This is a genomic window from Roseateles sp. P1_C1_2, from assembly GCF_056406535.1.
Genome location: NZ_JBFUAB010000003.1, coordinates 111569 through 168787 on the forward strand (window position 1 = coordinate 111569; position 57219 = coordinate 168787).

50 protein-coding genes (2 of these 50 only partly in view) are annotated in these 57219 nt (G+C 69.0%); 24 read left to right on the forward strand and 26 right to left on the reverse strand.

Going from position 1 to position 57219, the window contains the following annotated elements; translation table 11 throughout:
* Both AC1D2H_RS03720 and AC1D2H_RS03725 read left to right on the forward strand, forming a co-directional pair.
* Window positions 1-984 carry the 3' portion of an amidohydrolase gene (locus AC1D2H_RS03720; protein ID WP_478009922.1) on the forward strand. The gene continues 687 nt to the left of window position 1, outside the view, so the window shows 984 of its 1671 coding nt (coding positions 688-1671); its start codon lies beyond the left edge, outside the window; it ends in the stop codon at window positions 982-984.
* Between the two features lie 2 nt (window positions 985-986).
* Complete coding sequence (locus AC1D2H_RS03725) at window positions 987-1502, forward strand: DUF1697 domain-containing protein (RefSeq protein WP_477933016.1); 516 nt, start codon at window positions 987-989, stop codon at window positions 1500-1502.
* A 3-nt stretch (window positions 1503-1505) separates the two neighbouring features.
* Here AC1D2H_RS03725 and AC1D2H_RS03730 read toward each other — a convergent pair whose 3' ends face one another.
* The 6 genes from AC1D2H_RS03730 to AC1D2H_RS03755 are packed head-to-tail and all read right to left on the reverse strand — an operon-like array spanning window position 1506 to window position 7575.
* Window positions 1506-2621 carry a patatin-like phospholipase family protein gene (locus tag AC1D2H_RS03730; protein ID WP_478009923.1) on the reverse strand — a complete coding sequence of 372 codons (1116 nt, stop codon included), beginning with the start codon at window positions 2619-2621 and terminating at the stop codon, window positions 1506-1508.
* Window positions 2621-3247, reverse strand: a complete 627-nt coding sequence (locus AC1D2H_RS03735; RefSeq protein WP_478009924.1) for a glutathione S-transferase — start codon at window positions 3245-3247, stop codon at window positions 2621-2623. The genes AC1D2H_RS03730 and AC1D2H_RS03735 overlap by 1 nt, the downstream gene beginning before the upstream one ends.
* Window positions 3244-3768, reverse strand: a complete 525-nt coding sequence (locus AC1D2H_RS03740) for a hypothetical protein (RefSeq protein WP_478009925.1) — start codon at window positions 3766-3768, stop codon at window positions 3244-3246. Before AC1D2H_RS03740 ends, AC1D2H_RS03735 begins: the two co-directional genes overlap by 4 nt.
* Window positions 3769-3776: 8 nt before the next feature.
* Window positions 3777-4307: a hypothetical protein gene (locus tag AC1D2H_RS03745; RefSeq protein WP_478009926.1), complete on the reverse strand. Its 531-nt coding sequence runs from the start codon at window positions 4305-4307 to the stop codon at window positions 3777-3779.
* Complete coding sequence (locus tag AC1D2H_RS03750) at window positions 4304-4726, reverse strand: VOC family protein (protein ID WP_477933026.1); 423 nt, start codon at window positions 4724-4726, stop codon at window positions 4304-4306. Before AC1D2H_RS03750 ends, AC1D2H_RS03745 begins: the two co-directional genes overlap by 4 nt.
* A gap of 32 nt (window positions 4727-4758) precedes the next feature.
* A complete protein-coding gene (locus tag AC1D2H_RS03755; RefSeq protein ID WP_478009927.1) occupies window positions 4759-7575 on the reverse strand; it encodes a M16 family metallopeptidase in 2817 nt (938 codons plus the stop codon).
* 151 nt (window positions 7576-7726) lie between these two features.
* On the opposite strand from AC1D2H_RS03755, the gene AC1D2H_RS03760 reads away from it, so the two are divergent.
* The gene (locus AC1D2H_RS03760; protein ID WP_478009928.1) at window positions 7727-8320 is read left to right on the forward strand and encodes a pyridoxamine 5'-phosphate oxidase family protein; all 594 of its coding nucleotides are present in this window, start codon (window positions 7727-7729) and stop codon (window positions 8318-8320) included.
* A gap of 3 nt (window positions 8321-8323) precedes the next feature.
* Here the strand turns inward: AC1D2H_RS03760 and AC1D2H_RS03765 are convergent, their stop codons facing one another.
* The 7 genes from AC1D2H_RS03765 to AC1D2H_RS03795 form a co-directional block, all read right to left on the reverse strand.
* Entirely contained in the window at window positions 8324-9886 is a 1563-nt protein-coding gene (locus AC1D2H_RS03765; protein WP_478009929.1) for a hybrid sensor histidine kinase/response regulator, read from the reverse strand.
* The gene (locus AC1D2H_RS03770; RefSeq protein WP_477933034.1) at window positions 9864-11366 is read right to left on the reverse strand and encodes a DUF7125 family protein; all 1503 of its coding nucleotides are present in this window, start codon (window positions 11364-11366) and stop codon (window positions 9864-9866) included. The genes AC1D2H_RS03765 and AC1D2H_RS03770 overlap by 23 nt, the downstream gene beginning before the upstream one ends.
* Window positions 11367-11586: 220 nt before the next feature.
* Window positions 11587-11835, reverse strand: coding sequence for a hypothetical protein (locus AC1D2H_RS03775; protein WP_477933036.1), 249 nt, complete (start codon window positions 11833-11835; stop codon window positions 11587-11589).
* A 261-nt stretch (window positions 11836-12096) separates the two neighbouring features.
* A complete protein-coding gene (locus AC1D2H_RS03780; RefSeq protein WP_477933038.1) occupies window positions 12097-12504 on the reverse strand; it encodes a DoxX family protein in 408 nt (135 codons plus the stop codon).
* Window positions 12505-12594: 90 nt separating this feature from the next.
* On the reverse strand, window positions 12595-15543 hold the full coding sequence (locus tag AC1D2H_RS03785) for an EAL domain-containing protein (protein ID WP_478009930.1): 2949 nt from the start codon (window positions 15541-15543) through the stop codon (window positions 12595-12597).
* A complete protein-coding gene (locus AC1D2H_RS03790; RefSeq protein WP_478009931.1) occupies window positions 15540-16151 on the reverse strand; it encodes a FecR family protein in 612 nt (203 codons plus the stop codon). Before AC1D2H_RS03790 ends, AC1D2H_RS03785 begins: the two co-directional genes overlap by 4 nt.
* Before the next feature lie 10 nt (window positions 16152-16161).
* Complete coding sequence (locus AC1D2H_RS03795) at window positions 16162-19176, reverse strand: CHAT domain-containing protein (protein ID WP_478009932.1); 3015 nt, start codon at window positions 19174-19176, stop codon at window positions 16162-16164.
* Between the two features lie 101 nt (window positions 19177-19277).
* Here AC1D2H_RS03795 and AC1D2H_RS03800 point away from each other — a divergent pair, with 101 nt between their 5' ends.
* Complete coding sequence (locus AC1D2H_RS03800) at window positions 19278-21098, forward strand: right-handed parallel beta-helix repeat-containing protein (RefSeq protein WP_478009933.1); 1821 nt, start codon at window positions 19278-19280, stop codon at window positions 21096-21098.
* Here the strand turns inward: AC1D2H_RS03800 and AC1D2H_RS03805 are convergent.
* A complete protein-coding gene (locus tag AC1D2H_RS03805; RefSeq protein ID WP_478009934.1) occupies window positions 21095-22273 on the reverse strand; it encodes an MFS transporter in 1179 nt (392 codons plus the stop codon). The two genes, AC1D2H_RS03800 and AC1D2H_RS03805, sit on opposite strands and share 4 nt — an antisense overlap.
* A complete protein-coding gene (locus tag AC1D2H_RS03810; protein ID WP_478010052.1) occupies window positions 22270-23637 on the reverse strand; it encodes a DNA recombination protein RmuC in 1368 nt (455 codons plus the stop codon). The genes AC1D2H_RS03805 and AC1D2H_RS03810 overlap by 4 nt, the downstream gene beginning before the upstream one ends.
* A 145-nt stretch (window positions 23638-23782) precedes the next feature.
* Here AC1D2H_RS03810 and AC1D2H_RS03815 point away from each other — a divergent pair, with 145 nt between their 5' ends.
* Window positions 23783-25249 carry an FAD-binding oxidoreductase gene (locus AC1D2H_RS03815; protein WP_478009935.1) on the forward strand — a complete coding sequence of 489 codons (1467 nt, stop codon included), beginning with the start codon at window positions 23783-23785 and terminating at the stop codon, window positions 25247-25249.
* On the opposite strand, the gene AC1D2H_RS03820 is transcribed toward AC1D2H_RS03815, so the two are convergent.
* Genes AC1D2H_RS03820 through AC1D2H_RS03840 form a run of 5 tightly spaced genes read right to left on the reverse strand, consistent with a single transcriptional unit; the run spans window position 25241 to window position 29478 of the window.
* On the reverse strand, window positions 25241-26035 hold the full coding sequence (locus AC1D2H_RS03820; RefSeq protein WP_477932627.1) for a hypothetical protein: 795 nt from the start codon (window positions 26033-26035) through the stop codon (window positions 25241-25243). The two genes, AC1D2H_RS03815 and AC1D2H_RS03820, sit on opposite strands and share 9 nt — an antisense overlap.
* On the reverse strand, window positions 26032-27015 hold the full coding sequence (locus tag AC1D2H_RS03825; protein WP_478009936.1) for a 2-hydroxyacid dehydrogenase: 984 nt from the start codon (window positions 27013-27015) through the stop codon (window positions 26032-26034). The genes AC1D2H_RS03820 and AC1D2H_RS03825 overlap by 4 nt, the downstream gene beginning before the upstream one ends.
* On the reverse strand, window positions 27003-28328 hold the full coding sequence (locus AC1D2H_RS03830; RefSeq protein WP_478009937.1) for a sodium:proton antiporter: 1326 nt from the start codon (window positions 28326-28328) through the stop codon (window positions 27003-27005). Before AC1D2H_RS03830 ends, AC1D2H_RS03825 begins: the two co-directional genes overlap by 13 nt.
* Window positions 28328-29041, reverse strand: a complete 714-nt coding sequence (locus AC1D2H_RS03835) for a nitroreductase (RefSeq protein ID WP_477932633.1) — start codon at window positions 29039-29041, stop codon at window positions 28328-28330. Before AC1D2H_RS03835 ends, AC1D2H_RS03830 begins: the two co-directional genes overlap by 1 nt.
* Window positions 29038-29478: an acyl-CoA thioesterase gene (locus tag AC1D2H_RS03840; RefSeq protein WP_477932635.1), complete on the reverse strand. Its 441-nt coding sequence runs from the start codon at window positions 29476-29478 to the stop codon at window positions 29038-29040. Before AC1D2H_RS03840 ends, AC1D2H_RS03835 begins: the two co-directional genes overlap by 4 nt.
* A 138-nt stretch (window positions 29479-29616) precedes the next feature.
* On the opposite strand from AC1D2H_RS03840, the gene AC1D2H_RS03845 reads away from it, so the two are divergent.
* Window positions 29617-30078, forward strand: coding sequence for a cache domain-containing protein (locus tag AC1D2H_RS03845; protein ID WP_477932637.1), 462 nt, complete (start codon window positions 29617-29619; stop codon window positions 30076-30078).
* 72 nt (window positions 30079-30150) lie between these two features.
* Window positions 30151-31686 carry a methyl-accepting chemotaxis protein gene (locus AC1D2H_RS03850; RefSeq protein ID WP_478009938.1) on the forward strand — a complete coding sequence of 512 codons (1536 nt, stop codon included), beginning with the start codon at window positions 30151-30153 and terminating at the stop codon, window positions 31684-31686.
* Here AC1D2H_RS03850 and AC1D2H_RS03855 read toward each other — a convergent pair.
* Window positions 31664-32599 carry a histone deacetylase family protein gene (locus AC1D2H_RS03855; RefSeq protein ID WP_477932640.1) on the reverse strand — a complete coding sequence of 312 codons (936 nt, stop codon included), beginning with the start codon at window positions 32597-32599 and terminating at the stop codon, window positions 31664-31666. The genes AC1D2H_RS03850 and AC1D2H_RS03855 overlap by 23 nt on opposite strands.
* Before the next feature lie 170 nt (window positions 32600-32769).
* Between AC1D2H_RS03855 and AC1D2H_RS03860 the strand changes: the two genes are divergently transcribed.
* From AC1D2H_RS03860 to AC1D2H_RS03890, 7 genes are all read left to right on the forward strand, one after another.
* Entirely contained in the window at window positions 32770-33324 is a 555-nt protein-coding gene (locus AC1D2H_RS03860; protein ID WP_477932642.1) for a phasin family protein, read from the forward strand.
* 188 nt (window positions 33325-33512) lie between these two features.
* On the forward strand, window positions 33513-34238 hold the full coding sequence (locus AC1D2H_RS03865; RefSeq protein WP_478009939.1) for a LiaI-LiaF-like domain-containing protein: 726 nt from the start codon (window positions 33513-33515) through the stop codon (window positions 34236-34238).
* 10 nt (window positions 34239-34248) lie between these two features.
* On the forward strand, window positions 34249-35313 hold the full coding sequence (locus AC1D2H_RS03870; RefSeq protein WP_478009940.1) for a sensor histidine kinase: 1065 nt from the start codon (window positions 34249-34251) through the stop codon (window positions 35311-35313).
* Window positions 35310-36038: a LytR/AlgR family response regulator transcription factor gene (locus AC1D2H_RS03875; RefSeq protein ID WP_478009941.1), complete on the forward strand. Its 729-nt coding sequence runs from the start codon at window positions 35310-35312 to the stop codon at window positions 36036-36038. Before AC1D2H_RS03870 ends, AC1D2H_RS03875 begins: the two co-directional genes overlap by 4 nt.
* A 96-nt stretch (window positions 36039-36134) precedes the next feature.
* Window positions 36135-36638: a gluconokinase gene (locus AC1D2H_RS03880; RefSeq protein ID WP_478009942.1), complete on the forward strand. Its 504-nt coding sequence runs from the start codon at window positions 36135-36137 to the stop codon at window positions 36636-36638.
* On the forward strand, window positions 36635-37984 hold the full coding sequence (locus tag AC1D2H_RS03885; protein WP_478009943.1) for an MFS transporter: 1350 nt from the start codon (window positions 36635-36637) through the stop codon (window positions 37982-37984). The genes AC1D2H_RS03880 and AC1D2H_RS03885 overlap by 4 nt, the downstream gene beginning before the upstream one ends.
* A 3-nt stretch (window positions 37985-37987) precedes the next feature.
* A complete protein-coding gene (locus tag AC1D2H_RS03890) occupies window positions 37988-40318 on the forward strand; it encodes a GH36-type glycosyl hydrolase domain-containing protein (RefSeq protein ID WP_478009944.1) in 2331 nt (776 codons plus the stop codon).
* Here AC1D2H_RS03890 and gntR read toward each other — a convergent pair.
* Complete coding sequence (gntR, locus tag AC1D2H_RS03895; protein WP_478009945.1) at window positions 40310-41356, reverse strand: HTH-type transcriptional regulator GntR; 1047 nt, start codon at window positions 41354-41356, stop codon at window positions 40310-40312. The genes AC1D2H_RS03890 and gntR overlap by 9 nt on opposite strands.
* Window positions 41357-41614: 258 nt before the next feature.
* Here gntR and AC1D2H_RS03900 point away from each other — a divergent pair, with 258 nt between their 5' ends.
* From AC1D2H_RS03900 to AC1D2H_RS03910, 3 genes are read left to right on the forward strand one after another with little or no spacing between them, the layout of a single operon-like run.
* A complete protein-coding gene (locus tag AC1D2H_RS03900; protein WP_478009946.1) occupies window positions 41615-44575 on the forward strand; it encodes a TonB-dependent receptor plug domain-containing protein in 2961 nt (986 codons plus the stop codon).
* 52 nt (window positions 44576-44627) lie between these two features.
* The gene (locus tag AC1D2H_RS03905; protein WP_478009947.1) at window positions 44628-45545 is read left to right on the forward strand and encodes a YihY/virulence factor BrkB family protein; all 918 of its coding nucleotides are present in this window, start codon (window positions 44628-44630) and stop codon (window positions 45543-45545) included.
* Window positions 45542-46369 carry a lysophospholipase gene (locus AC1D2H_RS03910; protein WP_477932660.1) on the forward strand — a complete coding sequence of 276 codons (828 nt, stop codon included), beginning with the start codon at window positions 45542-45544 and terminating at the stop codon, window positions 46367-46369. Before AC1D2H_RS03905 ends, AC1D2H_RS03910 begins: the two co-directional genes overlap by 4 nt.
* Here the strand turns inward: AC1D2H_RS03910 and AC1D2H_RS03915 are convergent.
* The 3 genes from AC1D2H_RS03915 to AC1D2H_RS03925 form a co-directional block, all read right to left on the reverse strand.
* Window positions 46347-46982, reverse strand: a complete 636-nt coding sequence (locus tag AC1D2H_RS03915) for an LON peptidase substrate-binding domain-containing protein (RefSeq protein ID WP_478009948.1) — start codon at window positions 46980-46982, stop codon at window positions 46347-46349. The genes AC1D2H_RS03910 and AC1D2H_RS03915 overlap by 23 nt on opposite strands.
* 159 nt (window positions 46983-47141) lie before the next feature.
* Window positions 47142-48071, reverse strand: a complete 930-nt coding sequence (locus AC1D2H_RS03920) for a patatin-like phospholipase family protein (RefSeq protein ID WP_478009949.1) — start codon at window positions 48069-48071, stop codon at window positions 47142-47144.
* A gap of 41 nt (window positions 48072-48112) precedes the next feature.
* The gene (locus AC1D2H_RS03925) at window positions 48113-48538 is read right to left on the reverse strand and encodes an Lrp/AsnC family transcriptional regulator (protein WP_477932666.1); all 426 of its coding nucleotides are present in this window, start codon (window positions 48536-48538) and stop codon (window positions 48113-48115) included.
* A 125-nt stretch (window positions 48539-48663) separates the two neighbouring features.
* On the opposite strand from AC1D2H_RS03925, the gene AC1D2H_RS03930 reads away from it, so the two are divergent.
* Both AC1D2H_RS03930 and AC1D2H_RS03935 read left to right on the forward strand, forming a co-directional pair.
* The gene (locus AC1D2H_RS03930) at window positions 48664-49701 is read left to right on the forward strand and encodes an ornithine cyclodeaminase (protein ID WP_478009950.1); all 1038 of its coding nucleotides are present in this window, start codon (window positions 48664-48666) and stop codon (window positions 49699-49701) included.
* 75 nt (window positions 49702-49776) lie between these two features.
* Complete coding sequence (locus AC1D2H_RS03935) at window positions 49777-50682, forward strand: DUF4399 domain-containing protein (RefSeq protein ID WP_478009951.1); 906 nt, start codon at window positions 49777-49779, stop codon at window positions 50680-50682.
* On the opposite strand, the gene AC1D2H_RS03940 is transcribed toward AC1D2H_RS03935, so the two are convergent.
* Window positions 50670-53603, reverse strand: coding sequence for an HD domain-containing phosphohydrolase (locus tag AC1D2H_RS03940; protein WP_478009952.1), 2934 nt, complete (start codon window positions 53601-53603; stop codon window positions 50670-50672). The genes AC1D2H_RS03935 and AC1D2H_RS03940 overlap by 13 nt on opposite strands.
* Before the next feature lie 207 nt (window positions 53604-53810).
* Here AC1D2H_RS03940 and AC1D2H_RS03945 point away from each other — a divergent pair, with 207 nt between their 5' ends.
* From AC1D2H_RS03945 to AC1D2H_RS03965, 5 genes are all read left to right on the forward strand, one after another.
* Entirely contained in the window at window positions 53811-54392 is a 582-nt protein-coding gene (locus AC1D2H_RS03945; RefSeq protein WP_478009953.1) for an outer membrane beta-barrel protein, read from the forward strand.
* A gap of 136 nt (window positions 54393-54528) precedes the next feature.
* A complete protein-coding gene (locus AC1D2H_RS03950; protein WP_478009954.1) occupies window positions 54529-55110 on the forward strand; it encodes an outer membrane beta-barrel protein in 582 nt (193 codons plus the stop codon).
* Window positions 55111-55174: 64 nt separating this feature from the next.
* The gene (ybiB, locus tag AC1D2H_RS03955) at window positions 55175-56098 is read left to right on the forward strand and encodes a DNA-binding protein YbiB (RefSeq protein WP_478009955.1); all 924 of its coding nucleotides are present in this window, start codon (window positions 55175-55177) and stop codon (window positions 56096-56098) included.
* A gap of 115 nt (window positions 56099-56213) precedes the next feature.
* On the forward strand, window positions 56214-56981 hold the full coding sequence (locus AC1D2H_RS03960) for a sulfite exporter TauE/SafE family protein (RefSeq protein ID WP_478010053.1): 768 nt from the start codon (window positions 56214-56216) through the stop codon (window positions 56979-56981).
* A gap of 2 nt (window positions 56982-56983) precedes the next feature.
* Window positions 56984-57219, forward strand: the start of a protein-coding gene (locus AC1D2H_RS03965) for a nitrite/sulfite reductase (protein WP_478009956.1). Its footprint extends 1480 nt past the window's final position; the window shows 236 of its 1716 coding nt (coding positions 1-236); the start codon lies at window positions 56984-56986; its stop codon lies beyond the right edge, outside the window.

Genomic DNA, 57219 nt, shown 5'->3' on the forward strand with positions numbered 1-57219 from the left:
GCCGAACGCGAGCTGCTCTCGCTGGGCATCACCAGCACCCATGACGCCGGCGTCTCCGCCGCCGCCCATCACTTGCTGCGCCAGCGCGCATCGGCAGGCCAGCTCAGGCTCCGCATCTACGGCATGGCCCGCGGCAGCGACGAAGCCTTCATGGCGCGGCTGCGCGCCAGTGGCCCGCTGCTGGACCTGGGCGACGGCCATTACGCCTTGCGTGCCGTGAAGCTGTTTGCCGACGGCGCACTCGGTAGCCGCGGTGCCGCCCTGCTCGCGCCCTACAACGACGCGCCCCAGACGCGCGGCCTGCTGTTCCGCGCCGACGCCGAGCTGCTGGCGCAGATGCGCGCCGCGGCCAAGGCGGGCTTCCAGGTGAACGTCCACGCCATCGGCGACGCGGCCAACCGCCAGGTGCTGGCCGGCTTCGAGGCGCTGCAAAAGGAGATGGGCCCGCGCAGCATCCAGCTGCGCCACCGCATCGAGCACGCCCAGGTCATTGCGCCGGCCGACATCCCGCGCCTCGCCAAGGGCCAGGTCATTGCCTCCATCCAGCCCACGCATGCGACGTCCGACATGAACATGGCCGAGGACCGCGTCGGTGCGCAGCGCATCCAGGGCGCCTATGCCTGGCAGCGCCTGCTCAAGAGCGGCGCCCGCCTGGCCTGCGGCTCGGACTTTCCGGTCGAGGAACCCAGCCCCTGGGCGGGCCTGTATGCCGCCGTCACGCGCGAGGACGCCGCCGGCAAGCCCATCGGCGGCTGGTACCGCCAGCAGGCGCTCAACCCGGTGCAGGCCCTGGACTGCTTCACGCGCGGCGCCGCCTTCGCCGCCCATGCGGAGAAGGACCTCGGCTCGCTGACGCCCGGCCACCGTGCCGACTTCATCCTGGTCGACCGCGATCCGCTGACCTCGTCGCCCGCGGCGCTGCTGAAGACCCGCGTGTGGCAGACCTGGGTCGGCGGCAAGCTCGTCTTCACTCGGGAGCCTTGACCATGCGCTACATCGCCCTCTGGCGCGGCATCAACGTCGGCAAGGCCAAGCGCCTGGCGATGGCCGACCTCAAGGTCCTGCTCACCGAACTGGGTGCGACGAATGTCTCGACGCTGCTGAACAGCGGCAATGCGGTCTTCGACTGCAAGAAGAAGCTCGGCGCCGACAAGATCCGCGCCGCGGTGCTCGACAAGCTCGGCGTCGATGCCGCCGTCATCCTGAAGACGGCCACCGAGTGGGCCGCCATCGCTGCGGAGCACGGCATTGACGGAGCCGACGACCACAGCCGCCTGCTCGTTGCGATGACGCAGGATGCCGCCGCGCTGCAAACCGTGGCCGATATCGCCGGTGACAGCGGCGAGCAATTCGTCGTGACGGCCGACGCGGCTTATCTGTGGTGCGGCAACGGCATCCTCGAGAGCAAGGCCGCCGTCGCACTGCTGAAGAAGCTGGGCGAGCGCGGCACGACGCGCAACTGGGCGACCGTCCAGAAGCTGAACGCGCTCGCCCAGGCCTGACGCTCAGTCTGCGCCGTCCAGCGTGTGCACCCGCATGCCGACGCGCTCGCGCGCGGGCTCCTTCCAGGGGGCCTTGGCCAGCATGCGCCGGCCATCCTTGAGGCCGGTGCTCCAGCGGGCGCGCAGGCGTGCGTCGCTGAAGTCGATGTCGCGCCAGGAGTCCTCGCCCTCCAGGGAGCGCATGACGAGATGCACGATGTCGATGCGCGAGTCGCAGCCCAGCGCCAGTAGCTCCTTCACGGCCGGCTCGGCGGCGGTCCTGGCGTCGAGCTTGCGGCCGACGAGGCGCAGCGCGCGGCGCAGGTTCTGCAGGCGCTCATGGTCGCCCAAATGCTCGAAGATGCGGCTGGCGTACTGGATGTCCTTGTAGCGCGCCAGCACCTGCGCCATGGTCTGCGGCGCGGCCTCGCTGGCGTCCCACAGGTCGACCATGAAGCACAGCGTGTCGCGGCGCTCGCTGTCGTCCAGCACGACGTCCAGCGGCGTGTTGGAGTAGATGCCCCCGTCCCAATAGGCCTGCTTGCCGATCTGCACCGGCGCGAAACCGGGCGGCAGCGCGCCACTGGCCATCACATGCTCGGGGCCGATGCGAGTCTTGCCGTCGCGGTTGTCGAACAGGGCCAGCGCGCCGCTGCGCACATCGACGGCGCACAGCGTCAGCCGCGTCTCGGCTCTGGCAATGCGCTCGAAATCCACCAGCTCGCGCAGCGTCGCGGCCAACGGCGCGGTGTCGTAGAAACCCAGTTCGGTCAGCGGCGCGCGGCGGCTCATGTCCCAGGACTGGGGGCCGCGCGGCTTGAAGAAACCGGGCACGCCGCTGGTCAGCGTCTGCCAGGTCTGCAGGCCCTGTTGCCAGAGCGCCATGAAGGGATTGGGCGGCAGGTGTGCGGACAGGGCCGGCCGCGTCACGCGGTCCCAGAAGCTGCGCATCGCCTTGAGCCGGTCGGCGGGCGCGTTGCCAGCAATCAGCGCGGCATTGATGGCGCCGATGGACGTGCCCACCAGCCAGTCCGGCGGCAGGTTCGCATCCTCCAGCGCCTCGACAAAACCGGCCTGGTAGGCGCCCAGGGCACCGCCGCCCTGGAAGACGTAGACGGTTTGTGATGGACGCTTGGCCATCAGTTCAGCGTCACGCCGTCGTCGCAGGGAATGGCCTTGAACACCGGCAGCGATTCGGTCGCGGCGGCATGGGCGACGAGATGCGGGAAGCTGTTCGCCGTCACGACCTCCGGCAGCAGGAACTGCGTGAAAGTCCAGGCCACGCCGACCGTGATGCCGGCCTGGCGGATGCCCGCTTCGCTCGTGTCCAGCTCGGCCGCGGCGAGTTCCTTGTCCAGCTCACGGTAAGCCGCGTTCAGCTGGCCGGTGACGCGCTCGATCCACGGTTCATGCCGCTTCTCCGCCGGGCGCAGGCCGCGCTCGTAGACGATCTGGGCCGTCTTCTCGCAGGCCGCCAGCGCCAGGCCCGTGACGCGCAGCTCGCGCAGCAGCACCGCGGGCTCGCGCGATTGCAGGCCGCGGCCGGCCAGCGCTTCGATGTACTCGAGCATCAGCGTCGAATCCATCAGCAGGCTGCCGTCATCACAGATCAGCGTCGGCGCCTTGACGACGGGGTTGATCTGCTGGAAGGCGTCAAAGCCGCGGAACACCGAGATGGCCGCATGCTCGAACGACAGGCCGAGCAGCCGCATCGAGATGGCGACGCGGCGCACATAGGGGGAGTCGAGCATGCCGATGAGCTTCATGACGCTTCCTTCTTGTCCAGCCTGGTCGCGCCGCCGTCCAGCTCAAGCAGCAGCTGATCCAGCCGTTCGCGGCCGTGGCGGCGTTCGACTTCGGCCTGCATCACGCGGTTGTAGGCGTCCGCGTGGGCCTGGGTCAGGGGCGTGGCCTCCTTGCCCTTGTTGACCCAGGTGATGCCATAGCGCTGCTTCAGCCGCTCGGCCTTGGCGGGCGACACCGCGGCACCGAAGGTCTCCAGTTGCAGCAGGCCGGCCTCGATGYCCGCGCGCGCCTTGGCCTCACCGCGCTCGGCCGCCCCGGCCGGATTGCCGACGCGCAGGTCGACAGCCGCAATCAACTGCTTTTCGGCCTTGGCCTGGCCCTGGGCAACGCGGAACCGATCGAAAAGCCCGTACACGATGAGGGCCGCCAGCAGGCTGCACAAGACGGCCACGATGCGAATCCGCGTGCGGGACCGTTGCCAACCCTTGCCCAGCCGTTCATCGGCCAGGGCGACTGCCAGGGTGGGTTTCGCTGAATCCATGGGTCTTGTCAGTTGCTTGAAGTGGTTTGGGGCGCCAGCGGCGCGATCGCGGCTCGCACGCGCGCCTGCCAGTCGCCCTGCTCGGCCGGGCTCCAGTCCGGCCAGCGCGGGGATTCGGCGTCGAGTTCGTCCGCCAATTTTCGCAAGTCGTCCAGACCGGTCACGGCAGCCGCCAAGCTCAGGCTGGCAAGCCACTCCTGGACCTGGCGCATGCGCGGGTAGGCCGCGAACAGCCAGCGCGCCACCTCGGGCCGCTCGCGCCAGTCCGTGCTGCCAAAGCGCTCCAGGGCGAGAGCCGTCAGCCGCTGACCGGCACCCAGGCAATCGAAGGCGACGCAGCCTTCGAAACCACGCGGGATCAGCGCGTCATGGATGCCGCAGCGGTGGTCGGCGCAGAGATGGTGACAGGGTGTCTCGGCCGCCTTGTCGAAACCGAAGCCCTGCTCGGCATCGAAGGGCGGGATGACGCAGCACAGCGCCACGCAGGCCGAACAATCGGCCTTCAGGTGGGCGGGCAGCTGTACTGATGCGGTGGTCACCCCGCATTGTCCGACACACCCACCATCCAGCCGACGCCGAAGCGGTCATTGACCATGCCGAACAGCGGCGCCCAGAAGGTCTTGCCCAGCGGCACGCTGATCTGGCCGCCCACGGCCAGCGCCGCAAAGGCCTCGCGGGCAGAGTCGGCATCGGGGCAGTCCAGCGACAGCGAGAAGCCCTTGAAGGCCGTGTTGCCGTCGCACATGCCGTCGGACATCATGACCAGGGCCCCGCCGATATGCACCGAGGCGTGCATGATCTTCTGCTCCGAACCCGGCGGCAGCATGCCGGGCGGCGGCGGCTCGGGGCTTTCGGAGTTGCGCATCATGAACTCCACCGTGGCGCCCAGCGCCTTCTTGTAGAACTCGATGGCTTCTTCGCAGCGGCCGTTGAAGAAGAGATAGGGGTCGATCTTCATCGCGATCTCCTGTGGCGGTAGGTCAGGCAACTTTAGGGATTCTTGAAGTCACCAGCGGTCGAAATGATGAAACTGTCCGCCTTGATGTGTTTGCGCCAGGCCGCGTTGGCCTGCTCGACGCTGACGGCGGCCAGTGCCTCGTCGCGCTTCTGTGCCGCCGCCCAGGTTTCGCCGCGCTCGGCCAGGCTGCTCAGGCCGCCGACCAGGGCGCCGGGGTCGGCGCGGCCCTGCTTGCGGCCTTCCAGGATGTCCTTCTTGGCCCGCGCCAGCTCGGCCGCCGTGACGCCCTCCCTGGCCATGCGCGCCACCTCTTCCTGCACGACGGCGATGACACGCTCGCGCCTGTCCGGCGCATAACTGGCCTGGATGGCGAAGCTGCCGGCATTGCCCCAGTAGCTGGCGCTCAAGGACGCGCCGATGCCGTAGGTCAGGCCCTCCTTCTGGCGCACGCGCTCCGACAGGCGGCTCTCCAGCCCGCCACCGCCGAAGATGTGCACCGCCAGATCCAGTGCCGGGTAGTCCGGGTCCTCGGCGTTCAGTGGCAGCGTCTCGTGGAAACGCACGATGGCATTGGCCTTGTCGCGGGCGATGGCATCGAAGCGCGCCGGCGGCACCACCAGGTGCTGGGGAATGTGGCGCACGAACTTCGGCGCCGCGGGCTTTTTCCAATCGCCGAAGAGCTTGTCGATCTCGGCGCCCAGCCCCTCGGGCAGGGCCCCGACGGCACTCACCTGAGCCTCGTTGAAGCTCCAGTAGTCGGCGTAGAAGCGCTTGACCTCGTCCAGCGTCGTCGCCTTCAGGTTGGCGACGCGCTCGTCCACGCCCATCACATAGTCGGGGTGGCCCAGGCCGACGCCACGGGCCTTGTTGTAGTGGCCGCGCGTGGCCTCCTGGCGCAGCACGCCGGGCTCCTGGCGCGAGGCCTCGATGCCGGCGAGGGCCGACTTGATGTCGCGATCGAAGGCGTCCTGCGGGAACAGCGGTTTGCGCAGCGCGTCGGCCGCCACGCGCAGGGCCGGCAGCAGGGTGTCGCGCTCGGCGCTGATGAAGATGGTGGCGCCCTGGTCGTAGCTGGTCAAGTTCAGGCTGGCGCGCAGCTTGATCAGCGCGTCCTGCAACTGCTGCTTGGTATAGCCCGCGCTGCCCTCGTCCATCAGCGAGGCCACGATGCCGGTGCCGTTGCGCGCGAAGGTCGCGTCGCGTTCGCCCCAGCGCAATTGCATCTGCAGCACCACCGTGTTGCCGCGCGTCTGCTTCTGCAGCGTGTGCAGGGCGATGCCGCTGGGCAGCGTCGCGCGCTTCATGCGCGACTCCAGCACCGCCGGCACCGGCTCGAGCTGCTCGCCCTCCTCCACCTTGGGCGGGCCCTGGAGCGAGGCCAGGCGCTGCTCCAGCGCCGGCGCGGCGGGGATCTCGACGCGCTCGACGGCGGCCGCCGGCAGGTAGCGGCCCAGCGTGCGGTTGGCCGGCTTGAAGTAGGCAGCTCGCACACGCTCCACGTCGGCCAGCGTGACCTTGGGAATGTCCTCCATCAGCTGGAACAGCAGCCGCCAGTCGCCGGCGGCGATCAGCCCGGAGATCTGCTGGATCAGCGCCTCGGGGTTCTTCATCTGCTGGCGGTAGCTGTTGACGGCGATGTCGCGCACGCGCACGAGTTCGCTCTCGTCGAAGGGCTTGGCGCTGCGGCCCTCGGCGAGGTCCAGCAGCAGGGTCTCGATCTTGTCGACGTCGGCCCCCGGCGGCAGGGCCGCATAGGCGCCGACGGTGCCGGGCTCCGCGCCCCCCGCGCCGCCGATGCCGGCCGCCACCGCCAGCTTGGGCTCGACCAGTTGCTTGTAGAGCTGCCCGCTGGGCTGCAGGCTCATCAGGAGGCCGTAGACGACCAGGGCCGGCGTGTCCGGGTGGGTAATGGCCGGCACGTGATAGGCCGCGAGAAGAATCGGCTGGCCGCCGACGCGGCGCACCACCACCGTGCGCTCGCCGTCCTGGGCCGGCTCGACCGTGTAGGGCTGCGGCACGGGTGTGGCGGGCTTGGCCACGGCGCCGAAGTGCCTGGCGATCAGAGCCAGCGTCGCGGCCTTGTCGAACTGGCCGGCGATCAGCAGCGTCGCGTTGTCGGGCCGGTAGTAGCGCTTGTAGAAGGCCTGCAGCTTCTCGATGGGCACGTTCTCGATGTCGCTCTTGGGGCCGATGGTGGCGTGGCCATAGGGGTGCCAGGCAAACGCCGCCGCGTTGACGCGCTGGTTCAGCACGGCGAAGGGCTGGTTCTCGCCACGCTCGAACTCGTTGCGCACCACCGTCATCTCGGTGTCGAGATCGACCTTGGCGACACGGCTGTTCACCATGCGGTCGGCTTCCAGGTCGAGCAGGAAGGCCAGCGTGTCGGCATTCGCGTTGAAGCTCGCGAAGTAGTTGGTGCGGTCCACCGTCGTCGTGCCATTGAAGCGCACGCCGCGCTGGGCCATGGCGCCGGGGATGTCCTTCTGGCGCTGCGTGCCCTTGAACAGCATGTGCTCCAGCAGATGGGCCATGCCGTACTCGCCGGGCACCTCGTGACGGCTGCCGACGCGGTAGGTGATGTTGACCGTCGTGGTCGTCTGCGTCGCGTCCGGGAAGAGCAGCAGCTGCAGGCCGTTGGGCAGGCGGTATTCCTCGATGCCGCCGAGCTCGCGCACGCGCTCGGGCAGTGCGACGACCTCCGCAGTCAGCGCCAGGGCGCGCGGCAGCGCCACCTTGGGCTTGGGCGCCGCGACCGGCTGGGCCTGCGCCACGCCCAGCACCAGGCTCGCCAGGCTCAGCACGGCGACGCCCAACCCCAGCGGCATCCACCCTTGCAGCTTCATCGTCATCTTGTCTCTCTCCAGGCAGCCGCATCTTCGGCTTGCCGGGGATTCTGCGTGCTTTTCCCCAGACAGCCGTTCGTCAGATGCCAACGCTGGACACAGGCGCCGGACAACGCGCATGCTGGGCACCCTGCCCCCCAGCGAAGGACAGAGCGCCATGGACACCTCCCCCTACCATGAAGGCATGCGTTCCCTGCAGGACGCCCGCGACACACGCGGCATCGCCGACCGGCTCGCCCAGGTCACGCTGCGCAGCGCCTTCACCGACGACGACAGCGCCTTCATCCAGGCCTGCACGATGTTCTTCGTCGCCAGCGCCGATGCTGAAGGACGGCCGGACTGCTCGTACAAGGGCGGCCTGCCCGGCTTCGTGCGCGTGCTGGACGGCCAGACCCTGGCCTTTCCCGACTACGACGGCAACGGCATGTACCGCTCCTGGGGCAATGTCGCCGTCAACCCGCAGGTGGGCCTGCTGTTCATCGACTTCGAGAAGCCGCGCCGCCTGCGCGTCAACGGCAGCGCGCGCATCAGCGCCGACGACGCGCTGATGGCGCAGTTCCCCGGCGCCGTCTTCATCGTGCGCGTGACGGCCGACGCCATCTTCCCCAACTGCCCGCGCTACATCCACAAGATGGCGCTGGTGGAAGCCTCGGTCTACGCGCCGCACGAGGGCCACACGCCACCGGTGCCGGCCTGGAAGGGTTTCGACGTGTTCCGCGACGCGCTGCCAGCACGCGATCGCCAGGCCTGAGCCTCAGAGTCGGGCCAGCAACGCCGTCACCGCATCCACGCTGGCCGGCTTGGTCAGGTGCTCATCGAAGCCGGCGGCGCGCGAGCGCTTCTTGTCTTCCTCCGAGCCCCAGCCGGTCAGGGCCACCAGCAGCGTGGACGCAAAGCGCGCGTCCTGGCGCAGCCGGGTCGCGAACTCGTGACCGTCCATGCCCGGCATGCCGACGTCGCAGAACACGGCCTGCGGCAGGAAGCTGGCCGCCTTTTGCAGCGCGGCCTGGCCACCGTTCTCGACCTCGACCTCATGGCCCGACAGGGACAGCAGCATGGCCAGCGACTGTGCCGCGTCGTCGTTGTCATCGACGACGAGGATGCGCGCTGGCGCGGCCGACTCCGGTTCAGGGACCTGCAGCGGCGCTGGCGCGGATTCCTCGGCCGCCAGGGGCAGCTCGATGGTGAAGGTGCTGCCCCGGCCCAGCCCGGCACTCGCCGCACTGACACGGCCGCCATGCAGCGAGATCAGGCTCCTGACCAGGGCCAGGCCTATGCCCAGCCCGCCCTGGGCGCGCTCCAGTGAGCGGTTCACCTGGGCAAACATGTCGAACACCCGACCGATCATGTCCTCGGGCAGGCCCACGCCGCTGTCGCGCACGGTCAGCACGGCCTCGGTGCCAGCGCGGGTCAGCGTGACCCAGATGCGGCCGCCGTCCGGCGTGTACTTGGCGGCGTTGTTCAGCAGATTGCTCAGCGACTGCGCCAGCCGCGTCAGGTCGCCGTCCACGCAGAGCTCCTCGTCCGGCAGCGTCACGCTGAGCCGATGGCTGCCGCGCTCGATCAGCGGCTGGCAGGACTCCAGCGCCATCTCGACGACCCGCCGCATGTCCAGCGGCTCGCGCTGCAGGACGAGCTTGCCCGTCGAGATGCGCGACACCTCGAGCAGGTCGTCGATGAGGCGCAACAGCTGGCTCATCTGCCGGTCCATCATCTCCGTGAGGCCCTTGTACTGGCCCTCGTCCCGCGGTGGGTTGGCGCCCAGCAGCTGCAGGCCGGTGCGGATGGGCGCCAGCGGGTTGCGCAACTCGTGCGCCAGCGTGGCCAGGAACTCGTCCTTGCGCTGGTCGGCCTGGCGCAGCGAGCGGTCGGCGCGCATCAGCGAATCGATCTGGTCGCGGATCTGGTATTGCCAGCGCCGCCCGCGCAGGGCCGTGCGCACCGCGCTGACCATCACGCGCGTCGACGTCGGCCGGTCCAGCACTGTGAGGTTGCGCAGCCGCGCCTCGCGCAGCCCGGGTGCCTCCAGTCCGTGGCGGCACAAGGCCAGCACGGGCAGGTTGGACCACGCCGGCTGGCGCTCCAGCACGTTCAGCAGCACCACGAAGCCGGCGTCGGCGAAAGCGACGTCGGTGATCATCAGCGCACCGGCGCCCTCACGCATCACCTCCTCGGCGTGCCGCCAGCCCTTGCAGAGGACGGCCTCGATGCGCGCCTCGGCCAGCAGCCGGCTCGTGACGTCGCCGTCACGCGCCGTCGGCGCCAGCACGATGACGCGCTCGCTGTAGGAGCGCTCAGTGTCGTCCGGCTCGATCATCGCCGGCCTCACCCTCGCGATGCACCGGCACCTCGACCGGCACACCCGTCAGCACGCCGCGCAGATGCATCAATGGCGGCCCCAGGTGCACGCCCTTGTCGTCGAACCAGAGCTGACGGATGGTGTCCTCATGCCGGCCGCTGCGCTTCTTGATGACCGAGATGGCCTTGCGCACCGCGCCCTGGTGCTCGTACATGCGGAACAGCACGACGGCATCGGCCAGATAGCTGGTATCGACCGGGTTGCGCATGTTCGAGCCCATCATGCCGGACTGCGTGGCCACGACGAAGGTCGCCACGCCGTGGTTGTTCAGATAGGTCAGCAGCTCATGCAGCTGGACGATCAGCGCACGCTCCTCGGGCATGGCGTTCAGATAGCCGTTCAAGCTGTCGATGACGACGACGCTGGCGCCATCCCTTTCAACGGACTCGCGCACGACGTTGGTGAACTGGCTGGGCAGCACCTCGGCGGCGTCGATCTGGCGCACCTTCAGCCTGCCCGGGCCGACGCCCTCCTCGACCGCCAGCCCCAAGCTGGCCAGGCGGTCCAGCAGCAGCGTTCGCCCCTCCTCGAAGGTGAAGATGGCGGCATGGCCGCCGCGCTTGGTCGCCATGACGGCATATTGCGCGGCGATCGTGGACTTGCCCGAACCCGCCGGGCCGACGAGCAGCGTCGCCGTGCCACGGTCGGTGCCGCCGCCGAGCAACTGGTCCAGCGCCGCAATGCCGCTGGGCACGACGTCGCGCGGGTAGGCCGCGCCATGCTGGCTGGGCGTCATTCGCGGAAATACGTGCAGGCCACCGCGCCGGATGACCAGGTCCTGCTGGCCGCTGATGAAGTCGCTGCCACGGAACTTGGTGATGCACAGCTGACGCAGCGCCGGCCCGTAGGCGGGCACGCTGCGCTCCAGCGCGATGACGCCGTGGGCGATGCTGTGCAACTGGGTATCGATGCCGTCGCTGGAGCGGTCGTCCAGAAACAGCACGGTGCAGCCGCGCCCGACGAAGAACTGCTTGAGCGCCAGGATCTGGCGCCGGTAGCGCAGCGAGGCCTGGGCCAGCAGGCGCAGCTCCGACAGCGAGTCCAGCACCATGCGGCGCGGCTTGCAGCGCTCCACCGCCGCCAGGATGCGCTTGGTCGTCTCGTTGAGCTCCACTTCCGACGGGTGGTACATCGTCAGTTCGGACTCGCCGAGCAGTTCGCCCTCGTCGACGACCAGTTCGACGATCTCGATGCCGTCCAGCGACCAGCCGTGCGACGCCGCGCCGGCACGCAACTCGGCGGCCGTTTCGCCCAGCGTCACATACAGCGTCGACTCGCCCTCGCGCACGCCCTGCATCAGGTACTGCAGGGCCAGCGTCGTCTTGCCGGCACCCGGCGCGCCATCGATCAGATAGAGCCGCCCGGCGATCAGCCCACCATGCAGGACCTCATCCAGGCCTGGCACACCACTCGCCGAACGGTCTAGGCCGGTGGTCATCAGGTTCTCCCATCTCGAAGAAGGACGGCGGCAACCACTGGCCGGGTGCCGCTTGGAAACGAGTGTATGTCGCTGTAATCGCCGGCGTATGTAACGGTCACGCCGTCATGAGATGACTCGCGGTGGCGACGCCGCTCAGGTCAAAAAGGGTTCGATGCGCTCGACCGCGCCTGCCTCCGGCATCGCGCGACGCCGCGGCCTGCGGCCTGCCCAGCCTGGATCAGTTCACCAGCGCGAAGGTGACATAGCCGTCACCCTCCTCGGCCAGGTGCTTGATGCCCGACGTGCCGGCACTGATCGCAACGAACCTGAGCTGGCGTTGCGTTTCCCTGGCGTGCTTCGCAAGCTCCAACGCCGCGGTCATCCTGTCACTGGCATGGGGCGCCAGATCGTTGTACTGCAGTTCGAGATTCGCTCCGGCGGTCATGAGCGACTTGAGAAAGGCAGGTTGGAGGGTGTTGTTGTGCAAGGGATGTCTCCGTGGATTCAGGGCCGCATGGTCACGCATAGATTTCGCAGCGTCCAGTGCTGAGCGCGGCAGGCCGTGCCTCGCTCACCCGTGGCCGGTGTCCCGACCAGACCAGGACGCAGCTCCGAATCTTCCCCCAGGTCGTTCTTCATGCCGCCAGCGGCACGGTCATGCTCGTCATTGGCGCGATCAGGGGCTAGTCGCCGGCACGTTCGCCTTCACGAGCCGCTCGGGCTGGCGTATCTGCTCGGCGGAAGCGGGTCAGGCCGCATGTCTTGCTGCCTTGAACGCAAACGGCCCGTCACCCAGCATCGCCTGCAGCACAAGCATGGCGGTCCACACAGCAGGCAGTTCGGCGCCCGCACCAACAAACCAGAAGCCCTTGCGCACGGCCCAGAAATGTGTGGCGCCGAGCATCATGGGCACTGCGTACAAACTCACCCATCGGGTGAGCACGCCAGGGATCAGCAACAACGCACCGGCGATCTCCGCCGAGAGCACATACACGGGCACGAACGAAGGGTATCCATTGGCCGCGAAGTTTGACCACCATTGGGCGAGGCCGCCGGGGAAGACAGCGAACTTCCAATACAGATGGGCGATGAAAAGCAGGCCCAGCACCGATCTCAGCAGCAGCGGCGCGTAGATGGGGCCGGGGCGCGCAGTCATGCAGGGATGAGGCCGATCAAGGACTCTCCTTGAGCGGCGCTGACCCGAGAGACTTGCATGGTCAATGACCGCCCCAGACACCCGTCGCCCTTACCGTCGCCACGGCGCGCTCCTGATCGCCTCCGTCGCCTGCGCCTCCGGCAGTGCCTTCGCAAACAGCCAGCCCTGCCCCACCTGCACGCCAAGCTGCTCCAGCAGCGCGGCCTGCTTCTCGTCTTCGACGCCCTCGGCCAGCGTCTGCTTGCCCAGCGCCAAAGCCAGGCCGACGATGGTGCGGACGATCTCCTGGGCCTCGCGGCCGGCGGCCAGGCGGATGACGAAGCTGCGGTCGACCTTCAGCGTGTCGAAGGGGAAGCGGTGCAGATAGGCCAGCGACGAGTAGCCGGTGCCGAAGTCGTCGATGCTGAGCTTGAAGCCCATGCGCGCCAGCTCCTGCAGCACCTCGGCGCTGCGCTGCGGGTTGGCCATGGCCATGCTCTCGGTGACCTCGAGCTTGAGACGGTGGGTGGGCACATCGCCCAGGGCCGCCAGCGTCGCGCGGGCATCGGCCAGCAGCTCGAGGTCGCGCTCCAGCTGCACGCCCGACAGGTTGACGGCCACCTCGCCGCTGAAGCCCAGGGGCTGCCAGCGCCGCAGCTGCGCGGCGGCCTCCAGCAAAGCCCAGCGGCCGATGGCGCAGATCTGGCCGCTGGCTTCGGCAACGGGAATGAAGTCGCCCGGCATGATGAGGCCACGCTCGGGGTGCTTCCAGCGGATCAGCGCCTCAAAGCCCAGCAGGGCGCGGTCGCCGAGGCGAACGAAGGGCTGGTAGTGCAGCTCGAACTGCGTACCGCTGGCCAGGGCCGCGTCGATGGCGTCGCGCAGCCAGCGGCGCGATTGCTCGACGAGTTGCTCGGCGGGGTCGAATTCATGCGTCTGGCCAGGGCCGCCGGCCTTGGCGCGGGCGAGTGCACCTTCGGCCGCGGCCATCAGCTCGTCGGCCGAGGCCGGGCCGTGGCGGCGCTGGGCCCAGGCAATGCCGGCCGTCAGTTGCAGCATGGGCGTGGCGACGTTGAAGGGCGACTGCAGCAGGCCCTGCACGCCACGAGACAGTTCGGCCGCGCTGTCGCCGCCGGCGAGCAGCAGCGCGAACTGATCAGGGCCCATGCGGGCAACCAGATGACGCGCGCCGAAGGCCGCCTTCAGCCGCGCGCCCAGCTCGGTCAGCACCGAATCGCCCGCCACCGGGCCATGGTTCTCGTTCAGCGCGCGAAAGCCGTCCAGGCCCAGCAGCAGCAGGCCGGTCTCGGGGGCGGGCACGCCGGCCAGCAATTGCATCAGCTGCTCGCGGAACAGCACGCGGTTGGCCAGGCCGGTGAGGCGGTCGTGCAGTGCGTCGAAGCTGATCTGGCGCTGCAGGCGCTGGCTCTCGGAAATGTCGGTCAGCGAGCCGGCCATGCGCACCGGCTCGGTACCCTCGCGCACGGCCAGGCCACGCGCCAGCAGCCAGCGCTCCTGGCCACCCTGGTTGAAATGCAGCACGTGATGGAACTGCAGGCTCTGCCCATCAAGGTGGGCCTGCAGCTCCGCCTCGAAGGCGTTGCGCACGGTGGGGTCCAGCGGCTGGGTCCAGGCCTGGATGGCATGGCCTGCCTCGGCCTCGGACAGGCTCATCAAGGCCAGCCAGCGCGGCGAGTAATAGACCTCGCCCGTCGCCAGATCCCAGTCCCACAGGCCGTCGTTGGCGCCCTGGGCAGCCAGGGCATAGCGCTGCTCGCTGGCCGCGAGGCGCCGGGCCGCGTCGCGGCGCTCACCCTGCTCGATGCCGGCACGCAGCACGCTGCCACCCAGCGTGGCCACCGCCAGCGCCAGCAGCGGCGGCGCCAGCGCGAAGACAAAGTAGCGGCTCTCGAAGGCCCATTGCACGCTGGCCAGCAGGATCAGCGTGATCAGCACGATGGCCGCCAGGGCCACGCCCAGCGAGCGGCGCGCCAGCATGGCGATGGCGACGAAGGGCAGCAGCAGCACGGCCGCCAGTTCGGCGGCGCCGCCCCAGGGCGGGCGCACGAGGCTGCGGCCGGTCAACAGGTTGTCGGTGACGGTAGCGATGCGCTCCATGCCGGGCAGGCGGGCGTCGAACGGGGTGGGCACGTGGTCGCCCGCCGCGAGGGCAGACACGCCGAGCACGACCACGCGGCCCCGCAGCTGCGCCGGGTCCACGCGGCCGGCCAGCAGGTCAGCGAAACCGATGTTGTCGAAACTGCCCGTCGCCCCGTAGTAGTTCACGCCCAGGCGCGACAACTCGTCCAGGCGCGACTGCACGGCGTTGCCGACGCTGAACTCGGCGCCGAAGCGGGCCCGCGCCTGCTTCCAGTCGGCACCGCGCGCGAAGGCGGCCAGGCGCAGCGGCAGGGAGGGATAGACCTCGCCGTTCAGGCGCAGCAGCGGCAGGTCGCGGCGCAGGCTGCCGTCGGCTTCGGGGCGCACGCTGATGTGGCCCAGGGCCACGGCCGCTTCGGCCAGGCCGGCCTCGGGCGCCACCAGGCGGTGCGGGCGGTAATAGCTCTCGCTGCGGGCCAGGGCCGCTTCGTCGTCATAACGCAGCAGGGCCTGGGCCAGCACGGGCGCGGGCGGCGCACCGTTGTCGACCTTGCCGTCGTCGGGCAGGGAGAAGGGAATCAGCGTGCAGGCGCAGGCTTTCATCGCGCTGGCCAGCGCGGCGCTGCCCTCGGGCGTGCCACCACCGGGCAGCAGCAGGATGTCCAGGGCCACGGCGCGGGCGCCACCGGCGTGCAGGGCCTGCACGGCGCGGGCGATCTCGGCACGGTCGGGCACGCGGCCGCCCAGGGCCTCCAGCGCGGCGTCGTCCACGCGCACCAGCAGCAGCGGCAGCTCGGCGCCCGGCGCCAGCGGCCCGCGCCAGCCCATCTGCCAGTCCAGCTGCCATTGGTCGGGCCGTTCCAGGACGGGCATGTCGGCCCGCCCCGCCAGCATGGCGAAGCCGAGCAGCGCGGCCGCAAGGCCGATCAGCAGATAGCCCAAGCCTGCTGCGCGTCTCAATCCAGAGACCCCAGGCGCTGTTCAAGGCGCTGCACCTTGTCGGCCGTCCAGGCCACGGCGGAAACGCACTGGCTGGCGTCGCAACGGGTGCCGTTGAGGGCCTTCTGCAGACGCACCGGGTAGCGCGGCTTGATGCCCCGCGTCTGCGGGCCGGCGGGCTCGACATCGACCTCGCCGGTCTTCACATGCACGGCGGTGGCGCGGTCATCGCCAACCTCGACGCTGAACTCGGTGCCGCGCACGGCCGTCACGGCGGTCGGCRTGCGGACCCGCCAATTGCCACCGACGGACGGCGTCACACGCTGGCCGATGAGGCCGGTTTCCAGCAGGAATTCGGCGGTGCGCGGTTGACCGGCGGAGGCGCTGAAGACCTCGATGCGCAACTGGCTCTTGTCGGCCAGCACGAGGACGGAACCGTCGGTGAACTTCAGCCGCACGCGGCCGGCGGCGCCGGTGCGCAGCGTGGTGCCGACGTCGAGCTTGTCGCCCACCGCCAGCGCCTTGCCGTCGACTCGTTGCGCCTCGCCACTGACGGCCAGCACCTCGCAGGCCTGCTGGGCAAAGGCCGCTGAACTCAGCAGGGAAAGACACAAGACCAGGGCACGCATTTCAAGACTCCTATCGACTCGGATCACCAAACAGGGCGTATCCGGCCCAGTAGAACGGATGCGTCCAACGGCCGCCACCGAGAGTTCCCTCGATCATCCCCATTTGAGCCATGCGCAGGGCCTCGGCGCGCGGGGCCTTCGCGGAGAAGGTGGCTGACGTCAGCGCCGCGGCCGACGAGGTCTCGACGGCCCAATGCGTGGCCAGCACGGAACGGCTGCCGGCGAAGAAGAAGCCGCGAACCAGGCCCGACATGGCCGCCCCGCCCTGCTCGCCGGCGGCGGTGTTGCAGGCCGACAGCAGCACGGCCTGGGCGTTCAGGCGCAGCGTCAGCACATCGTCGAGTTCCAGCAGCGGCGACGCGCCCGCGTCCTTGCCTGGAGCCAGGGCCAGCGCCGGCTTGGACACACCGGGCAGCTCGCCCGGCATCAACCCGTGCGTGGCGAAGGCGACCACGCGGCGGTCGGCCAGCGGCGCGGCCAGCACGGCCTCACGCGTGGCGGCGGCGCCGAGCAGCAGATCGGCCTGGGCGTTCGCGCCCAGAGCCTTGGCCAACGCTGTCAGCTCGGCGCGAGTCTCGGGCAGGGGCGGGATGTCGCCATAGCTGAAACCCCAGGCGGCGTCGTACTTGGTGGCGCCGCTTCCCAATGCCGCGCGACCGGGCTTGGCGCTGGACTTGAACTGCGGGTCGCCGACGCCGAACAGCGGCTTGGCGGCTGGCGCCGGCGCGGCCGCACGGCGCAACGCGAACAACGCGCCGGCCGAGGGCAACTGGGTGACGGCCATGCGGCGCGCGACGAAGGCAGCGGGCTCGGCCGACGTCAGCGCGGCGGCAAACGGCATCGCGGCCAGCGCGCCGTCGGCCGCGACAAGCAGGCTTTTCACGTCGGCGCCGGGCTGCAGCGGCGCGACGAGTTCGCGCCAGACCTCCTGCAGTCCCGCCACCGGCAAGGTCGGCGACCGTCCGGTGCTGAGGTCCAGTGCCGCGCGGATCTGCGCCACCTTGTCGGCCCAGCCGGCCGCGCCGATGCTGGAGGCCGCGAAGCGTGTCGGCGCGCCGGGCGTGACCCACCAGGCCAGCGTCGCGCCCTCCAGCGGCTGCAGGACGAGCAGGGCCTCTCCGGGCGACATCAGCTTCTGCAGCGTGGCCGGCCCCGGCAAGGTGGGCGTGACGAGATCGGCGTAGGCCGGGTAGGCCTTGGCGACGCGCTCGCGCTGCGCGTTCAGCGCCTCGCGCGCGGCCTGGGCCTGCTCACGCCCCGCCTTCACCTGCTCGCGCAGCGCAGCAAGCTCGTCGGTCATGGCCTTCTGCCTCTTCTTGCGCTCGGCATCCGGCAAGGCCTTCAACTCGGCCTTGGTCTCCTCGCTGCCGTTGCGGCGACGCAGGCGGTCTTCCTCGCTCAACTGGGTGGCCAGGGCGCCGTTGCGCGAGCTGGCGGCGGCGCGCAGATTGGCCTCCTCTTCCAGCAGGCCGCGCAGGGCCGGCGTGGCGGCCAGCAGGCGAGCGGTCGCATCGGTCAGCGCGCGGTGGGCGGCGCCGGCCTGCAGGCGGTCGGCCACCTGCATGGCGCGGTCGGTCCACGCGGGCTCCAAGGTCTCGCCASGCAAGGCCCGGGCGCCGACTTCACGCAGGAACTCGTCGAAGGCCAGGCCCAGCACGAAGCCGCGGGCGCCGTTGAGGTCCAGGTCCTGCCAGCCGCCGGGGCTGTCGAGCAAGGCCGTGAACAGCGGCTGGTAGTCGCTCCAGGCCCCGGCCATGTCGCCTTTGAGCAGGCGCACCAGCGCCCGCACACCGCTGGCCTCCTGCGTCTGCGGGTGGGCCTCGCCGTAGAGACGCTGGCGGTAGCGCAGGATGCGCTCGACGGCGTCCATGGCCTCGTCGAAACGGCCGTTCTTGGCGGCCAGCAGCGCGCGCAGCCGCCAGTCGCTGGCGCGGTCCCTGGCCAGGCTGTCGGCCGGCAAGCTGGCCAGGAAGTCGCGGTAGAAGGCATCGGCCTCGGGCCAGCGGCGCAGGCCGATCAGCGCCCTCACCTGCTCCTGGCGCGCCAGCCAGCGCGTGTGGCTGGCGGCACTGGCGCCGGAGCGCTGCAGCATGTCGTCGGCCCGCTGCGCGTTCTCCAGCGCCGCAGCGTATTGGCGGGCGGCCACCTGGGCCTGGCCGAGGCGGTAGCTCCAGCGCGCACCCAGCGCCTCGCTCAACTGGCCGGCCCGCCACAGCGCGAGATTGCCCTGCGCCACCTGGATGGCCTCGGGCGCGCGGCCGTGGCGCACCAAGGCATAGACCAGCATGCCCTGCGAGCCGTCATACCAGCCATAGGCGTCCTGCACGAGGGGGTCGCGCGGCCTTCCACTGGTTTCCTTCGCCGTTCGGCGCGCGTCCTCGACGCCCTTCTGCGCCAGGCGCACGGCCTCGCGCATCGTGGCCACGGCGTCACCCAGTCGCCCCTCCCAGCGCTCGATCTCGGAGCGCACCTGCAGGAACTGCACACGCAGCCGCAGCGTGGCGGCGGGGTCGCGGTCGCTCAGCGCCTCCTGCGCCTGCTTGACGAGGCCCTGGGCCCGTGACCACATGCGCTCCAGCATGGAGCGGTCGCGTGCCTGGGCCAGCGCATACACATGGCGCAACGCGGCCTCGGCGCGCGCGGTCAGCGGCAGCGTCGTGTCGCTGGCGAAGGCGTCCGCCGCCACCATGGACTGGCCCGAGCTGCCCCAGATGAACTCGGCGCTGAGGTATTGGCGGATCCAGATCTCGCCGCCGGGCTGGCTGCGGCCCAGCGTGGCGAGTTCGCGCAGCAGCTCTACATATTTGCCGCGCTGCTCCAGCGCCTGCGCCGCGCGGGCCTGGCGCTGCAGCAGCGCATAGCGGGCCGCGGGCTCGGCGGGCAGCGGCTGGTTCAGCAGGGCCTGGGCTTCGGCCGCGGCCATGGCGACAGGTGCCTCGCCGTCGTCCTCGTCTTCCACCTGGGCAAGGGCCAAGGACGCCGCGGCCAGCAGCAGGCCGCCCAGCCAGAACTTGTGAATCCTCATGCCCCCACCTCCTGCGAAGGAATGCTAGGGCTTCAGCGGAAGCGGCGGCAGGCGGTCTGCCCGGATACTCGCGCCGCAAAAAAATACTTCAGGGAGTTCCCATGACGCTTTGCGACTTGGCACGCCGGCTGCGCAGCTGCGCCCTGCTGCTGCTCGTCACGGCCTGCGGCGGTGGCGGTGGCAGCGGCACGCCACCCCCGCCGCCTGTGCAGGCCACCGCGCCCAGCATCACCACCGCGCCTGCGGCGCTGACCGTCGACGATGGCGCCGCCGCGAGCTTCAGCGTGGCGGCCCAGGGCACGGGCACGCTGAGCTACCAGTGGTCGCGCAACGGCACGCCCATCGCCGGCGCCACATCGGCCACGCTGTCCCTGTCGGCCGCGCAACTGGCCGACCATGGCGCGCAGTTCAGCGTCACCGTCAGCAATGCCGCCGGCAGCACGACGAGCACGGCCGTCACGCTGAGCGTGCGGGCCATCGCGATCAGCCTGCAGACCGACCTGCCCGCCACCACGCAGGCCGAGGCGGGCGCCAGCCGCAGCTTCAGCATCGAGGTGCGCGGTTCGCAGCCGCTGACCGTGCAGTGGCTGCGCGACGGCGCGCCCATCGCCGGCGCCACGGCGTCCAGCTACACGATGGCCGCCCTGCATTACGGCGACGACGGCGCGCGCATCTCGGCCCAGATCAGCAACGCCGCCGGCTCGGTGCAGAGCCAGGCCAGCCGCATCACCATCGCCGCCAAGTCGCCCAAGCTGATCACGAGCTGCCAGGAGATCACGCAGCCCGGCAGCTACACGCTGGACCGCGACATCGCCGCGATGCGCGACGACGGCAAGCCCTGCATCGACATCCACGACACCAGCGATGTGCTGCTGGACTGCGCCGACCATGAGATTGCCAACACGATCCACGCGCTCGGCGTCCACGCGCTGCACATCACCAACGCGGACCGCGTCGCGCTGCGGCATTGCCGTATCCGCGCGGGCTGGAACGACATCCGCAAGAGCCGCGACCTCAGCATCACCGACAACGCCATCTCGCCCGGTGACCCGGCACAGCCAAGCATCTTCAACGTGCAGAACGTCGAACGCCTGCGCTTCGACGGCAACCAGCTGACGGGCTCCTACCAGCACTACTACGCGAGCAATTCCACGATCTCCAACAACAAGGTGAAGACGGTGCCCAACGAGGTCGTGGCCGCGCTGCTGGTGCTCAATATGGGCAGCAACAACCGCGTGATCGGCAATCAGCTGGACGGCAGCTGGGACTCCAAGGTGGCCAGTTGGAATGGCGCCGACGATGGCATCGTCCTGGGCGACGAAGCGTCGGCCGTGGTCAGGAACAACCAGATCACCGACGTCTGGGATTGCGGCATCGAATGGGTCGGCGACATGAACAACGCCGTCATCCAGGGCAACCGCATCACGCACGCGGCCTATTGCGGCATCGGCGGCTGGTATTTCTCCAGCCTGCACGACACCCAGTTCCTCGACAACGTCGTCGAGCGCAGCGGCCAGCTCTTCGCCCTCTTCCGCGCCTATTGCTTGCGACCGGCCGGCTGGGACCAGGACAAGATCTTCCCCGCCGACACCGCGGTGCGCCTGGAGAACAACCGCTTCGAGAACAACCGCATGCGCGATGCCATCTCCGGGCCGCAGGCCTGGGCGGCCTACTTCAACCTCAGCTTCGCCTTCGGTGTGAAGGAGGCTTGCAGCCAGGGCATGCACGACCAGTTGCCCCAGCCGGCCGACTTCCACCTGACCAACAACATCTTCAAGAACAACGACTTCGGCACGGCACAGAAGCCGCCCTACTTCGACCCCTCGCTGCGCAACGCCATCGTGGACGGCGGCGGCAACATCTGCAGCCCATCCAGCGAGGCCGGCTTCCCGCTCAAGTGCAACCCGGCACCGAAGAACTAGCTCTGGCGCAGATGCCTGGCCGGCAGTTGCGCCACCAACAACAGCGAGGCCATCAGCCACATCGGCGCGACCAGGGCCGTGGCGGCGGCGAGGATGCCAAAGCCGGCGGGCATCGCGACCGTCGCGCCGTTGACGGTCAGCATGCGCAGGCCCAGGGCCTGGCCGTGACGGTCGGGCGGCGTCACGTGATGCAGCATGGCCAGGATCATCGGCTGCACCGAGCCCAGCGCGACGCCGAGCACCGCCGAGCCCAGCATCAGGCCGCCCGTGCCGGGCAGCCAGGCATAGGCCATGAAGGTCAGCATCGCGACGACCATGGCCGTGCGCAGGGCCTTGACCTCGTCGAGGTCGTCGGCGAAGCGCACGATGGCCAGGCGCACGCAGGTGGCCGCGGCCGCGAAGCTGCCCAGCACGATGCCGATGCTGACCGCCGACAGGCCGCGCGCATGGCCCACCACGGGCACGACAAAGCTGTGCGCATCCCAGCAGGCCGACAGCACCAGGTTGACGAGGATCAGCCGCCGGAAGGCGGGCAGCCGGAACAGTTGCCAGGCGGCGCGCTCGCGAAAGCTCTTGGTCAGCGGCTCCGGCAGATGGCGCGGCACCTTCTGGGCCAGGCCCCAGGCCAGCAGCGGCAGCAGCGCCGCAAAGCCAAACGCGGCCGTCATGCCGGCATGGTCGATCAGCAGGCCCGCGATGACGGGGGCCAGCGCGTTGGACAGGGCCGGGCCCAGCGCCATCCAGCTGAAGATGCGCTTGAGCTCGCCCGGTTCGTCGGCCATCAGGCCGGCCTCGCGCTGCATGGCCACGGCCGCCACCGCGACCGCACCGCCGCACAGCAGGCAGCCGGTGGCAATGGCCCAGAGCTGCTGCACCGTCAGCGCCAGCAAGGCGCCAACGCCGGCCATGATGACGCCCATGCCGACCGGGCGATGAAAGCCGTGCCGGTCCGCCAGGCGGCCGGCCCACAGCGACAGGCCGATGGGCGCCACGGCAAAGAGGCTGAGCAGCAGGCCGACCGAGGCCTCGCCGTAGCCGCGGTTGAGCACCCACAGGCTGGCCGTCACGCGCGTGACGGCCATGCAGGCATGCACGCAGATCAGCGTGGCGATCAGCCACACGAAGGCATGGCGCAGGCTCTTGGGGTTGGGCGTGCCACCGCTGCTTGCAGTCACTCGGCGTCCTCGCCGAGGCTGAGCTGCAGCAACTGCTGGGCCGCGTCATCCGGCAGGGCTTCCACGCCCTTGAGCTTGCGCGTCATCGCCCGCGTGCGCACCTCGGCGTCGTTCAGCGTGTTGCCCGCTTCATCGAGTTTCTTCTTCACCTTGGACAGCACGTCGCCGAACTTGCCGAACTCGGTCTTGACGGCACCCAGCACTTCCCAGACCTCGGCCGAGCGCTTCTCCAGCGCCAGCGTGCGGAATCCCATCTGCAGGCTGGTCAGCGTGGCCAGCAGCGTGGTCGGGCCACAGAGCATGACCTTGTGTTCGCGCTGCAGGGCCTCCATCAGGCCGGGGCGGCGCAGCGCCTCGGCATAGAGGCCCTCGGTGGGCACGAACAGGATGGCGAAGTCGGTCGTGTGCGGCGGGCCGATGTATTTCTCGCGAATGGTCCTGGCCTCCAGCCGCAGCCGGCCCTCGATGGCCTTGCCCGCGGCGTCGGCAGCGGGGGCGTCGGCGCGCTCCTGGGCATCGAGCAGGCGCTCGTAGTCCTCGCGAGGGAACTTCGCATCGATGGGCAGCCAAAGCGGCTGGCCGTCGTCGCGCTGGCCGGGCAGCCTGACCGCGAACTCGACCCGCGCGCTGGAGCCGGGCAGCACCGCCACATTGGCCGCGTACTGCTCGGCCGTGAAGACCTGGTCCAGCAGGCCTGCCAACTGCACCTCGCCGAAGACACCGCGCGTCTTCACATTGGTCAGCACGCGGTTCAGCGAGCCGACATCGCGCGCCAGGTTCTGCATCTCGCCCAGGCCCTTGTGCACCTGCTCCAGGCGATCCGCCACCTGCTTGAAGCTCTCGCCCAGGCGCTGCTCCAGCGTCGCGTGCAGCTTCTCGTCAACGGTGGCGCGCATCTGCTCGAGCTTTTTCTCGTTGTCCTGCTGGATGCTGGTCAGGCGCAGCTCGACGGTGTGGCGCAGCTCGGCCATGCGCTGCTCGTTGTTCGTCGACATGGCCTTGAGCTGCTCGCGCATCGCCTCGGTCAGGCGCTGCATGGCCTCGGTCTGGGCCTGGGCACTGCGCAAGGCGGCGGCGTCCTGGGCCTCGCGGGCGGCCAGCGCCTGCTGGGCCTGCGAGTTGCTGTTGCCCTGCAGGCCTTGCGCCAGCACCTGCTGGAACTGGGCCAGGCCCTGCACCAGCTCCTGGCGCGTGCCGCTGGCGCTGCGGCCCAGCTCGTCGCGCAGCTCGCGCTCCAGCCTTTCGTTGCTCTGCAGCAGCTCCGGTGCCACGCCGGTTTGCGGTTTCTGGCGAGCCCAGATCAACACCAGCAACACCAAAACCAGGGCCATCAGGCCCAGCAGCAACACGTCGAACAGGCTCATGCGGCCCATTGTCGCCCGGTCCGCAATCGCTTTCATTGGTATGTTATTGGTATCACGTAAAGTCGACCATCTGGTATTTAATTGGCATCTTGAGGCGACGATGGAAAGACGGCGTTTTGTTTTGGGCCTGGGTGGTGCAGCGACCTTGAGCGGCTGCGGAGGTGGTGGCAGCCCTGCACCGGCGCCCTCCCCCGCACCGGCACCGGCGCCCGCACCACCCGGCGGGCCGGATTGGGACGCCCTGTCGCGGCAGATGCAGGGTCAGCTGCTGCTGCCGGCGCAAAACGATTTCGACCGCCTGCGTCGCGGCGCCAACGCCCGCTACGACGCCCAGCTGCCACTGGCCGTGGCGCGCTGCGCGAGCGCGACCGACGTCGCCAGCGCCCTCGCCTTCGCCAAACAGCAGAAGCTCGCCTTTGCCGCCCGCAGCGGCGGCCACAGCTATCTCGGCGCCAGCATCGCCAGCAATGGCCTGCTGATCGACGTGGGCGCCATGGACGGCGTGCAACTGGACGGCGAACGCGCCACCGTCGGCGCCGGCGCCAAGCTGTCCGACGTCTACGACACGCTGATCACGGCCGGCCGCTGCATCCCCTCGGGCAGTTGCGTCAGCGTCGGCATCGCCGGCATCACGTTGGGCGGCGGCATCGGCGTGCTGGATCGCGCCCACGGCCTGTCCTGCGATGCGCTGCTGTCGGCCCGCGTCGTCACCGCCGACGGCCAGCAGCTCGAATGCAGCGACACGCAGCGGCCCGACCTCTTCTGGGCGCTGCGCGGCGGTGGCGGCGGCCAGGTGGCCCTCGTCACGTCGCTGACCTTCCAGACCCATGCCGTCGCGCCGCTGACGCAGTTCGGTGCCAGCTTCGCGCTGAGCGAGCTGCCCGCCGTCATGGCGGCCTGGCAGGCCTGGCCGCAGAGCTTGCCGGACACGGTCTGGTCCCAGCTCGCGCTGTCGGGCCAGGGCGCCTATCTGTGGGGCATCGCCATCGGTGATGCGGCCGGCGTGCAGCCGCACTGGAGCGGCCTGCTGGCCCGCATCGGCCGCACGCCGCCGGATGCCACGTTGCAGGCGCGCACGTATCGCGACGTCATGCTCGGCAGCTGCGCCGCGCTGAGCCGCGCCCAATGCCATCTGCCCAGCCAGAACGCCAGCGGCCAGCTGGGCCGCGTCGCCATGGCCGCCAGTTCCGACTACTTCGACACGCCGCTGGACGCCGCCGGCATCGCCGCCCTGGGCGCAGCCCTGCAGCAACGCCGCGACAGCGGCCGCGCTGGTGCGGTGCTGCTGAACCTGATGGGCGGAGCGATCGCCCGCGTCGCGCCCGATGCCACGGCCTTCCCGCACCGCCGCGCCCTCTTCAGCGCCCAATACCTGGCCGAGTTCCCGGTGACGGCAGCGGCGGCGACGCTGGACGAGGCCTCGACCTGGACCCACGGCATGCGCACGACGATGCAGGCCTGGAGCAGCGGCGGCGCCTATGTGAACTATCTGGACGGCCTGCTGGCCAGGCCGGCCGAGGCCTGCTACGGCGCCAACCTCGCGCGGCTGCGCCAGATCAAGCAGGCCTGGGACCCGGCGGGCCTGTTCAAGGCCCTGCCCGAGCTAGTTTGAGACCAGCGGCAACACCACGCGCGGCAGCTCGGCCTCGATCAAGGCCTCCAGCGCCTTCACGCGCTGCTCGGTCGTCGTCGCGGCCCAGGGGTTGGCAGCCGCCTCGGCGGCCACCGCCAGGCGGCTGGCCACGGCGAGCGACTGCTCGCGCTTGAGCTTGAGGTCGCTGAGGTCGATGAGGGCGACGCGGATGGACACATAGGGCGCGAACACCGGCTGGCCCGGCTGTCCATCGAAGCCGATCTGGGCACCGGGGCGCTGATCCAGCACAAAGCCCGGGCCTTCCAGCGTCGCGAGGATGCGCGCCGGCAGCGCAGCGGCCAGCGCCGGCTCCTGGCGGCTGCGGGTGACGAGCAGCAGCTTGGCCGCGCCGCTCTGGCGTACCGCCTCGCCCAGCTTGCCGGGCAGGCTGAGCTTGCCATCGACGAAGAGGTTGGCCGGATCACCGAAGAGGCTGCGCGTGCCCGAGGTGTAGAGCTTGACCTCGCGGTCCTTGCCCGAGGCCGTGATGGCGCCGTTCAGGGCCTGCAGCACCGCGTTGTCCAGGCCGCCCGCGGGCGAGGCCGTCCAATCGCCCGACTGCACCGTGTCGCCGCGCGCCGGGCTCAGGGAGATGAGCTGCACGTTGTCGCCGAGCAGGGACAGCACCGCGAACTTGTTGGGGTCGCGCGGCGTCTTGTCTTCGACGACGGGCTGGGTCGGCAGCGGGGGCTGCTTGTTCTTCAGCGACTGGCCGAAGGCCAGTGCGGGCAACAGGGACAGCAGGCAGATCAGGCGGCGGTTCATGCAGGAATGACTTGGGGGTTCAGCGGCGTCAGCGGCGCGGCGCCGGTGAGGGCCGCGACAAGATTGTCGGCGGCCAGCATGGCCATCGCATTTCGCGTGGGCATGGTGGCGCTGGCGATATGAGGCGTCAGCACGACATTGGGCAGGGTCAGCAGGGCCGGGTTGACCTTGGGCTCGCCCTCGAAGACGTCGAGGCCGGCGGCGCCAATGCGGCTCTCGCGCAGCGCCTCGGCCAGTGCGTTCTCGTCGACGATGCCACCACGGGCGATGTTGATGAGGGTGGCCGTCGGCTTCATCAGCGCGATCTCGGCCGCGGCGATGCAGTGGTGGGACTCGGCCGAGTAAGGCAGCACGAGGATGAGGTGATCGGCCTGGCGCAGCAACTCGTCCTTGGACAGGTAGCGCGCACCGAGTTCGGCCTCGGTCTCTGCCGGCAGCCGCGAACGGTTGTGATAGACGACCTTCATGCCGAAGCCGAAGCGGCCGCGCCGCGCAATGGCCTGGCCGATGCGGCCCATGCCGAGGATGCCCAGCGTCGAGTTATAGACGTCGGAGCCGGCCAGGAAGTCCCAGGCCCAGCTCTTCCAGCGCCCATCGCGCAGCAGGCGCTCGCCCTCGCTCATGCGGCGCGCGGTGGCCATCAGCAGCGCGAAGCCGAAGTCGGCCGTCGTCTCGGTCAGCACGTCGGGCGTGTTGGTGACGAGCACGCCGCGCGCCGTGCAGGCGGCCAGGTCGATGTGGTTGTAGCCGACGCTCATCGTGCAGACGACCTTCAGCCCAGGGCAGGCGTCGAGCAACTCGGCCGTGATGCGCTCGGTACCGGTGATGTAGGCGCCGGCCTTGCTTGCCAAGCGTGCGCGCAGCTCGTCCGGGCTCAACGGCGCCTCGCCCTGATGGAAGTCCACATCGAAACGAGCCGACAGCTTCTGCACCACATCCGCGGGTGCCCGCCGGGCAATCAAGACCTTCAATGCATCCATATCCACGCCATCACGCAAAGTAGCGGCAGCATCACCGCGCCCGACCAGAGCAGATAGCCGCCGAAGCTCGGCATCTTGACACCTCGCTCCTCGGCGATCGCCTTGACCATGAAATTGGGCGCGTTGCCGATATAGGTCATGGCGCCCATGAAGACGGCGCCGCCGGAGATGGCGGCCAGCACGGCTGCGCCCTCGCCCATCAATGTCTGGGCGTTGCCGCCAGCGAGGTTGAAGAAGGCGAGATAGGTCGGCGCGTTGTCCAGCACCGAGGACAGGCCGCCGGTCAGCCAGAAATAGGCGGTGGGCGAATCCAGCATGGCGGCCAGCGGGGCGAACACGCCGGCCGGGCCGGCCTTGAGCATGGCGATGACGGGCACCATGGTCAGGAAGATGGCGATGAAGAGCTTGGCCACTTCTTCCATCGGCGCCCAGCTGAAACGGTTCTTCTCGCGCACGCCGGCAGGCGTGATCCACAACGAGAGGACCGTCACGCCGGCCAGGCCCAGGTCGCGCACCAGGGCCTGCAGCGGCAAAGGCGTACCCCAGAGGTCGAAGACGATGCCGGGCTTCCAGGTGCCGCTCATCAGCACCAGGCCGACGGCTGCAGCCAGCGGCAGCAGGTTGATGGTGCCTTCCAGGCCAAGCTTCGGCGCATCGGGCGTCGGGTCGGCCGGCGTGATGCCTTCCTTGCGGTAGAGCCAGGCATCGATGACCCAGAACACCGCCAGCAGGCTGGCCAGCAGGAACAAGGTCTCGGGCAGCAGCTGGCCGGCCGTCCAGAAGAAGCTGACGCCCTGCAGGAAGCCGAGGAAGAGTGGCGGATCGCCCAGCGGCGTCAGCGAGCCGCCGACATTGCTGACGATGAAGATGAAGAAGACGACGACATGGGCGTTGTGGCGGCGGTTGTCGTTGGCGCGGATCAGAGGCCGGATCAGCAGCATGGACGCGCCGGTCGTGCCCATGAAGCTGGCCAGCACGGCGCCAAGCAGCATCAGGCCCGAGTTCAGCGCCGGGCTGCCATGCAGATTGCCGCGGATGAAGATGCCGCCAGCCGTCGTGTACAGCGCGCCGAGCAGGATGGTGAAAGGCAGGTATTCCTCGACCAGCGTGTGCACCAGCACCCCGCCTGTCTCCCCCAGTCCAAAGCTGAGCGAAAACGGGACCAGCAGGGCCAGCGTCCACGCCCCGGCGATCTTGCCGAAGTGGTGGTGCCAGAAGGCCGGCGCCGCCAATGGCATGACGGCAATCGACAGCAGCAGGCCAGCGAACGGCGTGGCCCAGGCCAGGCCGAGTTCAGCACCGGACAGCGCCATCAGTCTTCCAGGAAACGGGTGAACTCGGCCACCGGCGCACGCTCGGTGACGAGGCTGTTCTCGACAGCGTCCGGGTCGGCATAGCCCATGGACATGCCGCAGACCACCATCTGCTCATCGCTCAGCTGCAGCTCCTCGGCAATGACGCGGTGGAACTGCGTGAAGGCCGCCTGCGGGCAGGTGTGCAGGCCGCGCGCGCGCGCCGCGACCATGATGTTCTGCAGGAACATGCCGTAGTCCAGCCAGGAGCCCTGCTGCATGACGCGGTCGATGGTGAACATCAGGCCCACCGGTGCGTCGAAGAAGATGAAGTTGCGGCCATGCTGGTGCTGCATGCGCGCCTTGTCGGTCTTGGCAATGCCCAGCAGGCCGTACAGATCCCAACCCACCTTGCGGCGGCGGTCGATGTAGGGGCTGCGCCACTCGGTGGGGTAGTAGGCGTACTCCTCCTTGTGGGCGGCGTTCTGCGCGGCGTCGAGATAGGTGGCCTGGATGCGGCCGGCCGTGCGTTTGAGGGCCTCACCGGTCAGCACATGCACCTGCCAGGGCTGGGTGTTGGTGCCCGAGGGCGCCCAGGACGCGACCTCGAGGATGTCCTCGACGGTCTGGCGCGGCACCGGCGTCGGCAGGAAGGCGCGCAGCGAGTGCCGGGTCTTGATGGCGGCATCGACCGCGGCGGTCTGCTCGGGAGTCGGCTGGACAAAACGGCTCATGGCGTCAGGGTCTTCAAGGCAGTGAGGTAGGAAGCGGGCAACTCGGCCACCGGGCGGCGGTTGTCGCGGTCGACATAGACATGCACGAAATGACCCCGCGCCGCGCAGGTGGCGGAGCCTTCGGCGAACAGGCCGATCTCATAGCGCACGCTGGAGCGGCCCTGCTGGGCCACGCGCACGCCGGCCTCGATGCGCTGCGGGAAGGCCAGCGACTCGAAGAAGTTGCAATGCGTCTCGACGACGAGGCCGATGACCGCGCCGCCGTGGATGTCCAGCGCGCCGGCCTCGATCAGCAGGCTGTTCACGGCCGTGTCGAAGAGGCTGTAGTAGACGACGTTGTTCAGGTGACCGTAGACGTCGTTGTCCATCCACCGGGTGGTCAGGGAGACGAAGCGCGGGTAGGCGTCGCGCGCGTCGGGCTGGGGGCGGGTCGTCATGGGGGGCATTCTTCCATGCACGTCCGCGGGCTTTGCTTTACTGGGCCGATTGCGGCTTATGCACTTGCACGATGTGAATTTCCGGAGCGACACTGGGCCGTTAGACAACGATTTCACAACGGCTGGCAAGGAGCTCGCATGAACCGATTCCGAGTAGTGGGTTTTGCATTTGCACTGGCGGCCGTTTTCGGCGCCCAGTCCGCGCTGGCCGACAACGCGACCAAGGACGACGCGGTGGCCACTGTCAAGAAGGCTGTGACCTTCATCAAGGCCAACGGCAAGGACAAGGCCTATGCCGCGATCACCGCCAAGGACCCGCAGTTCGTCAAGGCCGACCTTTACATCGTCGTCTACGGCATGGACGGCAAATGCCTGGCCCATGGTGCGAACGAGAAGCAGGTCGGGCGCGACCTGATCGACCTCAAGGACATCGACGGCAAGGCCTTCATCCGCGAGCGCGTCGAACTCGGCAAGTCCAGCCCCAAGGGCTTCTGGCAGGACTACAAGTTCACCAACCCCGCAACGAAGAAGATCGAGCCCAAGCAGATGTACTGCGAGCGACTGGACGAGACCATCGTCTGCGGCGGCATCTACAAGTAAAGCGCGCCGCATGGCCGGCCATTGCTGCCCTGCCGCCGGGCCCGCCCCGGCAGCCATTGACTAAGGCTGAAGATGAAGCTGGCTTCAAAGATGTTGCTGCCGCCGATGGCGGCGCTCGCCGTGGTGCTGGCCATCGGCCTGGGCAACAGCATGCTGTCCCTGCGCGAGGTCGTCGCCTCCAACGAAGCCGGCCAGCAGCGCAATGACGTCTTCATGACCACGGTGGCCGTGCAGACCCAGGTGGGCGAGATGCACGGCGGTGTCTATCGCACCATCGCACTGATCGCCTCGCTGGACGATGCCAAAGTCAAGGTGCTGCGCGCCCAGCTGAAGACCCAGGTCGACGGCCTCACCCGCACGCTGACCACGCTGGCCGAGATGGAGGCCACGCCTCCCGAAACCGACGTCCACATCAACGCGACGCTGCCGCTGCTGAAGGCCTATCCGGCCAAGGCCGATGCCGCCATCGACCTGGCCTCGGTCGACCCCAACACCGGCGTCGCCGCGATGCAGGACGCCGAGGCGCGCTACAAGGAAGTGGCGGCGCTGACCGCCAAGATCGTGCAGAGCATGGGGGCCGACCAGCAGACCGCCGCCGATGCCCAGCAGGCCTACGCCAATAAACGCGCCTGGCTGTTTGCCCTCGTCTCGCTGCTGGCCGCCGGCATGGGCATGGGCCTGCTCCTCGTCAACCAGCGCAAGATCGCGGCCGACGTCAACGCCTCGCTGGCATTGGCCGAAGCCGTCGCGGCGGGTGATCTGACGCAGCGCGCCACACCGCAGGGCAAGGACGAACTCGCCGGCCTGATGCGGGCGCTGAACCAGATGTGCGAACAGCTGGGCAGCACGGTCGGCGAGGTCATGCTGGTGGCCGACTCCATCCGCACCGCATCGGCCGAGATTGCCTCAGGCAACCAGGACCTGAGCCAGCGCACCGAGCAGACGGCCTCCAGCCTGGAGATCACCAGCTCCTCCATGACCCAGCTGACCGGCACGGTGCGCCAGAGCGCCGACAGCGCCCAGACCGCCAACCAGCTCGCCACCAGTGCCGCGACGGTGGCCCATCGCGGCGGCAGCGTCGTGCAGCAGGTGGTGGACACGATGAACGACATCACCGCCTCCAGCAAACGCATCGGCGACATCATCGGTGTCATCGACGACATCGCCTTCCAGACCAATATCCTGGCGCTGAACGCGGCCGTGGAAGCCGCGCGCGCCGGCGAGCAGGGCCGCGGCTTCGCGGTCGTGGCCGGCGAGGTGCGCAGCCTGGCAGGCCGCAGCGCCGCGGCGGCCAAGGAGATCAAGACGCTGATCGGCGCGAGCGTGGAGCGCGTGGAGTCCGGCGCCCGCCTCGTGCAGGACGCGGGCTCGACGATGACGGACATCGTCGGCGCCGTGCAGCGCGTGAGCGACATCATCGGCGAGATCAGCAGCAGCGCCGTGGCCCAGAGCCGAGGCATCGACGACGTCACCCAGGCGGTGACCAAGGTCGACGACATGACGCAGCAGAATGCCGCCCTCGTCGAAGAAAGCGCCGCGGCGGCCGAGTCGCTGCGTGAACAGGCCCAGCGCCTGGCGCAGGTGGTCAGCCGCTTCCGCGTGCGCTGAGCCAGCTTGCCCAGGACTGGGCGGCCAGATTCAAGGTGTTCACCTGCACGGCGACCGTCGTCGCCAGGTCGTGGCCATAGCCTCCCGCCATGCTCAAGGCGACCGGAACGCGGCGCTCGCGCAGCGCGTCCAGCACGCGGCTATCGCGCTCGGCCAGGCCTGCGTAGCTCAGCTTCAAGCGCCCCAGCCGGTCACCCTCGTGGGGGTCGGCCCCAGCGAGGTAGAAGGCCAGGTCCGGCCGGATGCGGCACCAGACCTCGTCCAGGGCGGTGTCCAGCGCGGCGAGGTAGTCGGCGTCGCCGCAGCCGTCGGCCAAGTCCACGTCCAGGTCGCTCGCCTCCTTGCGGAAGGGGAAGTTGCGCGCGCCATGCATGGAGAAGGTGAACACCGTGTCGTCGTCGCGGAAGATGGCCGCCGTACCATTGCCCTGGTGCACGTCCAGGTCGATGACGAGGACGCGCAGCAGGCTGCGATGCCCCCTCGCCCATTCGGCCTGCATCAGCCGCGCCGCCACGGCGACGTCGTTGAAGACGCAATAGCCCGAGCCCTTGTCGGCATAGGCATGGTGGGTGCCGCCGGCCATGTTGGCAGCGACGCCCTCCTGCAGCGCCGTCCGCGCCGCGGCGATGCTGGCACCGACCGAGCGGCGGGAGCGTTCGGCCATGGATTCGGACCAGGGGAAGCCGATCTCGCGTTGCTGGGCGGCGCTGAGGCGGCCGAGCAGCACCGCGTCGACATAGTCGGGCGTGTGGGCCAGGGCCAGCTCGCCCTCGGTGGCGGCCGGCGCCGGCTGCATCCTCAGCAGCCCCGGCTCGCGCTCGAAATGCTCCCGCAACAGGCGGTACTTCGATTGCGGGAAACGATGCCCAGGTGGCAGCGCCAGGCTGTGGGCGTCGGAATGAAAGGCCAGCATGTCCGCCACGATAGCCCGGGGCCTTTGTCACAGGTCGACACCCCTAATTTGCTGCACTGCACAAAATAGTTCTTGCAATCTGGCGCCGGACCCCTATCATTCAGTTCATGTTGCAGTGCAGCAAAAGAAGCACAGCAAACGGTTCAACCACCTGAAATCGGAGTAACACCATGCTGACCGCTGAACAAGTCCTCGCCGCCCACAAGGCCAATGTCGAAACCCTCTTCGGCCTGACCAACAAGGCTTTTGAAGGTGTCGAGAAGCTCGTCGAGCTGAACCTGCAAGTCGCCCGCACCGCCCTGAGCGAAGCCGCCGACACCACCGCTGCCGCCCTGTCCGTCAAGGACGCCCAAGAGCTGCTGTCCCTGCAAGCCGCCCTGCTGCAGCCGACCGCCGAGAAGGCCGCTTCCTACAGCCGCCACATCTACGACATCGCTTCCAGCACCGGCGCCGAAGTCGCCAAGGCTGCTGAAGCCAAGTTCGCCGATGTGCAGAAGAGCTTCACCGCCGTCGTCGACAACGCCGCCAAGAACGCCCCGGCCGGCACCGAGAACGCCGTCGCCCTGGTGAAGTCGGCCGTCGCCGCTGCCAACAACGCTTTCGAGTCGGTCCAGAAGGCCACCAAGCAAGCCGTTGAAGTGGCCGAGTCCAACTTCCAGGCCGCCACGTCGCAAGCCGTCAAGGCCACGCAGACCGCGACCCGCGCCAGCAAGCGCGCCGCCTAAGCCACAGGCTTCTGCCTCCCGAAAGCCCGGTGCACACGCACCGGGCTTTTTTCTTTTTGGCGTGCCGTTCACGAACGGGCCTGTCGATTCGTCGGCGGCCGGCGTCGATTCACCGATTCGCGGCCGCGACCGCCCGCAAGCCGAGGTTTACTGGCGCCCAGTTCAAAGACAAGACCGGGAACCGCCTCATGCACGCCCAACGCATCCGCAGCCGTCATCACCACGCTGGCCACCGCATCGTCTTCGGCGTCGCCGTCGTCGGCGTTGGCATCCTGGCACTGCTGGACAACCTGCACTTCTTCGATCTGCCGCTGCTGAAGACCTTCTGGCCGCTGGCCTTGTCGCTGTTCGGCCTGGGCCGCATGGTGTCGGGCCGCCACGCCGGGCAGTGGTTGTTCGGCCTGGCGCTGGTCCTGTTCGGCGTCGTGATGACGGCCAACCACCTCGGCTATATGCAGTTCCGCCCACGCGACTGGTGGCCCGTCATCATCATCCTGGCCGGCCTGTCCATCCTCATGCGCGGCCTGTTCCCGCGCTACCGTCGCCAGGCAGCCGACACGCCCGACACCTCCTCGCTGGAGCATGGCGACCGCGTCAACATCGACGCCAGCTTCAGCGGCGTCACCCAGCAGAACGACTCCCGCAGCTTCAAGGGCGGCCGCATCGACGTGCACTTCGGTGGCGTGGAGCTGGACCTGCGCCAGGCGGTCATGGATGGCCCCGAGGCCGTGCTGGAGATCTCGGCCCGCTTCAGCGGCGTCGAGCTGCGCGTGCCGCGCGACTGGCAGGTCGTCGTCGACATCGCTCCCACGCTGGGTGGCGTCGAGGACAAGACCGTGCCGCCGATGAACCCGACCCAGCGCCTGGTGGTGCGCGGCGAAGCGACGTTCGGCGCCGTCGAGATCAAGAACTGACGCGCGCCGCGTGCACCCTCTGCTGACCCACTGGCGCGGCCTGGCCACCTATCTGGTGGCCGCAATGCTGGCCGGCCTGGCGCTGGCCGGCCTGCTCGCGGCCACGGACCGGGCACCGCTGGGCTGGGCACTCGCGTGGGCGCTGCCGCTTACCGTCCTGCTCGCCTTTGCGGCGCTGTCGCTCTATTACGTCTGCCGCGCCCAGGCTTTCGGGCCGGGTCGTTGGCCGGGGGCCATCGCATCGCGCGCGGCCGCCATGCTGCTGCTGGCCGGTGCCGCGGTGGCGCTGGCCGCAGGCTGGAATGCAACGGGCCTGGCCCTGGGTCGCGATGCCGGCCTGGTCGCCCTGCCCCCCATCGGCTGGGTGATGACCTTCGTCGCCTGCCTGGGCTGGTTCCTGCTGGCCATGCTCGCCCACGATGTGCTGCTCGCCGTCGAAGCCACGCAGGCGGCGACGCTGCGCGAGACCGAGGCGCGGCTGCTGGCGCGCGACATGGAGCTGCAGCTCCTGCGCCTGCAGATCGACCCGCATTTCCTGTTCAACAGCCTGAACTCCATCAGCGCGCTGACGAGCTTCGACCCCGCGGCCGCAAGGCAGATGGCGATAGCTCTGGCTCACTTCTTCCGCCAGACCCTGGCCCTGGCCGGCCAGGAGCGCATCCGCCTGGAGGACGAATTGGGCCTGATCGAGCACTACCTCGCCATCGAGCGCCAGCGCCTGGGCGACAAGCTGCGCAGCGCCGTCGATGCCCAGCCCGACACGCTGGCCGCGCTGCTGCCGCCGCTGACGCTGCAACCCCTTGTCGAGAACGCCTTGAAGCACGGCCTGCGGGCACTGTGCGACGGCGGCCTCGTGCAGATCCAGGCGCTGGTTCGCGATGGCTGGCTGCACCTGGCCGTGCGCAACCCGGTGCCCGCCGAACCCACTCGCGAGCCCGGCCTCGGCCACGGCCTGCGCCATCTGCGCGAACGCCTGGCCGCCCAGTACCGCGACCGCGCCCGCGTCAGCTGGGGCGCTACGTCAGACGGCTTCGCGGTCGAGATCAGCATCCCCTTCGAGAGCCAGACCCCATGACGCTGCAAGTCCTGATCGCCGACGACGAACCCCTGGCCCGCCGTCTGCTGCGCGAGTTTCTGAAGTCCCATGCCGACATCGCCATTGCCACCGAGGCCGACAACGGCCTGGACGCCGCACGCGCCATCACGGAACTCAAGCCCGACCTCGTCTTCCTCGACATCCAGATGCCACGCCTGACCGGCCTGGAGGTGCTGGAGCTGACCGGCCGCCGCGATGGCGTCATCTTCACGACGGCGCACGACCAGCATGCGATGCGCGCCTTCGAGCTGCACGCGGTGGACTATCTGCTCAAGCCCTTCACGCAAGCCCGCTTCGACGCCGCGCTGGAGCGCGCCCGCCTGCTGCGCGGCCAGCCGCAGCCGGGACTGGAGGCCCTCGTCGCGCCACAGCCGCTCGCTCGCGTGCTGGTGCGCGATACCGAACGTGAGGGAGGCATGCAGGTGCTGGCCGTCGAGGCCATCGACTACATCGAGGCCCAGGCCGACAACGTYGCCTTCCACAGCGCCGGCCGCGAGCATCTGAAGGCACAGCGCATCTCGGAGCTGGAAGAGCGGCTGGACCCGACGCGCTTCGTGCGCGTGCATCGCTCCTTCATCATCAACCTGGGTGCGCTGCAAGGCCTGGAGAAGACCGACAGCGACGCCCATGTTGCGCGCATGAGGAACGGCAAGCGCATTCCCGTCAGCCGCAGCGGCTACGACAAACTGCGCGGGGTGCTCTGAAGGCTGCGGCGGGAAAACACGGAGCCGATCCGGGGGTTCTTCGCAGTAGGATAGCGCTATCCAATAGTCCCGAATCCGCCCGCGTTCCGCCTCCCCATGAATCACTTTGCGCCCGCTTCCCTCGTCTTCATGGGCGTCGCCGGCAGCGGCAAATCCACGCTGGGCGCTGCCGTCGCTGCGCAACTGAGCCGCGTCTGGCTGGAGGGCGACGATTTCCATGGTGAGGCCAACCGCCGCAAGATGGCCGAGGGTCTGCCGCTGAACGACCAGGACCGCGCCGCCTGGCTGGCCAGCCTGTGCGAGCAACTGCGCCACCACAGCGACGGCGCCATGGCGGCCTGCTCGGCCCTCAAGCGCAGCTACCGCGACCAGCTCCGCCAGGCCTCACCCGGCCTGCGCTTCGCCTTCCTGGACATCGACAAGGCCGAGGCCAGGCGCCGCATCGAGACACGCGGCGGCCACTTCTTCTCGGTCACCCTCGTCGACAGCCAGTTCGACACGCTGGAATCGCCCGTCGGCGAGCCGGGGGTGCTGCACCTGGACGCGCTCGCGCCGCTGAGCGAGTTGCAGATCCAGGTCTGCCAATGGCTGCAGACATGAATGCCAAGCCGCTCACCCGCCGCGAGATCGTCGGCTACGGCCTGGGCGACATGGGGTTCAACTTCTACTGGACCAACATCTCGACCTTCCTGCTGATCTTCTACACCGACACCTTCGGCATCACGGCGGCGGCCGCCGCGACCATGCTCTTCGTCGTGAAGATCTTCAACRCCTTCACCGACCCCATGATCGGCGCGCTGGCCGACCGCACGCAGACGCGCTGGGGCAAGTTCCGGCCCTTCCTGCTCTTCATGCCGCTGCCGCTGGCCGTGGTGGGCGTGCTGACCTATTCCACGCCCGACTTCGGTCCCACGGGCAAGCTGGCCTGGGCCTATCTGACCTATCTGCTGCTGATGACGCTCTACACCAGCGTCAACCTGCCCTACAGCGCGCTGTCGGGCGTGCTGTCGGGCGACGCGAAGGAGCGCAACGCCATCAACGCCTCGCGCTTCGTCGCCGGCTTCGCGGGCGGCACCATCGTCACGGCCGCGTCGCCGCGCCTGGTGCATTGGCTCGGCGGTGGCGACAACGCCCTGGGCTGGTCGCTGACCATGGTGTTCTGGGGCCTCGCAGCGGCCATCATCTTCGCCATCACCTTCAGCGCCACCACCGAGCGCGTGCAGCCGACGCAGGCCGAGCCCTCCAGCGTGCGCCAGGACCTGGCCGACCTGCGCAGCAACCGGCCCTGGATCCTGCTGTTCTTCCTGGCGCTGATCATCATGGGCGGCATCACGCTGCGCATGACCAGCGCGGCCTACTACTTCAAATACGTGGTCAACCGGCCGGAGCTGCTCGCCACCTTCGTGCCGGCCTATCTGCTGGCCGCGGCCGCCGGGACGGCCTGCACGCCGCTGCTGACGCGCTTCATCGACAAGCGCCGGCTGATGATCGGGCTGATGTTCGCCTCCACCGTGCTGTCGGCCGCCTTCCTGTTCGTCGACGCCGACCAGATAGCTCTGATGTACGCGCTGCAGATTGCGCTCGGCCTGGTGCTGGGCCCCAAGTCGCCGCTGTCCTTCTCCATGCTGGCCGATTCGGCCGACTACAACGAATGGCGCAATGGCCGCCGCGCGACGGGCATGACCTTCGCGGCCAGCTCCTTCGCGCAAAAGCTCGGCACGGCCGTCGCCGTCGGCGTCATCGGGACGCTGTTCACGACCCTGGGCTATGTGCCCAATGCCGCGCAGTCCGCCGACTCCCAGGCCGGCATCGTCTGGCTGATGTCCGTCATCCCGGCCAGCTTCACGCTGCTGGCCGCCGTCATCATGATGTTCTACACGCTGGACAACCCGACCATGGCGCGCATCCAGGCCGACTTGGCTGCCCGCAAAACCATCACCGCCTGACCCATGCTTGGCCCCATCGACAACGGCGAGCGCTACGAGCTCACCAGCCCCACCGCCCTGCCCCAGGCCGCCGGCTTCCTGTGGAACCGCCGCATGATGATCCAGGTGACTTGCCGCGGCTATGCCGTCGCGCAGTTCATGCAGCCCGAGCCGGCCAAGTACGCGCATGCCCCCAACCTGGAGGCCAAGACCTTCATGCAGCCGGAGCAGGCCTACTACGCCCACCACCCCGGCCGCTTCGTCTACGTGAAGGACGAGGACAGTGGCGAGCTGTTCTCGGCGCCCTACGAACCGGTGCGCGCGCCCGTCGCGTCGTTCGCCTTCCGCGCCGGCCGCCACGACCTGGGCTGGACGGTGGAGAATCTGGGCCTGCGCGTTGAAATGAGCTTGAACCTGCCGACGGATGACGTCGCCGAGCTGTGGGAGCTGCGCGTCACCAACCTGTCCGGCCGCCGGCGGCGCATCAGCGTCGTGCCCTATTTCCCCATCGGCTATATGTCGTGGATGAACCAGTCGGCCCAGTGGCGGGCCGACCTCGGCGGCATCGTCGCCAGCAGCGTGACGCCCTACCAGAAGGTGGCGGACCACTTCAAGAACCTGCACCTCAAGGACAAGACCCACTTCCTCTGCGAGCGTGCGCCGGATGCCTGGGAGGCCAGGCAGGCGGCCTTCGAGGGCGAAGGCGGGCTGCACAACCCGAGCGCCCTGCAGGCCGGGGAGCTCGCAGGCGGTGATGCGCGCTACGAGACGCCGGCGGCCTGCGTGCAGTACCGCCTCACGCTGCAGCCCAACGGCAGCGAGACCTACCGCTTCCTCTTCGGCCCGGCCCTGGACGACGCCGAGATCGCCCGGATGCGAGCGGACTATCTGAGCGAAGCCGGCTTCGCCCGCACGCGCGAGGCCTATGCCGCCTACGTCGATGGCGGCCGGGGTTGCCTGCGCATCAAGACGCCCGACGCCGAGTTCGACAACTTCGTCAACCACTGGCTGCCGCGCCAGGTTTTCTATCACGGCGACGTCAACCGCCTCTGCACCGATCCGCAGACCCGCAACTATCTGCAGGACAACCTCGGCATGGCCTATATCGCGCCGGCTGCCACGCGTGGCGCGCTGCTGCATGCGCTCAGCCAGCAGGCCGCCAACGGCTCCATGCCCGACGGCATCCTGCTCATCGAAGGCGCCGAGCTGAAGTACATCAACCAGGTGCCGCACACCGACCACTGCGTGTGGCTGCCGGTCTGCCTGCGGGCCTATCTCGACGAGACCGCCGACTTCGCTCTGCTCGAAGTTGAAGTGGCCGGCATGACCGTGGCCGAGCGGCTCGATGCCGCCATGGCCTGGCTGCAGCAGGACCGCGATACGCGCGGCCTGAGCTTCATCGCCCAGGGCGACTGGTGCGACCCGATGAATATGGTGGGCTACAAGGGCCGCGGCGTGTCGGGTTGGCTGACCGTGGCGGCGGCCTATGCGATGCGGCTGTGGAGCGGCATCTGCCGCGATGCCGGCCGCATCGGGCAGGCCCCGCGCTGGCAGGCCGCCGCGGACGAACTCAATGCCGCCGCCAACCGCCATCTGTGGGACGGCGACTGGTTCGCCCGCGGCATCACCGATGACGGCGTCGTCTTCGGCGTGCAGAGCGACACCGAAGGCCGCATCTACCTGAACCCGCAATCCTGGGCCATGCTGAGCGGCGCGGCCAGCGCCGAGCAGCGCGCCAAGATGCTTGTCGCCATCGATGCCCAGCTCGAGACGCCGCATGGCGTGGCGATGTTCAACCCACCCTACTCCGGCATGCGCGACGACGTCGGCCGCGTGACGCAGAAGCACCCGGGCTCGGCCGAGAACGGCGCCGTCTACAACCATGCGGCCAGCTTCTATGTGCACGCCCTGTACGACGCCGGCGAGGGCGACCGTGCCTACAGCGCACTGCGCCGCATGATCCCGGGGCCGGATCGGGGCGACTATCTGCAGCGCGGCCAGTTGCCCGTCTTCATCCCCAACTACTACCGCGGCGCCCACCGCGAGGTCCCGCGCACGGCGGGTCGCTCCAGCCAGCTCTTCAACACCGGCACCGCGGCCTGGGCCTATCGCGCGGTCATCGAAGGCCTGTGCGGCTTGCAAGGCGATGCCATGGGCTTGCGTGTGAAGCCGCAACTGCCCTCGGGCTGGAACGAACTGAGCGCCGAGCGGGAGTTCCGCGGCGCGCGCTTTTATCTGCAGGTGCGCCGCAGTGGCCAGAGCCGCGTGCTGCTGGATGGCCGGCCCTTGCCCGACGGCCTCGTGCGCGACATCGAAGCCGGTCGCGAGTACCGGCTGGAGGTCGAACTAGCTTGAGCCCCGCTGCAGGATCTGGAAGCCCAGGTCCAGATGCGGCTGCTCCACCGCCTGGTTGCGCATCAGCGCCATCAGCATCTGCGCCGCCTGCTCGCCGATCTCCACGCGCGGCGTGGCCACGGTGGTCAGCGGCGGCAGCATCTGGTCGCTGCCCGGCAGGTTGTTGAAGCCGGCCACCGCCACGCGCTCGGGCACCTTCACGCCCAGGCGCAGCGCCGCCAGCAAGGCGCCCTGGGCCAGGTCGTCGTTGCAGAAGAAGATGGCGTCGGTGTCGGGCGCTTCCGCCAGCAGCTTCTCCAGCAGCGCGCCGCCCAGCGCCATCGACGACGGCTCGGGGCTCAGCAGCTTGCGCACCTGCGCGCCCAGCCCCGCCTGCTGCATCGCCAGCTCATAGCCTTCGCCGCGTTGCAGCGTGCGCGGGTCGAGCTGGGCGGCCACATAGGCCACGCGGCGCCGGCCGCCGTCCAGCAGATGCTGGGTGATGGCCCGGCCCGCCTCGCGCTGCGAGAAGCCGACGCTGTAGCTGCCGGGCTCCGAGGCCAGCTCCATCACATGCACGCAGGGCACGCCGCTGCCCTGGATGAGTGCAGCCGCCGCAGGGCTGCGGTCCAGGCCCGTGACGATGAGCCCGGCCGGCCGGTGCGCCAGGAAGCTGCGCAGCACGGCCTCCTCTTCGGCCGGGTCGTAATGGGTGACACCGATCAGCGTCTGGTAGCCGGCCAGCATCAGGCTGCGTTGCAGCGCGTCCAGCAACTCGACGAACAGCGTGTTGCTGAGCTTGGGGATGAGCACCGCCACATGCGAGCTGCGACTCGAAGCCAGGGCCCTTGCGGCCGGGTCGGGCACATAGCCCAGCGCCGTCGCGGCGGCGTGCACGCGCTCGCAGAGTTCGGCCGCCACGGCCCGTTCGCCGCGCAATGCGCGCGACACCGTGATGGGGCTGACGCCGGCCTCGCGGGCCACGTCCGCGAGGGTCACGCGGCCGGTGGCGCGGGGGCGGCGGGCGGGTTCCTCGGAAGTCGGCTTCGAGTTGGGCATGGCTACATGTTATCCCCCATATCAAGCCTTCCGATCGGCGCCTAGGATAGCGCAATCCACCCATGAAATACCTGTTGAACCGACAGGCGATTGCAGCGGTGGATTGCCCGTTGTCTCACGGACCTGGGGGGAGCCATCTCCCCCCTTTTTTAGCTCGACGGGACAGCGCTATCCAGATTTGTTTTTCACCACCACCGGCCCCGACCAGAGCCGTCCGACGACAAGCAGCGGATCAAGCTGCAACAACAGGAGACCTTCATGCACAGCCCCGGCCATAAGACCCTGATTCACCTCGCCGTCCTGGGCGTCTGCGCCAGCATTGCGCTGCCAGCCCACGCGCAAGCCGCCGACGCGACCACGCCGCCCGCTGCCGGCCAGCAGAACGCGCCCGCCAGCACCGACAGCAATGTGCTGAACACGGTCGTCGTCACCGGCTCGCGCATCTCGCAGCGCGGCTTCACCCAGCCCACGCCCACCACGACGCTGACGGCGGTCGACCTGGAGAAGTCGGCCCAGCCCAACCTGTTCAACACGCTGATCGAGCTGCCCGCACTGCAAGGCAGCACGGGTCGCACCACCTCCACCTTCAGCACCAGCAGCGGCGTGCAGGGCCTCAGTTCCCTGAGCCTGCGCGGCCTCAGCCCCATCCGTACGCTGACGCTGCTGGACGGCCAGCGCGTCGTGCCCGCCAACGTCACGGGCGTGACCGACGTGAGCCAGTTCCCGCAGTTGCTCATCACGCAGGTGGATGTGGTGACCGGCGGCGCCGGTGCCTCCTACGGCTCCGACGCGGTGGGCGGCGTGGTCAACTTCATCACCGACAAGCGCTTCACCGGCTTCAAGGCCAATATCGAAGGCGRCCAGACGAACTACGGCGACGACCAGAACGCCACCCTTCAGGCTGCGTGGGGCCGCGGCTTCCTGAACGACCGTGCCCACCTGATCGTCAGCACCGAGTACGTGCGCGAGAAGGGCGTGCCTTCGCCCCGCTTCGGCGGCGCCGGCGCCAATGGCCGCAGCTGGTTCCAGAACCCAGCCTTCCAGGTCCGCAGCCTCGGCAGCACGACTGACGGCAAGCCGCAGATCTACGACATTCGCAACGCCCAGCAGTTCCAGTACGCCAAGTACGGCCTCATCACCAACGGCCCGCTGCAAGGCACGGCCTTCGGCAAGGACGGCGTGCCCTACAAGTTCAACTATGGCTCGACCGGCGTGCCCACCGGCACCGGTGCCGTCACCGGCTGCATCACGCCCTTCTGCGTGGGCGGCGACCTGGCCGGCACCGTCGGCGGCGGCACGTCCATGGGCATGGACCTCAAGCGGCAAGTCTTCTACTCGCGCGGCAGCCTGGATATCAGCGACGACGCCGAGATCTATTTCACCGTCAATCTCGCCAAGGTCAACGCGCGCTTCAACCCCAACCCCGGCGCCGCCAAGAACGACAACCTGACGATCCAGTGCGACAACCCCTATCTGCCGGCCTCCATCGCCACGGCCTGCGCGGCCAACAACATCACCAGCTTCAAGTACGGCACGGCCAACGGCAACTTCGAGAAGGACATCGAGGTCAACCCCGTGCGCGAGCAGAAGCGCTTCGTGCTCGGCACCAACGGCAAGGTCGACGCCCTGGGCACGGGCTGGACCTATGACGCCTATTTCGAGCACGGCATCAACGACATTGAGATCAATGTCGCCAACATGATGCTGAACCCGCGCTACAACGCCGCCATCGACGCGGTGCGCAATGCGTCCGGCCAGATCGTCTGCCGCAACGCGGCGGCCGCGGCTGCGGGCTGCGTGCCGCTCAACATCATTGGCGACGTCAAGCAGGACCCGGCCGCCTTGGCCTATGTGTTGCCCGCCAACGGCCCGCGCCAGCTTTCGCGCCAACGCCAGACGGTGGCCAGCTTCAGCGTCAACGGCCAACCCTTCTCCAACTGGGCCGGCCCGGTGGCCGTCGCCTTCGGCGCCGAGGCCCGCAAGGAAGGCTATTGGGTCACCGGCGATCCCTACGGCAATGGCGTCTACCCCGCCACGCCCAACACCACCGCCTACCCAGCTGATCCGGTGCTGAACACCACCGTGGGCAACAACTGGTTTGCCGGCAACTACCACGCAGCCGCGGGCGCCTACAACGTCAAGGAAGGCTTCGTCGAGCTGAACGCCCCGCTGTTCAAATCCGCCAGCTTGGGTGAGGCCAACCTCAACGTCGCCGGCCGCCACACCCAGTACAGCACCTCGGGCGGCATCAACAGCTGGAAGGTCGGCTCGACCTGGAAGACCGGCATCGACGGCTTGCGCCTGCGTGCCGTCACCTCGCGCGATGTGCGCGCCCCGAACCTGTCGGAGCTCTACGCCGCGCCGGTGGTCATCAACCAGAACGTCAACTACCTGGGCAGCACCTTCACCGCCCAGCAGCGCACCGTGGGCAACACCGCCCTGCGCCCCGAACTGGCCAACAACAAGGTCGTCGGCATGACGCTGAGCCAGCCCAGCTGGGCGCCTGGCTTCAGCGCCTCCATCGACTACTTCGACATCAAGGTCAAGGACGTGATCTCCACGTTCTCGATCCAGCAGGAAGTCGATCTCTGCGTCGCGGGAAACCAGGTGTTCTGCGCTGCCATGGACCTCGTCAGCCCGACGAAGTTCGTGACGCTGCAGGCGTTCAACCTCGCCAAGATGCGCAACAAGGGCGTGGACATGGAGGCGCTCTACCGCTTCAACCTCGCCGGCATCAACCTGCCCGGCAAGCTCACGCTGCGCGGTCTGGCCACCTACACCCAGAGCTTCCTGACGGAATCCGGCGTCGTCGGCACCATCCCGGTCGAAAGCGCGGGCGTCAATCTCGGCAACACGCCGAAGTGGAAGACCCAGTTCTCGCAGACCTGGGAGTCCGACAGCGCCAGCTTCTTCATCGGCCAGCGTTGGATCAGTGACGGTGTCTACAGCAAGGAGTACATCGAGTGCCAGACCGGCTGCCCGGTCTCGACGTCGATCCACCAGACCATCGACAACAACAAGATGAAGGGCGCGCTGTACTGGGATCTGGGCGGAACCTACAAGCTCAACAAGAACGTCAGCCTGTACTTGAAGGTCGACAACGTCACCGATGTCGCTCCGCCCGCTGCGCCGTCCACCAACACCAGCTATGGCGTCAACCCCGCGCTGTTCGACGTGCTGGGCCGCCAATACCGCATCGGAGCGCGCATGACGTTCTGAGACCGGCCGCGTCCTACAGCGGCGGCCAGCGCAGGCCGCGAGACTTCGCGACATGCGCTGGCTTGATCAGATCCGCCCGCTGGGCCGCGTGCTGCAGCTGACCTTCGATGGCTTCCTGGCCGACCGCGGCCCGCGCATGGGCGCCGCCCTGGCCTACTACACGCTGTTCTCGCTGGCGCCGCTGCTGCTCATCGTCGTATCGGTAGCCGGCCTGGTCTGGGGTGGCGAGGCGGTGCGTGGCGAACTCTTCGACCAGCTCACCGAGCTGCTGGGCAGCAGCGCGGCCACGACAGTGGAGAGCATGCTGAAGACGGTCTCCTGGCCGGTCGGGGGCTGGCTCAGCACCGTCATTGGCCTCGGTCTGATGTTGGTCGGTGCGACAACGATGTTCGCCGAACTGCAGGACGCGCTGGACACCATCTGGCGCGTGCCGGCCCGACCCGTTCAGGGCTGGCTGAACTGGCTGCGCGCACGGCTGCTGAGCTTCGGCCTCATCTTCGGCCTGAGCTTTTTGCTGCTGGTGTCGCTGCTGCTGGACGCGACCATGGCCGCCGCGCAGACCTGGTGGCAGCCCTGGTTCGGCGACTGGCTGCGCGTCGCCGCGCTCGCCAACACCGTGTTCAGCCAGGGCCTGGTCGTCGCCGTCTTCGCGCTCATCTTCAAGCTGATGCCGCGGGTTCACGTCGCCTGGCGCGACGTGCTGCTCGGCGCCTTCGTCACAGCGGGCCTGTTCGCGCTCGGCCGCTACGGCATCGGCAGCTATCTGCAGCGCAGCGGCGTGGCCTCGGGCTTCGGCGCGGCGGCCTCGGTCGTCGCCCTGCTGGTCTGGGTGTACTTCTCGGCCCAGATCCTGCTGATCGGCGCCGAGTTCACCTGGGCCTACGCAAGAGTGTTGGGTTCGCGGCGGGATTCGGAGGCGGCTGGGGCAAACTTGCGCCCCGACGCCACCTCCCCACCACCGACGCGATGACGACCACGACCACCGACGACGGCCTCAAGCTCCATCTCCGCCACTGGCCCGCCCCGGCGGCTTCACGCGGGCAGGTCCTGATCTGCCACGGTCTGGGCGAACACATCGAGCGCTATGCCCATGTCGCGGCCGCGCTGAACGCTGCTGGCTGGGACGTGCACGGCTGGGACCACCGCGGCCATGGCCACAGCGAGGGCCGCAAAGGCGACATCCCCGACCACGACGCGCTGCTGCGCGACACGGCTCGTGTCATCGACGCCGTGCGCCAGCCGGGCAAACGCTTCGTGCTGCTCGGCCACAGCATGGGCGGCCTCGTCGCTGCGCGCTTCGCGGCCGAGGCGCTGACCGGCCAGCCCGCCGCCTGGAGCCGACCGCTGGACGGGCTGGTGCTGTCCTCGCCGGCACTGGACCCGGGCCTGTCGGGTTTCCAGAAACTGCTGCTGGCCGTGGCCGGCTCGCTCTTCCCGGGCCTGGCCGTCAGCAACGGCCTCAAGCCGGCCTGGATCAGTCGCGACCCCGCCGTCGTCAAGGCCTATGCCAGCGACCCACTGGTGCACGACCGCATCACCGCCCGGCTGACGCGCTTCATCGTCGACGGCGGCGCCCGAGCGATTGGCGATGCGCCGCGCTGGCAGCTGCGCACGCTGCTGATGTGGGCCGGCGCCGACCGCTGCGTCACGCCGCGTGGCAGCGAGGCCTTCGCGGCCGCCGCGCCCGCCAATGTCGTCGCCACCCAGCCCTGGCCGGGCTTTTTCCATGAGATCTTCAATGAGCCCGAGAAGGCCGAGGTGCTGAAGACGCTTACGGATTGGCTGAACGCGTGAGCGCGTCGAGGCGATCGACGATCAGCTCCAGCCTGAGCAGCGGGTTGTCCATCGCCATCAGCCGCTGACGCGCTTCGACCGGCATGGGCAGCAGTTCGGCCCAGCGATTGGCCAGCCAGCCGGCGTCTTCCCATTGATAGGGCGGCTGCAGAGGCAGATCTTCAGCGGGGGCGCGCGCCTTCCAGCCGGCCAACAGGTCCTGCAGTTGCTTCGCGGCCTGGCGCAGGTCGTCGGGTACCGGCACGACCTGGTCGTCGGGCAACAGTTCCAGCTCGCCGACCCACAGGCCATGGCTGAGGCAACGTGGGCCCCTCACCTTGAAGCGCTGCGTGCCACGCGTGCGGATGCTGATGAGGCCCGCCTGGGCGTGCTCGAAATGCTCGATGCGTGCCAGCGTGCCGACGTCGTGAAACGCTTCCGCCTGGAAGCCCTCACCTTCGCGCCGCCGCACCTCGTCGCCCGAGCTCAGCGCGACGATGCCGAACGGCTCGCCACGCGCATGGCAGCGCTGCACCATGTCCAGATAGCGCGGCTCGAAGATGCGCAGCGCCAGATGACCGCCCGGAAAGAACACCGAGCGCAGCGGGAACAGCGGCGTTTCGGTCGTGTTCATGGCTTCAGTTGCCCAATCCGAGACAGGACCCCGCGGGCCGAGCGCCGGGCCGCTCTTTAGCCGGCCCGCTCTGGCGATGTGCTTGCCGGTCACGCCGGCAAGCATCGCCGTCCCCGCGGGGGACCAGCCAAGGTACTCCTTGGACGAGGGGTTTCATTTTCAGCGGGTTTTTTCTGCGATGCGCTGGCGCAGGATGGGCAGGATGGCCTGCGCCGCTTCGCGCCCGGCCTGCACCGCGCGGCGCCGCGCCGTGAAGTCGGCACTGCCGACGCCGTCCAGCTTGGGCCGGATGACGACGTCCGCATCCCTCAGCTCGAACATGTTGATGCTGCGGCCCATGATGGAGAAGGTCTGCATCAGCATGCGGAAGGCATCACCGGGCGGGTCCTTCTCGGGCGGCGAGGTGATGTCCACCGCCACGACGAGCTGGGCACCCATCTCCTTGGCAAAGCGCACGGGCACCGGCGACACCAGGCCGCCGTCGACGAACTCGCGCTGGCCAATGCGCACCGGCTGGAACACGGCCGGCACGGCGCTGGACGCCCGCACGGCCGTGCCGGTGTCGCCGCTGCGGAACAGGATGGACGAGCCATCGGACAGGTCGGTGGCGACGATGCCCAGGGGCAGGGCCATCTGTTCGATGTTCTTGCCGCCGGTCTTGTCGCGGATGAAGCGCGCCAGCGCCTCGCCGCGGATCAGACCGCGCAAGGGGAAGGACCAGTCGGTGATGGCCCCCTCGTCCATGGTTTCGGCCAGGGTCTGCATCTCCTTGCCGCTCTTGCCCGAGGCGTAGAGGGCCGCGACCAGGCTGCCGGCCGAGGTGCCGGCGACGAAGTCGACCTTGATGCCGTTCTCCTCGAACACCTGGATGACGCCGATGTGGGCAAAGCCACGCGCGGCGCCGCCGCCCAGGGCCAGGCCGATGCGGGGCGGCTTGGGCGCCGGCCGGATGACGGGCGGCGGATCGGGTGGCGGCGTGGGCACGACGACGACCGGGGGCTGAGGCGGCTGCGTCGGCAGCACGGAGCAGCCGGCAAGAACCGTGACCAGGGCGGCAAGCCCGGCGCGGCGGATGAGAGCAGGAGTCATGTCGTAAGCGGGAAAGCGCGGCGCACGATAACCGAGGGCGTTCACCCGAGCTTGTAGCTTTGCAGATGGATGGACGTCTCGGTGCCGGCAATGCCCTTGATGAGGCGCACCCGCTCCAGCACATCGGCCAGCTCCTGCAGGCTGGAGCTGCGGATCTCGGCCAGCAGGTCCCAGCGGCCGTTGGTGTCGAACAGCCCCGTGATGCCGGGCTCGCCCAGCAGCATGGAGACGACCTCGCGGGTGCGGTTGCCCTCCACCGTGATGCTCATCCAGGCGGTGATCTGGTCGGGCACCGAGTCCGGCCGCAGCCGCACCGTGTAGCCGGTGATGACCCCGCCGTCCTCCAGGCGCGCAATGCGGTTGGTGACGGTGCCGCGCGACACCTTGAGCTTGGCCGCTAGCAGGGCGACGCTGGCCCGGGCATCGGTGCGCAGCAGGGCGAGGAGTTGCTGGTCGAGAGCATCCATTTTTGATCAAAACGTCAATTTCAATTGCCATTCTGCCAAATGGCGATGCATTACGTGGCAAGAGTTGCGCTTCTGTTTGGCAGGCCGCCCCGGAAGAATCCACTTCAAGAACTCCGGAGACCCTCATGACCACCGTCCTCACCACCCAAGACGTCGCCCGAATCGTGCAGCGCGTGGGACTTCCCGATTTACTTCGCCGCCTCGTCGCCTACCTCGAAGCCGACTACCTGCGCTGGGCCGAATTCGACAAGACGCCCCGCGTCGCCGCCCACTCGCCGGACGGCGTCATCGAGCTGATGCCCATCGCCGACGCCAACCTCTACAGCTTCAAATACGTCAACGGCCACCCCAAAAACCACCGCTTCGGCTTGCCGACCGTGATGGCTTTCGGCGTGCTCGCCGACGTAGCCACCGGCGCCCCCGCCCTGCTCTCTGAGCTGACGTTGACGACCGCGATGCGCACCGCCGCCACCTCCGTCATGGTGGCCAAGCGCCTGGCCCGCCCCGACAGTCGCGTCATGGCCCTGATCGGCAACGGCGCCCAGAGCGAGTTCCAGGCCCTGGCCTTCCACCACCTGCTCGGCATCCGCGAGCTGCGCCTCTACGACATCGACCCCGCCGCCACGGCCAAGCTGGTGCGCCACCTCGGCAGCACGCCGGGCCTGACACTGACCGTCTGCGCGTCCACCGCCGAGGCCGTCAAGGGCGCCGACATCGTCACCACCGTCACCGCCGACAAGACCAACGCCACCATCCTGACGCCGGACATGATCGAGCCCGGCATGCACATCAATGGYGTCGGCGGCGACTGCCCCGGCAAGACCGAACTGCACCGCGGCGTGCTGGAGATGGCGCGCGTCATCTGCGAATTCGAGCCGCAGTCGCGCATCGAAGGCGACATGCAGCAGATGCCGGCCGACTTCCCCGTCACCGAGTTCTGGCGCGTGCTCGCCGGCCAGGCCGCGGGCCGCGAAGCGGACAGCCAGGTCACCGTCTTCGACTCGGTCGGCTTCGCGCTGGAGGACTACTCCGCGCTGCGCCTGCTCAGCGACATGGCCCAGCAGCTCGGCCTGGGCGCGCCGCTGAGCCTGATCCCGCAGATGGATGACCCCAAGGATCTGTTCGGCGAACTGCATCTGACCCACCAGCTTCAGGCGGCCTGACGTCCGCAACTTTCACGACGCTCTGCGGCAGCAGCAGCCACCAGAATCGGTGGCACACGCTGACGGAGGGCTCGCATGGGATCTGCCGCTCGACTGACCCGCCGCCTTTGGCCGCTGGGTCTGCTGCCCGCCCTGGCCTGGGCGGAGCCCCTGCCCGCCGACCCATTGGAGCGCCAGTGCTGGCTGGCACACACCGCCCAGCGCACGGCCGTCGACGTGCGCGAGCCGGTCTCGGTGCACTTCAGCAACCTCAAGAGCGGCTACCGCGTGCGCACGCCCTTCTGGGTCGAGTTCGGCATCCGCGGCATGGGCGTCATCCCGGCCGGCAATGCCAACGAGAAGGCCGGCCACCACCACATCCTCATCGACACGCCGCTGCCGCGCGACCACACGGCGCCCATCCCCTTCTCGAACACGCACAAGCACTTCGGCAAGGCCCAGACCGGCACCGAGATCGACCTGCCGCCGGGCCGGCACACGCTGCGCCTGCTGTTCGCCGACCACGCCCACAACCCCTATTTCGTCTTCAGCAACGAGATTGCCATCGAGGTCGTGGGCAAGCGCGCCAGCGACCCTGCACCCAGGATCGTTGCGGGCGATCGCGACAGCTGCGAGGCCTGGTACGCAGACCTGCGCGCGGCACCGCGCACCGCGGCCGGCCGCGAGGTCTATGTGAAGAACCTGCGCGACGAGGAGGCCGTGTCCAGCCCCTTCACGCTGTCACTCGGCGTGCTCGGTGCCGGCCTGGGCGTGGCGCCAGCCGGCACCAGCATCAAGGACACCGGCCACTTCCGCCTGAGCTTCACGCCCAAGGGGGGCGGCAACACGGTGCGCCAGAACCTCGTCGATGGCCGCAGCGAGGCCATCGTCGATCTGCCGCTGGGCGAGTTCGAGGTCGTCGTGGCCCTGCATGACGGCGCGGGCGAGCCACTGCTCAAGGCCGCCCCGATCCGCTTCAGCGTCACCCGTCATGACAGGTAGGCGCTGACGTCCTCCACATCGATCAACGGCGCCGCCATGAAGCGCCGCGCATAGGCCAGGCAGACACCCGAGCGCAGGAAGAGATCGAACAGCGCCGGGTCGAGGTGGCCCTCGCCCACCATGCGCTTCATGATGGCCAGCGCCTCGGACAGGCGCTTGCCCGGCTTGTAGGGCCGGTCGTCGGCCGTCAGCGCCTCGAAGACGTCGGCAATCGCCATCATGCGGGCCTGCGGGCTCATCTGCTCGCCAGTCAGGCCACGCGGATAGCCCTTGCCGTCCATGCGCTCGTGATGGCCGCCGGCGATCTCGGGCACATCCTGCAGATGCCTCGGGAAGGGCAGCTCGTGCAGCATCTTCAGCGTCTGCACGATGTGGTCGTTGATCTTGTAGCGCTCTTCCTCCGTCAGCGTGCCGCGCGCGATGGCGAGGTTGTGCAGTTCGCCGCGGTGATAGAGGTGTTCGGGCTGCCTGAGCTTGAAGCCCCAGCGGTTGTCGCCGGCCAGCTGATCCGTCGGCGGGCGCGGCAGGATGTGCTCGGGCCGGTCCTGCAGCAGGCGCTCGGTGGCTGGCAGCGAAGGGCGCGGTTTGGGCAGGCGGCGCAGTTCCTCGATGGACAGGCCCAGCGTGTCGTCCAGCGTGCGCGACCAGCGTTTTTCGCCAACGCGGCGCAGCCGTGCGACGGCTTCGGGGTCCAGGGTCTCGCCGCCCACATTGCTGGTCGCGACGAAGGCGTAATCGGCGTCCAGCTCGGCCTGGGGCCCGGCCGCCGCCGCGCGGGCGCGCTGCACGCCGGCCTCGCCCAGTTCGGCCTCCAGCTTCTCGATCAGCGCATCGCGCTTGAGCACCTCGAAGCGGCTGCGGATCTCGTGGATGCGGTTGTAGATGGTCTCGAGCTTGGTGGCCTTGTCGACGACGTACTCCGGCGTCGTCACCTTGCCGCAGTCGTGCAGCCAGGCGGCGATATGCAAGGCCTCCCACTGCTCGGCATCCATCGTGAAGCCGGCGAAGCGGCCCTCGGTCGCGTCGCATGCGGCCTGGGCCAGCATCTTGGTCAGCTCCGGCACGCGCTGGCAGTGGCCACCGGTGTAGGGGCTCTTGGCGTCGATGGCGCCGGCGACGAGCTGGATGAAGGCCTCCAGCAGCTCCTTGCGCGCGCGCAGCAGCAGCTGGTTGTCGATGGCAATGGCGGCCGTGCCCGACAGCGCGCTGACAAAGGCCACGCGGGCAGCGCCCAGGGGCTCGAACGGCCGCTCGGCGGAGCGCGGGAAAGTCAGCGTCAGCGTGCCTATGGTGTCGTGCTGGCTGTTCTTCAGCGGCACGGACAGCAGGCGCATGCGCGAAGCGCCGAGGGCGGCGAACAGCCGCTCATAGGCTGCCAGGTGGGCGGGGTCGTCCCAGCTCAGGTCGACTTCCACCGGCCCGTTGGCACGCAATGCATGCACCGGCGCGGCCACGCTGTCGGGCGCGTTCACCTGCCAGGTCATGCCACGGCGCGCCGACGTCTCGCCGCCGACGCGCGAGGCCGCCGGCTCCAGCGTCAGGCCATCGGCCGACAGCAGGTGGACGGAGCCACCGCTGGCGCCGGCCACGGCGATGGTCTCGCGCAGGATCAGGTCCAGCAAGGTGTCGAAATCGCGCTCGGCGCTCAGCGCGTCGCTGATGTCGAGGAAGCGCCGCAGCGAATGCTTCATCGCCGTCATCGCGATGGCCAGGCGGTCGACCTCGCGGATCAGGCTGCGCTTGGGGTCGGCGCCGTCGAACTCGAAGCGCTCGATGGCCTCGGCCTGGCGCGCGAGATTGCGCAGCGGGCGCGACACCCGGTCGGCCAGCAGATGCACCAGCGGCAGCAGCAACAGCATCAGCGCCAGCGAGATGTAGAAGCTGTGGCGGCGGCTTTCGAGCTGGAAGGCCTGCAGCTCCTCGCGCGGCGCGGCCATCAGCAGCAGCAGCGGCGCGCCGGCCTCCACGGTACCCGTCAGCGGCAGCGCATGGCTGACCCACTCGCGGCCGTCTATCGTCTGCACCGACGTGAGATGACCCTCGCCATCGCGGCGCTGCCACAGCTCGCGCATCAGCGGCGACGCCGACTCACCCACGCGCGGCAGGCTCTGGCCATCCTTCAACGCCGTGCCGCGCTCGCGCCGGGCCTCGGCCAGCATCTCGCCTTCCTGCGTCGCGATGAGCAGCTCGGCCGAACGGCTGATCTGCGGCCGCATCAGCATTTCGCTCAAGGCCTTCAGGCTGACGTCGGCACCAACGATGGCGCCGCCATGGGCCTGGGCCAGCGTCACGCCAGGCTCGCCCGTCGTGAAGAAGCGGTAGGGCGCCGACTGCACGAGCTGACCCTCGCCGGCCTTGCGGGCCAGCGCATACCAGGGCCGTGTGCGCGGGTCGAAGTCGTACTCGGCGCGGTCGCGCTGTTGCAGTTCTCGCAAGCCCTCGTCGTAGAAGCGGTAGCTGCCCCGCGGGGCGGCGCCGCCGTCGCGGTTGACGCTCTGCAGCCCGAAGGCCGCCTCGGCCGGGGCATCCATGCGCTTGCGCGTCGCCGCGTCGCTGAGGCGGCGCAGCAGCACGAAGGAGCCGCCCGAGTTGCCGGCATAGACGGCCGACACCGAGGCATTGACGCGCAGGGCCGCCGCCATCTGCGGCAGGGCCGCCAGGCGCTCGGCTTCATTGCCCGCGCGACCCAGGGCGCCGGTCGCCAGCAGGGCCACGCTGACGCGCGCCGGCCTCAGCTCGGTCTCGACGGCTGCCGCCGCCTCGCGCCCGATGCGCTTGGCCGCCGCGCTGGCCTGTTGAAGCATCAGCGCGTCGCTGCGCGAGCGCTCGTGCAGCAGCAGCACGCCGTACACCAGGGCCACCAGGCCCACCATCAGAAAGCTCAGCGTGATGTAAAGCGTCTTGGGCTTGAGAAGCGGCATGGAACCCGTGAGGCAGCAGCGTTGCAGCAGTATCCCCGTGTCACGGCTACTTTGCCTGCGGTTACCGGTTGGAGTGGCCGGGGGCGCCAAGTCCTACAAGTTCGCGCCCAGTCGACAACCAGGATGGCTTGGCGACGACCGGTCGCAACTCGTCGCAGGCCCCACCCGGCGCCTGCGCTGCCATGGATGAAGTAGGAAAGCAGTCAAATGAAAAAGATCGCACTCAGTCTTGCCGTTCTCGCCCTGGCCGCCAGTGCCCAGGCCCAATCCACACGACCGAGCGGCAGCATCACCGCCGCTCACACCTATGGCCTGGTGTCCCTGGGCCAAAGCCATCTGAATACCGATTGCACAGGCGGGCACGCGTGCGACCGCAACGCCCTCGGCGGCAAGGCCGTGTTCGGCTATGGCTTCGGCAACGGCCTGTCGCTGGAAGGTGGCTACACCAACTTCGGCAAGTTCCATGCCTCGCGGGGCCTGCTGGGCTTGAGCGCCAGGCCCGAGGCCCTGCACTTCGGCGGCGCCTACACGGCCAACCTGACACCGGATTGGGGCGTTGTCGGCCGTCTGGGCGTCGCCCGCGTGCGCACCAAGCTCGATGCCGAGGCCGGCACGCTGAGCGGCTCGGACAGTCAGAGCAAGACCCAGCCCATCGTCGGCATCGGCGTCAACTACGCGATGACGCCATCGACCCGCGTCGAACTCGGCGTGGACACCACCCGCGCCCACTACCTGGGCGAACGCCACAACGTGCGCATGGTGTCGCTGGGCGCGCGCATGGCCTTCTGATGGACATATTCACCTGAGCCTGATTCCCGTGACAAGGGCACCTGGATGACACGCATGTCGTAGTTAGCATGCGGGCCGCCTCAACCGGGCCGGGCCGGTCATACGGCCGGCCCCTCCAAGTCACAGGGAATCTCTCATGAAGACACATGCCTTCGTTCTTGCCGCACTGTTCGCAGCGACCGCCGCCCAGGCCGCGGAGCCCGCTCCCAGTCCGTTCTATGTCACAGCTGCAGCGGGCTCGACCCGTCTGAGCGCCGACTGCTCCGGCACCACGTCCTGTGACAACAGCGGTACCGGCGGCAAGCTGGTCTTCGGCTACAGCTTCGGCAATGGCTTCAGCCTGGAAGGCAGCTACATCAACTTCGGCAAGGCCCACGCCGGCATTGCCAGCATCGCCGGCACCCCCGCCGGCACCGTCACGCTCAAGCCCTCGGCCCTCGTGTTCGGTGGCGCCTTCGCGCTGCCCCTGGGCGGCGACTGGGGCATGGCGGTTCGCCTCGGCGTGGCGCAGGTGAAGACTCGCACCCACTTCTCCTTCGGCGCCCAGAGTGGGGATGCGGCCGAGAGCGAGACCAGGCCGGTGGCGGGCCTCGCCGTCAGCTACGCCCTCAACAGCAGCGTCAAGCTCGAACTCGGCGTGGACGCCAGCCAAGCACAGATGAGCGGACAGAAGGGCAGCGTGCGCCTCGTGTCGCTCGGCGCGACCTTCTCCTTCTGATCCTTCCGCGCGAGTCATTTCCCAGGCCGCCTTGTGCGGCCTTTGTCGTTTCTACACTCGCGCCATGAACTACGCCCCGCTGATCAAGGAACTGGGCCGCGGCGCCCGTGGAGCGCGCGACCTGAGCCGCGAACAGGCCGAAGAACTCTTCGGCGAAATGCTGGACGGCCGGGTGCCCGACATGGAGCTGGGCGCCATGCTGATCGCGCTGCGCGTGAAGGGCGAGAGCGCCGACGAGGTGGCGGGCTTCCTGGCCGCCATGCAGGCCCGCACGGCCTCGCTGGCCGCGCCCCCAGGGCCACGCACCGTGCTGCTGCCCAGCTTCAACGGCGCCCGCAAGCAGGCCAATCTGATGCCGCTGGTGGCCCAACTGCTGGCCTGCGAAGGCGTGCCGGTGCTGATCTTCGGCCGGCATGACTTCGACAGCCGCCACAGCCCCTTCGAGTTGCTGGACGCCCTGGGCTTGTCCGCCAGCGGATCGCTGGCGGACGCCGAGGCGAGGCTAACAAGCGACAGACTGGCCGTCCTGCCTTTGCAGATGCTCAACCCTGGCTTGAACGCGCTGATGGCCCTGCGCCCCCGGTTGGGCGTGCGCAACAGCTCGCACAGCCTGGCCAAGCTGCTGGACCCCTTCCCCGCCGGCCGCGGCGTGCGGGTCGTGGCGGTGACGCATCCGGAGTACTTGGACAGCATGGGCAACGCCCTGCCCGGCCTGACGGCGGGGGGCGGCCGGGCCCTCTTGATGCGCGCCAGCGAGGGCGAGGCTTATGCCCATCTGCGCCGCAAGGCCCATCTGATCGGTTTCCAGGACGGCCAGACCGCCCCGCTGCACCCGGCCGACACCACCGACCTGGACTGGCCGCTGTCGCCGGCCTGCGCGCCGGCCGAGAACGCCGCCCTGATCCGCGCCATGCTGGAAGGCACCGAAATGGTGCCTCCACGCATCGCCGAACAGGTCGCCGCCCTGCGGGTTTTGGCCACAAACTGAGGTTGCTTATTCAGCTTGGGCATATGGCCCGAAAAAGAATGTAGTTCTGCGGCACTGCAACATTCCCTAGAGTCGCGCCCTCGGGTGGCATGGGGCCGCTCCTGGAGCGTGTGTGCTGGACGGAATTGCGATTGCGAGCGGATTGGCCGTCGGCCTCATCGTCGGGATTACCGGCGTGGGCGGCGGCTCGCTGATGACGCCGCTGCTGCTGTCCGTCTTCAAGCYCAGCCCGGCCGTCGCCATCGGCACCGACCTGTGGTTTGCCTCCCTGACCAAGATGAGCGGCTCGGTCGCCCATGCCCGCCACGGCCATGTGAACTGGGCCATCGTGCGCCGCATGCTGATGGGCTCCATCCCGGCCTCCATCGCCACCATCGCGCTGATGCACCTGACCGGCGTCACCAAGGGCTGGGCCTCGGCGCTGACGTTTTCGCTGGGCATCGCCCTGCTGTTGACGGCTGTCGTCGTCGCCTTCAAGCAAAGCTGGCAGCCCCTGGGCCTGAGGCTGGAGCGCTGGATTCCCGAATCGCGCAAGCCGACGCTGATGGTGGCCCTGGGCCTCATCCTCGGCGTGCTGGTGTCGCTGTCCTCCATCGGCGCCGGCGCCATCGGCGCGACGCTGATCCTGCTGATCTACCCCCGCATGAAGGCCCGCGACATCGTGGGCACCGACATTGCCCATGCCGTCCCGTTGACGCTGGTGGCGGGCCTGGGCCACGCCAGCCTCGGCAATGTGAACTGGGAACTGCTCGTGTCCCTGCTCATCGGCTCTTTACCTGGCATCTGGCTGGGTGCCCAATTGACCCGTCGGCTGCCCGACGGCGTCGTGCGCAGCCTGCTCTGCGTTTCTCTTCTGATGGCCGGCTGGAAGGTCATCCACTAATCATGTATCGCTACACCGACTTCGACCGCCGCTTCGTCCACGCCCGCGCCGCGCAGTACCGCGACCAGCTCGAGCGCCACCTCGCCGGCACCCTCGGCACCGACGAGTTCCGCGCGCTGCGCCTGCAAAACGGCTGGTACATCCAGCGCCACGCGCCCATGCTGCGCGTTGCCGTCCCTTATGGCGAGCTGTCCTCGCGCCAGCTGCGCCAGTTGGCGCGCATCGCCCGCGACTACGA

Coding starts and splice junctions, on each gene's coding strand:
- AC1D2H_RS03725 (WP_477933016.1), top strand. CDS start 987: ATGCGCTACATCGCCCTCTGGCGCGGCATCAACGTCGGCAAGGCCAAG.
- AC1D2H_RS03730 (WP_478009923.1), bottom strand. CDS start 2,621: ATGGCCAAGCGTCCATCACAAACCGTCTACGTCTTCCAGGGCGGCGGT.
- AC1D2H_RS03735 (WP_478009924.1), bottom strand. CDS start 3,247: ATGAAGCTCATCGGCATGCTCGACTCCCCCTATGTGCGCCGCGTCGCC.
- AC1D2H_RS03750 (WP_477933026.1), bottom strand. CDS start 4,726: ATGAAGATCGACCCCTATCTCTTCTTCAACGGCCGCTGCGAAGAAGCC.
- AC1D2H_RS03755 (WP_478009927.1), bottom strand. CDS start 7,575: ATGACGATGAAGCTGCAAGGGTGGATGCCGCTGGGGTTGGGCGTCGCC.
- AC1D2H_RS03760 (WP_478009928.1), top strand. CDS start 7,727: ATGGACACCTCCCCCTACCATGAAGGCATGCGTTCCCTGCAGGACGCC.
- AC1D2H_RS03765 (WP_478009929.1), bottom strand. CDS start 9,886: ATGATCGAGCCGGACGACACTGAGCGCTCCTACAGCGAGCGCGTCATC.
- AC1D2H_RS03770 (WP_477933034.1), bottom strand. CDS start 11,366: ATGACCACCGGCCTAGACCGTTCGGCGAGTGGTGTGCCAGGCCTGGAT.
- AC1D2H_RS03780 (WP_477933038.1), bottom strand. CDS start 12,504: ATGACTGCGCGCCCCGGCCCCATCTACGCGCCGCTGCTGCTGAGATCG.
- AC1D2H_RS03800 (WP_478009933.1), top strand. CDS start 19,278: ATGACGCTTTGCGACTTGGCACGCCGGCTGCGCAGCTGCGCCCTGCTG.
- AC1D2H_RS03810 (WP_478010052.1), bottom strand. CDS start 23,637: ATGAGCCTGTTCGACGTGTTGCTGCTGGGCCTGATGGCCCTGGTTTTG.
- AC1D2H_RS03820 (WP_477932627.1), bottom strand. CDS start 26,035: ATGAACCGCCGCCTGATCTGCCTGCTGTCCCTGTTGCCCGCACTGGCC.
- AC1D2H_RS03825 (WP_478009936.1), bottom strand. CDS start 27,015: ATGGATGCATTGAAGGTCTTGATTGCCCGGCGGGCACCCGCGGATGTG.
- AC1D2H_RS03830 (WP_478009937.1), bottom strand. CDS start 28,328: ATGGCGCTGTCCGGTGCTGAACTCGGCCTGGCCTGGGCCACGCCGTTC.
- AC1D2H_RS03835 (WP_477932633.1), bottom strand. CDS start 29,041: ATGAGCCGTTTTGTCCAGCCGACTCCCGAGCAGACCGCCGCGGTCGAT.
- AC1D2H_RS03840 (WP_477932635.1), bottom strand. CDS start 29,478: ATGACGACCCGCCCCCAGCCCGACGCGCGCGACGCCTACCCGCGCTTC.
- AC1D2H_RS03845 (WP_477932637.1), top strand. CDS start 29,617: ATGAACCGATTCCGAGTAGTGGGTTTTGCATTTGCACTGGCGGCCGTT.
- AC1D2H_RS03850 (WP_478009938.1), top strand. CDS start 30,151: ATGAAGCTGGCTTCAAAGATGTTGCTGCCGCCGATGGCGGCGCTCGCC.
- AC1D2H_RS03855 (WP_477932640.1), bottom strand. CDS start 32,599: ATGCTGGCCTTTCATTCCGACGCCCACAGCCTGGCGCTGCCACCTGGG.
- AC1D2H_RS03860 (WP_477932642.1), top strand. CDS start 32,770: ATGCTGACCGCTGAACAAGTCCTCGCCGCCCACAAGGCCAATGTCGAA.
- AC1D2H_RS03865 (WP_478009939.1), top strand. CDS start 33,513: ATGCACGCCCAACGCATCCGCAGCCGTCATCACCACGCTGGCCACCGC.
- AC1D2H_RS03880 (WP_478009942.1), top strand. CDS start 36,135: ATGAATCACTTTGCGCCCGCTTCCCTCGTCTTCATGGGCGTCGCCGGC.
- AC1D2H_RS03890 (WP_478009944.1), top strand. CDS start 37,988: ATGCTTGGCCCCATCGACAACGGCGAGCGCTACGAGCTCACCAGCCCC.
- gntR (WP_478009945.1), bottom strand. CDS start 41,356: ATGCCCAACTCGAAGCCGACTTCCGAGGAACCCGCCCGCCGCCCCCGC.
- AC1D2H_RS03905 (WP_478009947.1), top strand. CDS start 44,628: ATGCGCTGGCTTGATCAGATCCGCCCGCTGGGCCGCGTGCTGCAGCTG.
- AC1D2H_RS03910 (WP_477932660.1), top strand. CDS start 45,542: ATGACGACCACGACCACCGACGACGGCCTCAAGCTCCATCTCCGCCAC.
- AC1D2H_RS03915 (WP_478009948.1), bottom strand. CDS start 46,982: ATGAACACGACCGAAACGCCGCTGTTCCCGCTGCGCTCGGTGTTCTTT.
- AC1D2H_RS03920 (WP_478009949.1), bottom strand. CDS start 48,071: ATGACTCCTGCTCTCATCCGCCGCGCCGGGCTTGCCGCCCTGGTCACG.
- AC1D2H_RS03925 (WP_477932666.1), bottom strand. CDS start 48,538: ATGGATGCTCTCGACCAGCAACTCCTCGCCCTGCTGCGCACCGATGCC.
- AC1D2H_RS03935 (WP_478009951.1), top strand. CDS start 49,777: ATGGGATCTGCCGCTCGACTGACCCGCCGCCTTTGGCCGCTGGGTCTG.
- AC1D2H_RS03940 (WP_478009952.1), bottom strand. CDS start 53,603: ATGCCGCTTCTCAAGCCCAAGACGCTTTACATCACGCTGAGCTTTCTG.
- AC1D2H_RS03945 (WP_478009953.1), top strand. CDS start 53,811: ATGAAAAAGATCGCACTCAGTCTTGCCGTTCTCGCCCTGGCCGCCAGT.
- AC1D2H_RS03950 (WP_478009954.1), top strand. CDS start 54,529: ATGAAGACACATGCCTTCGTTCTTGCCGCACTGTTCGCAGCGACCGCC.
- ybiB (WP_478009955.1), top strand. CDS start 55,175: ATGAACTACGCCCCGCTGATCAAGGAACTGGGCCGCGGCGCCCGTGGA.